General features: G+C 72.3%; 52 protein-coding genes and 2 pseudogenes (2 of these 54 running past the window's edge). 32 read left to right on the forward strand and 22 right to left on the reverse strand.

Annotation, left to right across the window (positions count from 1 at the left end):
• Positions 1-197: the start of a pyridoxamine 5'-phosphate oxidase family protein gene (locus OG393_RS28490; protein WP_327377543.1), read on the reverse strand. 271 nt of this gene lie to the left of the window's left edge; the window shows 197 of its 468 coding nt (coding positions 1-197); its start codon is at positions 195-197; the stop codon falls past the left edge of the window.
• A gap of 109 nt (positions 198-306) precedes the next feature.
• Here OG393_RS28490 and OG393_RS28495 point away from each other — a divergent pair, with 109 nt between their 5' ends.
• Complete coding sequence (locus OG393_RS28495; protein ID WP_327377544.1) at positions 307-966, forward strand: cysteine hydrolase; 660 nt, start codon at positions 307-309, stop codon at positions 964-966.
• Here the strand turns inward: OG393_RS28495 and OG393_RS28500 are convergent.
• Positions 953-1393, reverse strand: coding sequence for a Rieske (2Fe-2S) protein (locus OG393_RS28500; protein ID WP_327377545.1), 441 nt, complete (start codon positions 1391-1393; stop codon positions 953-955). The two genes, OG393_RS28495 and OG393_RS28500, sit on opposite strands and share 14 nt — an antisense overlap.
• Before the next feature lie 344 nt (positions 1394-1737).
• On the opposite strand from OG393_RS28500, the gene OG393_RS28505 reads away from it, so the two are divergent.
• The 8 genes from OG393_RS28505 to OG393_RS28540 all read left to right on the forward strand — a co-directional run bounded on the left by OG393_RS28505 (position 1738) and on the right by OG393_RS28540 (position 13231).
• Complete coding sequence (locus OG393_RS28505; RefSeq protein ID WP_327377546.1) at positions 1738-2844, forward strand: proline racemase family protein; 1107 nt, start codon at positions 1738-1740, stop codon at positions 2842-2844.
• Positions 2841-3782 (forward strand): ornithine cyclodeaminase family protein, encoded by a 942-nt coding sequence (locus OG393_RS28510; protein WP_327377547.1) that lies wholly within the window; start codon positions 2841-2843, stop codon positions 3780-3782. Before OG393_RS28505 ends, OG393_RS28510 begins: the two co-directional genes overlap by 4 nt.
• Positions 3783-4500: 718 nt before the next feature.
• Entirely contained in the window at positions 4501-6249 is a 1749-nt protein-coding gene (locus OG393_RS28515) for an ABC transporter substrate-binding protein (RefSeq protein WP_327377548.1), read from the forward strand.
• 20 nt (positions 6250-6269) lie between these two features.
• Positions 6270-7238: an ABC transporter permease gene (locus tag OG393_RS28520; protein ID WP_327377549.1), complete on the forward strand. Its 969-nt coding sequence runs from the start codon at positions 6270-6272 to the stop codon at positions 7236-7238.
• On the forward strand, positions 7235-8221 hold the full coding sequence (locus OG393_RS28525) for an ABC transporter permease (RefSeq protein WP_327377550.1): 987 nt from the start codon (positions 7235-7237) through the stop codon (positions 8219-8221). Before OG393_RS28520 ends, OG393_RS28525 begins: the two co-directional genes overlap by 4 nt.
• A 2-nt stretch (positions 8222-8223) precedes the next feature.
• A complete protein-coding gene (locus tag OG393_RS28530; RefSeq protein WP_327377551.1) occupies positions 8224-9300 on the forward strand; it encodes an ABC transporter ATP-binding protein in 1077 nt (358 codons plus the stop codon).
• Complete coding sequence (locus OG393_RS28535) at positions 9297-10379, forward strand: ABC transporter ATP-binding protein (RefSeq protein ID WP_327377552.1); 1083 nt, start codon at positions 9297-9299, stop codon at positions 10377-10379. The genes OG393_RS28530 and OG393_RS28535 overlap by 4 nt, the downstream gene beginning before the upstream one ends.
• 284 nt (positions 10380-10663) lie before the next feature.
• Positions 10664-13231 carry a collagenase gene (locus OG393_RS28540; protein ID WP_442817373.1) on the forward strand — a complete coding sequence of 856 codons (2568 nt, stop codon included), beginning with the start codon at positions 10664-10666 and terminating at the stop codon, positions 13229-13231.
• Positions 13232-13354: 123 nt separating this feature from the next.
• On the opposite strand, the gene OG393_RS28545 is transcribed toward OG393_RS28540, so the two are convergent.
• Positions 13355-14728, reverse strand: a complete 1374-nt coding sequence (locus tag OG393_RS28545; protein WP_327377553.1) for a DUF2254 domain-containing protein — start codon at positions 14726-14728, stop codon at positions 13355-13357.
• Between the two features lie 232 nt (positions 14729-14960).
• Here OG393_RS28545 and OG393_RS28550 point away from each other — a divergent pair, with 232 nt between their 5' ends.
• From OG393_RS28550 to OG393_RS28580, 7 genes are all read left to right on the forward strand, one after another.
• Positions 14961-15827, forward strand: a complete 867-nt coding sequence (locus tag OG393_RS28550; protein ID WP_327377554.1) for a HipA family kinase — start codon at positions 14961-14963, stop codon at positions 15825-15827.
• Positions 15824-16207 (forward strand): DUF3037 domain-containing protein, encoded by a 384-nt coding sequence (locus OG393_RS28555; RefSeq protein WP_327377555.1) that lies wholly within the window; start codon positions 15824-15826, stop codon positions 16205-16207. Before OG393_RS28550 ends, OG393_RS28555 begins: the two co-directional genes overlap by 4 nt.
• 328 nt (positions 16208-16535) lie before the next feature.
• The gene (gene fabG, locus OG393_RS28560) at positions 16536-17297 is read left to right on the forward strand and encodes a 3-oxoacyl-ACP reductase FabG (protein WP_327377556.1); all 762 of its coding nucleotides are present in this window, start codon (positions 16536-16538) and stop codon (positions 17295-17297) included.
• A 25-nt stretch (positions 17298-17322) separates the two neighbouring features.
• Positions 17323-18090, forward strand: coding sequence for an SDR family oxidoreductase (locus OG393_RS28565; protein WP_327377557.1), 768 nt, complete (start codon positions 17323-17325; stop codon positions 18088-18090).
• A gap of 148 nt (positions 18091-18238) precedes the next feature.
• Positions 18239-19816, forward strand: coding sequence for an ABC transporter substrate-binding protein (locus OG393_RS28570; protein ID WP_327377558.1), 1578 nt, complete (start codon positions 18239-18241; stop codon positions 19814-19816).
• A 94-nt stretch (positions 19817-19910) separates the two neighbouring features.
• Positions 19911-20594, forward strand: a complete 684-nt coding sequence (ung, locus tag OG393_RS28575; RefSeq protein WP_327377559.1) for a uracil-DNA glycosylase — start codon at positions 19911-19913, stop codon at positions 20592-20594.
• A 185-nt stretch (positions 20595-20779) separates the two neighbouring features.
• Entirely contained in the window at positions 20780-21250 is a 471-nt protein-coding gene (locus OG393_RS28580; RefSeq protein WP_327377560.1) for a hypothetical protein, read from the forward strand.
• Between the two features lie 24 nt (positions 21251-21274).
• Here the strand turns inward: OG393_RS28580 and OG393_RS28585 are convergent, their stop codons facing one another.
• Entirely contained in the window at positions 21275-21748 is a 474-nt protein-coding gene (locus OG393_RS28585) for a hypothetical protein (protein WP_327377561.1), read from the reverse strand.
• 274 nt (positions 21749-22022) lie between these two features.
• Here OG393_RS28585 and OG393_RS28590 point away from each other — a divergent pair, with 274 nt between their 5' ends.
• Positions 22023-22928 (forward strand): Gfo/Idh/MocA family protein, encoded by a 906-nt coding sequence (locus OG393_RS28590; protein ID WP_327377562.1) that lies wholly within the window; start codon positions 22023-22025, stop codon positions 22926-22928.
• On the opposite strand, the gene lnt is transcribed toward OG393_RS28590, so the two are convergent.
• Positions 22873-24519: an apolipoprotein N-acyltransferase gene (gene lnt, locus OG393_RS28595; RefSeq protein WP_327377563.1), complete on the reverse strand. Its 1647-nt coding sequence runs from the start codon at positions 24517-24519 to the stop codon at positions 22873-22875. The genes OG393_RS28590 and lnt overlap by 56 nt on opposite strands.
• A 50-nt stretch (positions 24520-24569) precedes the next feature.
• Positions 24570-25007 (reverse strand): nuclear transport factor 2 family protein, encoded by a 438-nt coding sequence (locus tag OG393_RS28600; protein ID WP_327377564.1) that lies wholly within the window; start codon positions 25005-25007, stop codon positions 24570-24572.
• A gap of 81 nt (positions 25008-25088) precedes the next feature.
• On the opposite strand from OG393_RS28600, the gene OG393_RS28605 reads away from it, so the two are divergent.
• A complete protein-coding gene (locus tag OG393_RS28605) occupies positions 25089-25682 on the forward strand; it encodes a flavin reductase family protein (RefSeq protein ID WP_327377565.1) in 594 nt (197 codons plus the stop codon).
• 75 nt (positions 25683-25757) lie between these two features.
• On the opposite strand, the gene OG393_RS28610 is transcribed toward OG393_RS28605, so the two are convergent.
• The 3 genes from OG393_RS28610 to OG393_RS28620 form a co-directional block, all read right to left on the reverse strand.
• The gene (locus OG393_RS28610) at positions 25758-25973 is read right to left on the reverse strand and encodes a hypothetical protein (protein WP_327377566.1); all 216 of its coding nucleotides are present in this window, start codon (positions 25971-25973) and stop codon (positions 25758-25760) included.
• A 298-nt stretch (positions 25974-26271) separates the two neighbouring features.
• Entirely contained in the window at positions 26272-27144 is an 873-nt protein-coding gene (locus OG393_RS28615; RefSeq protein WP_327377567.1) for an undecaprenyl-diphosphate phosphatase, read from the reverse strand.
• Positions 27145-27452: 308 nt separating this feature from the next.
• The gene (locus OG393_RS28620) at positions 27453-27914 is read right to left on the reverse strand and encodes a winged helix-turn-helix transcriptional regulator (protein WP_327377568.1); all 462 of its coding nucleotides are present in this window, start codon (positions 27912-27914) and stop codon (positions 27453-27455) included.
• A gap of 110 nt (positions 27915-28024) precedes the next feature.
• Between OG393_RS28620 and OG393_RS28625 the strand changes: the two genes are divergently transcribed.
• Positions 28025-29194: a thiolase family protein gene (locus OG393_RS28625; protein ID WP_327377569.1), complete on the forward strand. Its 1170-nt coding sequence runs from the start codon at positions 28025-28027 to the stop codon at positions 29192-29194.
• 110 nt (positions 29195-29304) lie between these two features.
• On the opposite strand, the gene OG393_RS28630 is transcribed toward OG393_RS28625, so the two are convergent.
• A complete protein-coding gene (locus tag OG393_RS28630) occupies positions 29305-30087 on the reverse strand; it encodes a TVP38/TMEM64 family protein (RefSeq protein ID WP_327377570.1) in 783 nt (260 codons plus the stop codon).
• A 136-nt stretch (positions 30088-30223) separates the two neighbouring features.
• Between OG393_RS28630 and OG393_RS28635 the strand changes: the two genes are divergently transcribed.
• From OG393_RS28635 to OG393_RS28650, 4 genes are all read left to right on the forward strand, one after another.
• Positions 30224-30928 carry a DNA alkylation repair protein gene (locus OG393_RS28635; protein WP_327377571.1) on the forward strand — a complete coding sequence of 235 codons (705 nt, stop codon included), beginning with the start codon at positions 30224-30226 and terminating at the stop codon, positions 30926-30928.
• A gap of 228 nt (positions 30929-31156) precedes the next feature.
• On the forward strand, positions 31157-31351 hold the full coding sequence (locus tag OG393_RS28640) for a hypothetical protein (RefSeq protein ID WP_327377572.1): 195 nt from the start codon (positions 31157-31159) through the stop codon (positions 31349-31351).
• Between the two features lie 95 nt (positions 31352-31446).
• Positions 31447-32616 carry an elongation factor Tu gene (gene tuf, locus OG393_RS28645; protein ID WP_327377573.1) on the forward strand — a complete coding sequence of 390 codons (1170 nt, stop codon included), beginning with the start codon at positions 31447-31449 and terminating at the stop codon, positions 32614-32616.
• A gap of 87 nt (positions 32617-32703) precedes the next feature.
• On the forward strand, positions 32704-33549 hold the full coding sequence (locus OG393_RS28650) for a spermidine synthase (protein ID WP_327377574.1): 846 nt from the start codon (positions 32704-32706) through the stop codon (positions 33547-33549).
• Between the two features lie 33 nt (positions 33550-33582).
• Here OG393_RS28650 and OG393_RS28655 read toward each other — a convergent pair whose 3' ends face one another.
• Entirely contained in the window at positions 33583-34962 is a 1380-nt protein-coding gene (locus OG393_RS28655; protein ID WP_327377575.1) for an MFS transporter, read from the reverse strand.
• Positions 34963-35044: 82 nt separating this feature from the next.
• Positions 35045-36103 (reverse strand): hypothetical protein, encoded by a 1059-nt coding sequence (locus OG393_RS28660; RefSeq protein ID WP_327377576.1) that lies wholly within the window; start codon positions 36101-36103, stop codon positions 35045-35047.
• A 106-nt stretch (positions 36104-36209) separates the two neighbouring features.
• Here OG393_RS28660 and OG393_RS28665 point away from each other — a divergent pair, with 106 nt between their 5' ends.
• Both OG393_RS28665 and OG393_RS28670 read left to right on the forward strand, forming a co-directional pair.
• On the forward strand, positions 36210-36662 hold the full coding sequence (locus OG393_RS28665) for a DUF4442 domain-containing protein (protein WP_327377577.1): 453 nt from the start codon (positions 36210-36212) through the stop codon (positions 36660-36662).
• A 216-nt stretch (positions 36663-36878) separates the two neighbouring features.
• Positions 36879-37538 (forward strand): DedA family protein, encoded by a 660-nt coding sequence (locus OG393_RS28670; RefSeq protein ID WP_327377578.1) that lies wholly within the window; start codon positions 36879-36881, stop codon positions 37536-37538.
• A 177-nt stretch (positions 37539-37715) separates the two neighbouring features.
• Here OG393_RS28670 and OG393_RS28675 read toward each other — a convergent pair whose 3' ends face one another.
• Positions 37716-38243 carry a gamma carbonic anhydrase family protein gene (locus OG393_RS28675; protein ID WP_327377579.1) on the reverse strand — a complete coding sequence of 176 codons (528 nt, stop codon included), beginning with the start codon at positions 38241-38243 and terminating at the stop codon, positions 37716-37718.
• A gap of 138 nt (positions 38244-38381) precedes the next feature.
• Between OG393_RS28675 and OG393_RS28680 the strand changes: the two genes are divergently transcribed.
• Positions 38382-39137 carry an acyltransferase gene (locus OG393_RS28680; protein WP_327377580.1) on the forward strand — a complete coding sequence of 252 codons (756 nt, stop codon included), beginning with the start codon at positions 38382-38384 and terminating at the stop codon, positions 39135-39137.
• Between the two features lie 67 nt (positions 39138-39204).
• On the opposite strand, the gene OG393_RS28685 is transcribed toward OG393_RS28680, so the two are convergent.
• Positions 39205-40071 (reverse strand): DMT family transporter, encoded by an 867-nt coding sequence (locus tag OG393_RS28685; RefSeq protein WP_327377581.1) that lies wholly within the window; start codon positions 40069-40071, stop codon positions 39205-39207.
• Between the two features lie 100 nt (positions 40072-40171).
• Between OG393_RS28685 and OG393_RS28690 the strand changes: the two genes are divergently transcribed.
• On the forward strand, positions 40172-40747 hold the full coding sequence (locus tag OG393_RS28690; protein ID WP_327377582.1) for a helix-turn-helix domain-containing protein: 576 nt from the start codon (positions 40172-40174) through the stop codon (positions 40745-40747).
• A gap of 25 nt (positions 40748-40772) precedes the next feature.
• On the opposite strand, the gene OG393_RS28695 is transcribed toward OG393_RS28690, so the two are convergent.
• A complete protein-coding gene (locus tag OG393_RS28695) occupies positions 40773-41195 on the reverse strand; it encodes a CoA-binding protein (protein ID WP_327377583.1) in 423 nt (140 codons plus the stop codon).
• A gap of 115 nt (positions 41196-41310) precedes the next feature.
• Here OG393_RS28695 and OG393_RS28700 point away from each other — a divergent pair, with 115 nt between their 5' ends.
• The 4 genes and pseudogenes from OG393_RS28700 to OG393_RS28715 all read left to right on the forward strand — a co-directional run bounded on the left by OG393_RS28700 (position 41311) and on the right by OG393_RS28715 (position 47165).
• Positions 41311-41943 (forward strand): YigZ family protein, encoded by a 633-nt coding sequence (locus OG393_RS28700; RefSeq protein ID WP_327377584.1) that lies wholly within the window; start codon positions 41311-41313, stop codon positions 41941-41943.
• Positions 41944-42227: 284 nt separating this feature from the next.
• The gene (locus OG393_RS28705) at positions 42228-43397 is read left to right on the forward strand and encodes an exonuclease SbcCD subunit D (protein ID WP_327377585.1); all 1170 of its coding nucleotides are present in this window, start codon (positions 42228-42230) and stop codon (positions 43395-43397) included.
• A complete protein-coding gene (locus OG393_RS28710) occupies positions 43394-46471 on the forward strand; it encodes an SMC family ATPase (RefSeq protein ID WP_327377586.1) in 3078 nt (1025 codons plus the stop codon). Before OG393_RS28705 ends, OG393_RS28710 begins: the two co-directional genes overlap by 4 nt.
• A 191-nt stretch (positions 46472-46662) precedes the next feature.
• Positions 46663-47165: pseudogene (locus OG393_RS28715) on the forward strand (GNAT family N-acetyltransferase).
• A 213-nt stretch (positions 47166-47378) separates the two neighbouring features.
• On the opposite strand, the pseudogene OG393_RS28720 reads toward OG393_RS28715, so the two are convergent.
• The 5 genes and pseudogenes from OG393_RS28720 to OG393_RS28740 form a co-directional block, all read right to left on the reverse strand.
• A pseudogene (locus OG393_RS28720) lies at positions 47379-47612 on the reverse strand (IS701 family transposase); the annotation flags it as partial.
• A 1289-nt stretch (positions 47613-48901) separates the two neighbouring features.
• Positions 48902-49819, reverse strand: coding sequence for a GNAT family N-acetyltransferase (locus OG393_RS28725; protein ID WP_327377587.1), 918 nt, complete (start codon positions 49817-49819; stop codon positions 48902-48904).
• A 500-nt stretch (positions 49820-50319) separates the two neighbouring features.
• Positions 50320-50766 carry an Lrp/AsnC family transcriptional regulator gene (locus OG393_RS28730; protein WP_327377588.1) on the reverse strand — a complete coding sequence of 149 codons (447 nt, stop codon included), beginning with the start codon at positions 50764-50766 and terminating at the stop codon, positions 50320-50322.
• A gap of 57 nt (positions 50767-50823) precedes the next feature.
• Entirely contained in the window at positions 50824-52527 is a 1704-nt protein-coding gene (locus OG393_RS28735; RefSeq protein WP_327377589.1) for a DUF885 domain-containing protein, read from the reverse strand.
• 49 nt (positions 52528-52576) lie between these two features.
• Positions 52577-53074, reverse strand: coding sequence for an Lrp/AsnC family transcriptional regulator (locus OG393_RS28740; protein ID WP_327377590.1), 498 nt, complete (start codon positions 53072-53074; stop codon positions 52577-52579).
• A gap of 59 nt (positions 53075-53133) precedes the next feature.
• On the opposite strand from OG393_RS28740, the gene OG393_RS28745 reads away from it, so the two are divergent.
• On the forward strand, positions 53134-54336 hold the full coding sequence (locus OG393_RS28745) for a trans-sulfuration enzyme family protein (RefSeq protein WP_327377591.1): 1203 nt from the start codon (positions 53134-53136) through the stop codon (positions 54334-54336).
• Here OG393_RS28745 and OG393_RS28750 read toward each other — a convergent pair.
• Both OG393_RS28750 and OG393_RS28755 read right to left on the reverse strand, forming a co-directional pair.
• Complete coding sequence (locus tag OG393_RS28750) at positions 54263-55669, reverse strand: GNAT family N-acetyltransferase (protein ID WP_327377592.1); 1407 nt, start codon at positions 55667-55669, stop codon at positions 54263-54265. The genes OG393_RS28745 and OG393_RS28750 overlap by 74 nt on opposite strands.
• Positions 55670-56009: 340 nt before the next feature.
• Positions 56010-57316 carry the 3' portion of an SWIM zinc finger family protein gene (locus tag OG393_RS28755; protein ID WP_327377593.1) on the reverse strand. Its footprint extends 55 nt past the window's final position, so only the last 1307 of its 1362 coding nucleotides appear in the window; its start codon lies beyond the right edge, outside the window; it ends in the stop codon at positions 56010-56012.

The following is a 57316-nucleotide window of genomic DNA, read 5'->3' on the forward strand; positions in this document are numbered from 1 at the left end:
TCGGTCCAGCGCCGACTGCGCGTGATCGAGTACAGCCACAGCGAAGTGCCGTCCCAGGCGTACCAGAGCGCGCCCACGTGTGGTCGGCCGTCCGCGGAGACGGTCGCGACCCGGCAGGTGCGCCGCTCGGCGAGGAAGGTGTCGAGCTCGGCCGGAGTCATCATGATCCGGCGCCCCCGGCGCTGTGCGACCGTCATCGTGGCCTCCCCTGACGCTTTCTGATGTTTCGTCAGCAAGCATGGGGCCTCTTCCCTCCACGGGCAAGGGTGGTTACCCTCGCCCGCCCGGAGTACTGAGGGGGAGACGATGACCACCCACGCCCAGCGGGAACGCCTGCGCGAGCAACTCGACCCCGCCACCACGGTGCTGCTCACCGTCGAATGTCAGGAGGGCGTCGTCGGCCGGACCGGTGCGTTGCCCGAACTCGCCGCCGCGGCGCGTTCCTCGGGCGCCCTGTCCAACATCGCCCGGCTGGTCCGGGCCGCCCACGAGGTCGACGTGCAGGTGATGCACGCCGTCGCGGAGCGCAGACCGGACGGGCGGGGGTCCAACGACAACGCGCGGCTGTTCCGGGCGGCGGCCCGGCTGCCGGTGCGGCAGCACAGCGGAAGCACGGCCGTCCGGATCGCCGAACCGGTCGAGGTCGCCCCCGAGGATCTCGTCGTACGACGGCTGCACGGACTGTCGCCGCTCGCCGGGACGGACGTCGGCCCGCTGCTGCGCAACCTCGGCTGCCGCACCCTGGTGGTCACCGGCGTCTCCGCCAACGTCGCCGTTCCCAACGCCGTGTTCGACGCGGTCAACCTCGGCTACACCGTCGTCGTACCCGGTGACGCGATCGCGGGGGTGCCGGCCGACTACACCCCCGCGATGATCCGTCACACGCTCGCGCTCGTCGCCACCGTCTCCACCACCGGCGAGGTACTGGACTGCTGGAGGGGGCGGCGGCGTGTCACGCGCGCGTGATCGAGTCCCCTTCGACCTTGATCGGGGCCGCGGGGAGCGGGCTGGGGGCGGGACCGCCCTTGACGCTGCCGTCCGACGCGTCGAAGAGGCTCTGGTGGCAGGGGCAGCTGATGACCCCGTCGCTCACACCGCTGACGGCGCAGCCCTGGTGGGTGCACTTCGAGGAGAACGCCTTGAAGGTACCGGCCGTCGGCTGGGTGATCACCACGCCCTGGTCGGCGAACACCTTGCCGCCACCCACCGGGATGTCCGAGGTCTTGGCGATCGGCCCGCCCGTGTCCTGGCCCCCCGCGCCGCCGTCGGCCCCGCCCGTCGTCCCGCCCGAGCCGCCGGGCTTGTCGTCTGTGCCACCGCAGGCGCCGAGCACGGCCACCACACCCATGCCGCCCGCCGCCGAGACGACCGTCCGACGTGCCACTCCGCTCATACCGCTCCCCTTGCGTTCCGTTCGCATCGACCTGATCACTCTGTCAGCAGAAGGTACGCGGGGGCGGGCCGTAGCGTTCACGGCCCCCGGAGAATTTCGGCGACGGGCCCTGTCCGTCCGGGCGGAGGCCGTTCCGTGCCGCACGACGCGGCCCCCGCCGCTCGCCGGGCGACTCCCTCCGGTGCCAGGCGGCGTTGTCCACCGGGAGCCCGAACGATAGGGTGCCATGACATGTGACATTTCACTGAAGGTCGAGGTCGTGGTCGTTGCGAGACCGGACACGGACCGGAAGCCCCGGCCTCGGGCGCACCACAGGGGCGACCCCAGAGGAACCGGAGACGGCGATGACAGCGGACGGGAACAGGCGCGCGGAGTCACGGGACGCGTCCGGAGCGCGCGCGTCGGGCGGACGGCCGGGTCCGGCGTCCGTCGAGACGATCGACTGGCACACCGGGGGCGAACCCTTCCGGATCGTGCCCGCGGCTCCGTCGGCCCTGACCCGGGACGGTCTCAGCGTCGCCGAGCGGCGCACGGTCGCCGTCGCCGACGCCGAGGCCCAGTGGACGCGGGCCCTGCTGTGCCGTGAACCCCGGGGCCACGCCGACATGTACGGGGCGTTCCTGGTACCGCCCGACGACGAAGCCGCCCACCTCGGGGCCCTTTTCTGGCACAAGGACGGATTCTCCACGGCCTGTGGCCACGGCACGATGGCCCTCGGCGCGTGGGCGGTGGCCTCGGGCCTGGTACCGGCCTCCGCCGACGGGGAGACCGACGTCGTGATCGACGTCCCCTCCGGCCGCGTCACGGCGAGCGTCCGTACGGTCGGCGGCCGGATCGCGGACGTGACGTTCACCGGCGTTCCCTGCCATGTTCACGCGCGTGACGTCGAAGTGGCGACCGCGCGGGGCGTCGTCGTCGACATCGCCTTCGGCGGCGCCATGTACGCGGTGCTCCCGGCGGCACGGATCGGTCTGCGGGTCCGGCCGGCGGACGTCACCTCGCTCATCGCGGCGGGCCGCGAGATCCGCGACGCGCTGAACGCCTCCCGCGCCGCCGAACACCCGGCGGACTCCCGTCTGTCCGGGGTCTACGGGACGGTGTTCACCGAGGAGGCGCGCCCTCCGGAGCGCCTGCCCGACGGCACCCGGCGGCTGTACCACCGCAACGTCACGGTCTTCGCGGACGGCGAGGTCGACCGTTCCCCGTGCGGATCGGGCACCGCGGCCCGGGTCGCCCTCCTCGCCGACGCCGCGGAGCTGCGCCTCGGCGACGAGTTGCTGCACGAGTCGGTGGTGGGTTCCGTCTTCCGGGCCCGGATCGCGCGCAGCGCCACGGCCCACGGACTCTCCGCGGTCGTCCCGGCGGTGACGGGGACCACGTACGCCACCGCGACCTGTCGCTTCACCGTCGACCCCGACGACGCACTCGTCCCCGGATTCACGCTCCGATGACGACGGTGCTCGACGCACGGGACGTGCGCGCCCTCGGTTCCGCCGGTGCCGTCGTGGCGGTCCGTCAGGCACTGGCGGGGGGCCTCGATCCTGAGGGGGAGGTGCCGCGCGTGGTACTCCCGCTGGTCCACGGGCAGGGACTGCTCATGCCCTCGGAGTCCGGCGGCTGGTTCGGCGTGAAGGTCGCCACCGTCGCCCCCGGCAACACGCGGCGCGGACTGCGGCGGATCAACGCGACGTACCTCCTGCACGACAGCGCGACCCTGACCCCGGTCGCCCTCCTGGACGGCGTGGCACTGACCACCCTGCGCACCCCGGCCGTCTCGGTCGCGGCCTGCCTGGAACGGCTGCGCTCGCTCGCGGCCGCCCGCGAGGGCCTGCGCCTCGTCGTTTTCGGAGGAGGTCCGCAGGGGCGGGGGCACGTCGCCGCCGTCCGCGCGCACGCACCGGTCGCCGACGTCACGCTCGTCACCCGACGGGGCGGCCCCGTCCCCGGATGGGCCGACCGGCACGCGGCGGCGGACGACCCGCGGACGACGGCTCTGGTGCCGCGCGCTGACGTCCTCGTCACGGCGACGTCCGCCCGCGAGCCGGTGCTGGACGGGGCTTTGGTGGCGGACCACGCCGTGGTCCTGGCGGTCGGATCCCACGAGCCGGCCGCGCGGGAGCTCGACAGCGGGCTGATGGGCCGTGCGACCGTCGTCGTCGAGAGCCGCGACACCGCCCTCCGCGAGGCGGGCGACGTCATGATGGCCCTCGACGAGGGAGCCCTCACCCCGGCCTCGCTGAGGACCCTGGCGGAGCTGAGTGACTCCCGGGCGGTCGTTCCCGCCGATCGCCCGATGGTGGTCAAGACGTGCGGGATGGCCTGGCAGGACCTGGTCGTCGCGACGGCCGCGTACCGGCTGAAGGCGGCGTCCGCGGGGGACGGGAACTGACCGGCGGCGCCCGGCCGAGGGCGGGACGGGACCAGCCGGTGCCGAGCCCGTGGCCCGGGGACGCGCGTCCGGCCGCCTGGTCCCGCTTTCACGCCACCCACAGGGTACGGACCTGCGCGAGAGGGTGGCGCATGTGCTCCTCGGCGCCCCGGCGATCATGAGGTCCAGGAGCGCGGTGTGCTCGCGCGCCGAGGCGACCGGCGCGCCCTCGCGGGAGAGGTTCGGTGAGTCCGTGGAACCGCGAGCGCTTTGTCCGCTCGCTCACGGGCTCCCTTTCCCGGATCTGTACCAAGATGAAATGTCACGTTGCCCCCGAGATCGGTCGAGCCGTGAGCCCCGGCATCCTCCCGCCCTTGTGGCAGTGCGTCCGGTCCCGGCCGGGACCGGGCCTCGACCCGGCCGCGGGGCTGTGCATCGCGACCGTCGGCGACGAGGGCCACCCCGGAGGGGCGAAGCGGGAATCGCTCTCGATGGACACGGTTCGGTAACAGGGTGGCCGACTCCTTGGCTGTGCAATTTCACATTACTATGTTACGGGTCACGCAGTGCGGCCCTTCCCGCGGCCTCCGCCCGAATCCGGCCTACTCCGGCCCGCTCCGATCCGCCGCAACACCCTCCCGGGCTGTCCGGAGCACGGACAGCCCGACCCCACCGGCACGTGCGGACCGTTCGGCCCGCCCCGTGCCGGCCGTGACCTTCCCGTACCGAGGAGTGCCTCATGCCCCGTCACACCAGAGTGCTGTCCGTCTCCCTGAGCGCCTCGCTCTCCCTGGCCCTGCTGGGCGCCTGCACGACCTCCCAGGGTGGTGACGACGCGGCTCCGGCCACCGGGCAGCCAGGCGTCGGGACCGGCACCGTCATCGGCGGCACGCCGAAGCGGGGCGGCACCCTGACCGTGCTGTCCAACCAGGACTTCGCCCACCTGGATCCGGCCCGCAACTGGGTCATGCCGACGATGGACTTCGGCACCCGGCTGCTCTACCGCACCCTGACGACCTTCCGGGCCGCGCCCGGCGCGCCGGGCAGCGAGATCGTCCCCGACCTCGCCACCGACCTCGGGACCTCCGCCGACGGCGGCCGTACCTGGACCTTCACCCTGAAGGCCGGCCTCAGGTACGAGGACGGCACCCCGATCCGGTCCCGTGACATCAAGTACAACGTGGAGCGCTCCTTCGCCCCGGACCTCGCCGGCGGGCCCGACTACGCCCAGCGATACCTGGCCGACGCGGAGGGGTACGCCGGACCTCTGCGGGGCGAGCACCTCGACTCGATCAGCACTCCGGACGACCGCACCATCGTCTTCTCGCTGCGCAGACCGGTCGCCGAGTTCTCCTCCACGGTCACGCTGCCCACCTTCTCCCCGGTGCCCGAGTCGCGGGAGAAGGGGGTCCAGTACGACCTGCGTCCCTTCTCCTCCGGGCCGTACCGCGTCGACAGCTACGCGCGGGGCAAGAAGATGGTGCTGGTGCGCAACCCCCACTGGGACGCGGCCACCGACCCGGTGCGCAAGGCGTATCCCGACCGGATCGTCGTGGTCCAGGGCCTCAAGGGCGGTCAGATCGACGACCGGATCATCGCGAGCGCGGGAGCGGACGCCTCCGCGGTCGAATGGTCCGACCTGCAACCCGCCAGCATCGCCAAGGTCCTGCCGCGGAAGGACGTCAAGGCGCGGCTGTCCGCCGAGCGGACCGGATGCACCGACATGCTCGCCCTGAACACCTCCCGCCCGCCCTTCGACAACCTCAAGCTCCGTCAGGCCATGCAGTACGCCGTGGACAAGCAGGCCCAGGTGACCGCCAACGGCGGACCGGCCCTCAACGACATCGCCACCGGCTACCTGCCGCCGTCCCTCACCGGCCGCCACGCCACCGAACCGGTCCACACCCCTTCCGCCACCGGCGACCTGGACAAGGCCAGGAAGCTCCTTGCGGAAGGCGGCAAGCCGGACGGCTTCGACGCGACGATCACGGTGTCCACGGGTGACAAGACCCGTGCCGAGGCTCTCCAGCAGAGCCTGTCCAAGGCCGGCGTGCGGCTCCGGATCGAGACCGTGGACCCCTCGGTCTACTACGACACCATCGGCGACACCGCCAACTCCCCCGACATGGCCATCAGCGGATGGTGCCCCGACTACCCGTCCGGCGCCACGTTCCTGCCGTTCGTCTTCGACGGCCGCACCATCAAGGCCAAGGGAAACCAGGGCAACGTCTCCCAGTTCCGCGACAAGGCCGTGGAGCGGCGCATGGACGAGATCGCCGCGATGCCCGACGCGGCCGACGCCGACGCCGCCTGGATCGAGCTGGACACCATGATCCAGCGCCAGTCCCCGGCGGTCCCGCTGTTGTGGGAGCGTAAACCGCTGCTCGTCGGCGACAACATCGCCGGGGCCTTCGGACACGCCTCCTGGACCGGGCAGTTCGACTTCGCGGTGATCGGCCTCAAGGACCCGTCCCGGAGCCAGGGGTGAGGGGACGAGGGCGCGCCGCCATGGCCCCGGCCACCCGGACCGCCGGACCGCCCGGCACCCCCGCACCCGAAGGCACCGGCGGCCCGGTCCCGCCCGACGCCCCCCGGCGCGCAGCCCTGCGCCGCCTGTGGGACGACCGCGGCAGCCGGGTCGCCCTGACGGCCGCCGCCTCGCTGATCCTGATCGCCCTCACCGCGCCCCTGCTCAGCGGCATCGGGGGCTGGTCGCCCACGGACTTCGACCCGGACGCCGTCGACCCCTACCTCGGTGGACTGCCCCGCGGCCGGCTCGGCGGCATGGGTGCAGAGCACTGGCTCGGCGTCGAACCGGTCACCGGACGCGACCTGTTCGCCCGGGTGGTCCACGGAGCCCAGGTGTCCCTGCTGATCGCCTTCACCGCCACCGCGATCGTCGTCGCCACGGGCACGGTCGCCGGTATCGCCGCAGGCTACTTCGGTGGCCGCGTCGACACCGTACTGAGCAGGCTGATGGACCTGACCATGTCCTTCCCCTCCCTCATCTTCATGATCGCGATGATGTCGGTGGCCCAGGACGTCAACCGGGTCCTGCTGATGACCGTCGTCATCGGCGTCTTCGGCTGGCCCGGCATCGCCCGGGTGGTGCGCGCCGAGGCCCTGTCGCTGCGCCACCGCGAGTACGTCGAGGCCGCTCGCGCCTGCGGAAGCGGCCCGTGGCGCATCCTCACTCGGCAGGTGCTGCCCAACATCGCCGGACCGATCATCGCGTACACCACCCTGCTGATCCCCGGAATGATCAGCACGGAGGCGGCGCTCAGCTTCCTGGGGGTGGGCGTGCGCCCACCCACCCCCTCCTGGGGGCAGATGATCGCCGAGGCCGTCGCCTACTACGAGACGGACCCGATGTACTTCGTCGTCCCCAGCGTCTTCCTCTTCGTGGCCGTCCTCGCGTTCACCGTGCTCGGCGACGCCCTGCGCGACATCCTCGATCCCCAGGGAGGACACCGGTGATCGCCTATCTGGTCCGCAGGTGCCTCGGGGTGGCCGGCGTCCTGCTCGCGATCTGCGCCGTCACCTTCGTCATCTTCTACCTGCTGCCCGCGGACCCCGCCGCGGCGGCCTGCGGCAAGACCTGCAGCCCCGAACGCCTCGCGGAGGTGCGCCACTTCATGGGCCTCGACCAGCCCGTCTGGCGGCAGTTCGCCGACTACCTGGTCGGCATCTTCGCCGGCCGGGAACTGGGCAGCGGCCCCCACGCGCTGCAGTGCGGGTTCCCCTGCCTCGGCTACTCCTACGAGAACGCCCTGCCCGTGTGGGACCTGCTGATGGACCGTCTGCCGGTCTCCGCCTCCCTGGCCTTCGGGGCCGCCTGCCTGTGGCTCCTGCTCGGTCTGAGCGCCGGGGTGACCGCCGCCCTGCGCAAGGGGGGACTGCTCGACCGGACTCTCATGGTCGGCGCAGTCGCCACCGCCTCCCTGCCCGTCTACTTCACCGCGGTGATGCTCCTCTACGGTCTGGTCCGGCTCACCGGACTCCTGCCCTACCCGAGCTACGTCGCGCTCGGCGACGACCCGCTGGGGTGGGCCGCCAACCTGCTGCTGCCGTGGACCGCCCTTGCCCTGCTCTACGCCGCGATGTACGCCCGCCAGAGCCGCAGTTCGATGATCGAGGCCATGGCGCAGCCGTACATCCGCACCGCCCGCGCCAAGGGCATGCCGGCACGTGTGGTCGTGGTCAAACACGGACTGCGCTCGGCGGTGATGCCGGTGCTCACCCTCTTCGGGATGGACCTCGGCGCACTGCTGGCCGGGGCCGTCATCACCGAGTCCATCTTCGGCATCCCGGGTGTGGGCCGGCTCTTCTACGACGCCCTGCAACGCTCCGACCAGCCCGTCGTGCTCGGCGTCACCCTGCTGGCGGCCTTCTTCATCGTGGCGGCCAACGTCGTCATCGACCTGCTGTACGCCGTCGTCGACCCGAGGGTGAGGAACTAGCCGTGCCGTCCACCACTGCGTCAGCACCAGCCCTGCTGCGCGTCCGTGATCTCCGGGTCGCCTTCGACACCCCCGCCGGGGCGGTGCGGGCGGTCGACGGGGTCTCCTTCACCGTCGAGGCCGGCCGGACCCTCGGCCTGGTCGGGGAGTCCGGCTCCGGCAAGTCCGTCACCTCCCTGGCGGTGATGGGCCTGCACCATCGGGCCCGGGTGAGCGGATCGATCGAGCTGGCCGGGCGGGAACTCGTCTCCCTCACCGACCGCCGGTTCGCCCGGCTGCGGGGACGCCGGATGGCCATGGTCTTCCAGGACCCGCTGTCCGCGCTGCACCCCGCCTACACCGTCGGCGAACAGATCGCCGAGGCCCACCGGCACCACTTCGGCAGCGGCCGGCGCGTCGCCCGCAGACGGGCCGTGGACATGCTCGGCGAAGTCGGCATCCCCGAACCGGCCCGCCGGGCGGGGGAGTACCCGCACCAGTTCTCCGGCGGCATGCGCCAGCGCGTCGTGATCGCCATGGCCCTGTCCTGCGAGCCCGAACTGCTCATCGCCGACGAACCCACCACCGCGCTCGACGTCACCGTCCAGGCGCAGATCCTGGACCTGATCGCCCGGCTCCAGCAGGAACGCGGACTCGGCGTCCTGATGATCACCCACGACCTGGGCGTGGTGGCACGCGTCGCCGACGAGGTCCTCGTCATGTACGGGGGGCGCGGTGCCGAGCAGGCTCCGACGGACGACCTGTTCCACAGCCCCGCGCACCCGTACACCCGTGGCCTGCTGGACTCCCTGCCCCGCCTCGACGATCCCGACGACACGCCGTTGCGCGCCATTCCCGGCAGTCCCCCGTCGCTCGTCCAGCCGATACCGGGCTGCCCCTTCGCGCCCCGCTGCCCGCGGGCGGCCGGCGCGGCAGAGCGGGACCGGGCCCGCTGCGCCGAGGAACGGCCCCTGCCACAGGGCGATCCGGCCGCGGGGCGGCTGGTCGCCTGCCATCTGCCGCTGCGAGCCGGTTCCGCGGCGCCGCCGCGCGCCGGCTCGCCCGGCGCCGCACCCGTAACGGCCGAGGAGGCCCGATGACCCGCGTACAGCCCGAGCCCGTCCGACCGTACGGACAGTCCGAGGGAAGGGGGGACGCGCCGGCGACGCGTCCCGGCTCCGTCCCGGGGGCCGGAGGCGAGACGACGGCGCCCCTGCTGTCCGTGCGCGAGCTCACGAAGACCTTCCCCGGCCGACGCGTCCTCGGCCGGGCCGCCGCCCCTGTCCGCGCCGTGGACGGTGTCGGCTTCGAACTGGCCGCGGGTGAGACCCTGGGGCTGGTCGGGGAGTCCGGCTGCGGCAAGACCACTACCGGACGGATGCTGGTCCGTCTGCTGGAACCCACCGCGGGTACCGTGGAGTTCGACGGCCGTGACATCACCCATCTGTCCCCGCGCGAGCTTCGGCCCCTGCGCCGCCACCTCCAGATCATCTTCCAGGACCCCTACGCCTCCCTCAACCCCCGGCAGACCGTCGCCCGGATCATCGCCGAACCGCTACTGGTGCAGGGGGTCCCGGCGCGCGACGCCCGGGACGAGGCGGCTGGACTGCTGGAACTGGTGGGCCTGAGCCCGGAGCACCTGGATCGGCATCCGCATCAGTTCTCCGGGGGGCAGGCGCAGCGCGTCGGCATCGCCCGCGCCCTGGCCACCCGTCCGCGGCTGATCGTCGCCGACGAACCCGTCTCCGCGCTCGACGTCTCCGTCCAGGCCCAGGTCGTCAACCTGATGGAGCGTCTGAGGAGTGAGCTGGGACTGGCGTTGCTCTTCATCGCCCACGACCTGTCCGTCGTGAAGCGGGTGTGCGACCGGGTGGCGGTGATGTATCTGGGCAGCATCGTGGAGATCGGCGACAAGCACGAGGTGTACGGCGCGCCGGCGCACCCCTACACCCGGGCGCTGTTGTCGGCGGTCCCACTGCCCGATCCCGCCGCCGAGCGGCGGCGGGATCGGATTCTCCTGCTCGGGGACCCACCGAGCCCGGCCGCGCCGCCGAGCGGCTGCGGTTTCCATCCGCGCTGCCCGAAGGCGCGGGCCGTCTGCCGCACCGAGCGCCCCTCCCTCGCCGTCGTGGGTTCCGGCGCGCGCCAGGCCGCCTGCCACTTCCCCGAGGGCGGCTGATCCACCCGGACTCCCGAGAGGCGCTCACCCGCGGGCCGTTCGTCTCCGTCGCCGGAGCGGCCGGTCCGCCGGGTCGTCGTGCCTCACCCGGGAGACACCTCCGATTCGGTTCGACGTCTTCCCACCGCCATGTGACCTGTGCAATGGTACATGGCACTGGTCGTGTGCATGTCAATTCGACACGCGTGTGCCGTCCCGCCGACGGTGCCGCGCCCATCCCTGAGCCGCGGCCTGTCCCATGGTCACGCGTCGACGTGACCCGACCCCCTCATGGGAGGAACCACGTGAGAACCGCACTCGTCCGCCGAGGTCTGGGGTCCGTACTGCCCCTGGCCCTGGCCGGAGTGATGGGTGTCGCGCTGCTCTCGCAGCCGGCCCAGGCGCGACCGGATTCCCCGCCGGCGGCCACGACGCCGGTGTCCTCGCTGGCGTCCGGCGCCGGCGAGGCAGTCCACCCGGCGCCGCGGGCGCAGCAATCCTCCGCCGCGCGGACCGGCCATGTGGTCGAGGACCGCCGGAAAGCATCCCAGCTTCCCCCGCTGAACGCCGACAAGTCCCCGCTCAAGCGGTCCTACGACCGCCCTGACGCCCCGGACGCGGACACCGGGGCAACGCGGCGCGCCGCACCGGCCGCCGCGTGCGACACCGCCGACTTCACCAGCCGTACCGGCAGCGAACTCGTCAGCCGGATCAAGGCATCCAGCGTCGACTGTGTCAACACCCTGTTCGGTCTGACCGGCACCGACGCCTACCTGGCCTTCCGCGAAGCCCAGATGGCGACCGTCGCCTACGCGCTCAGGGACGGCTCCGCCGGCTACCCCGGCGACGAGAGCACCGGCATGCCGCAGCTCGTCCTCTTCCTCCGGGCCGGCTACTACGTGCAGTGGTACCACCCGGATGCCGTGGGCCAGTACGGCACCGGCCTCAGGACCGCGATCCGCTCCGGGCTCGACGCCTTCTTCGGCAGCCCCCGCTCGCGGGACGTCACCGACGCCAACGGCAGGACGCTGGCCGAGGCGGTCACCCTGATCGACAGTGCCCAGGAGAACGCCCGCTACCTCTACGTCGTCAAGCGGATGCTGGCGGACTACGACGCCACCTGGGACTCCTCCTGGTGGATGCTCAGCGCGGTCAACAACGTGTACACGGTGACCTTCCGTGGTCATCAGGCCCCCGGATTCGTCAACGCCGTCGAATCGGACCCGAGCGTCATCGACAGCCTCCACCGCTTCGCCGCCGATCACCTCGCCCTGCTGGGCACCAGCCGGTCTTACCTGACCTCCAACGCCGGGCGGGAACTGGGCCGATTCCTCCAGTACGCCAGTCTGCGAAGCAGGGTCCGTCCCCTGGCCACCGGCCTGCTGAACCAGAGCGCCGTGACCGGTCCCACCGCCCCGCTGTGGGTCGGTGTCGCGGAGATGGCCGATGAGTACGACAAGGCCAACTGCTCCTCCTACGGCACCTGCGACCTGAAGCAGCGGCTCACGGACGAGGTCCTGACGATCCGTCACACCTGTGGCCCCGGCATCCGTGTCCTCGCCCAGCAGATGACCTCCGCCGAACTGAGCGCCAGTTGCGCCAGCATGCTCCAGCAGGACGCCTACTTCCACCAGGCGGCCCGGGACGACGGACCCGTCGCCGACGACCACAACACCACCATCGAGGTCGTGGTGTTCGACTCCAGCACCGACTACCAGACGTACGCCGGCGCGATATACGACATCGACACGAACAACGGCGGCATGTACCTGGAAGGAGACCCGGCCGCCACGGGCAACACGCCCCGCTTCATCGCCTACGAGGCGGAGTGGCTGCGCCCGGAGTTCCACGTCTGGAACCTCAACCACGAGTACACCCACTACCTCGACGGCCGCTTCACGATGTACGGCGACTTCGCGGCCGGCCTCACCACCCCGACCATATGGTGGGTCGAAGGCTTCGCGGAGTACATCTCCTACTCCTACCGCGACGTCCCCTACACCGCGGCGATGGCCGAGGCGGGCAAGGGCACCTACGCCCTGAGCACCCTCTTCGACACCACCTACAGCCACGACACCACACGCGTCTACCGCTGGGGCTACCTCGCCGTCCGGTACATGCTGGAGCACCACCGCGCCGACATGGACAAGGTCCTCGGCTACTACCGTGCCGGCGACTGGAACGCGGCTCGCGCCCACCTCACCGGCACCATCGGCACACGCTACGACAGCGACTGGAGGACCTGGTTGACGGGCTGCGCGGCCGGAGACTGCGGCGGCACCCCGCCGGACAACCAGGCTCCCACCGCCGACTTCACCGTGGCGGTCAGGGAACTGACGGTCACCCTCACCGACCGCTCCACCGACACCGACGGCACCATCGCCACCCGGTCCTGGGCCTTCGGCGACGGCACCACCTCCACCCAGGCCGCCCCCACCAAGACCTACGCCGCCGCCGGCACCTACACCGTCACGCTGACGGTGACCGACGACAAGGGCGCCACGGCCACGGCCGGCCGCAGCGTCACGGTGGCCGACGGCGTCGCCGAGTGCGCCGGCACGGACAGCCGCGAACTCGGCAAGAACTGCCGCCGCAGCGGACTTTCCGCGACCACCGGGAACTACGCCTACCACTACCTCTACGTCCCGGCCGGCACCACCCGGCTGACGATCACCACCTCCGGCGGTACCGGCGACGCCGACCTCTACTACAGCGGCACGAACTGGGCCACCACCACCCACCACACCGCCAGGGCCACCGGCTCCGGCAACAACCACACCCTGACCGTCACCAACCCGCCCGCGGGATACCACTACGTCAGCCTCCACGCCGTGACCTCGTTCACCGGCGCCGGCGTCACCACCGCGTACTGACCCGCCGTCCGGCCCGGGTCCGGTGCCACACGCACCGGACCCGGGCCGGACCCGTTCCCGAGGAGCCCGCCTCGCCGTGACACCGGTCCCGCGGGAGGGAGTACCCGGCAGTGACCAGGGCCGCTATCTGCCGCTGTCGGTCACGGGCACCCACACCCCGGCCATGGCCTGTTCGACCTGTCCGGCGAGTGCGGTGAGGCGTGCGTGCTCGCCGGGGTGGAAATCCTGTGCCGCGACGGTGGCGCGCAGGCGCGCGAGCTGGTGCGCGATCGGCGGGTGCTGGGAGGGGGAGGCGTGCCAGGCGAGTTCGCGCAGCAGTGTGAGGAGGCGGTCGAGGACAGCGGCGTCCGTGGCGCCGTAGCGGCACGGCTGGGTGAGGGCGAGGTCCAGGAGGTCGCCCAGGTCGGGTCGGTCGAGAACGACCCGGAGACGGTGGTCGTCGTACAGGAGGCGTGGACCCGGCTCGCGTTCCGCCATGTCGCACAGCAGGGCGCTGGAGTGCGACAGCGCGTGGATCGCGGTGGTGGGGTCGTTGAATCCGGCGGAGAGCGCTTTGGCGGCGACGTCGGCCAGCTGGCGCAGCCCGAAGGCGATGTCCTGGGTGCCGGTGCGCTCCGGGCCGGTGGAGATCGCTCGGCGGAACTGTCGCCGGAGCCCTGCCTCCGTGTCGGGCCCGAAGGAGGTGGAGGTGCGTGGCCAGGCCGCTCCCACGGGGGTGCCCGCGATCAGGGAGGTGCCCGGCTGACGGTCGATGAGCAGGACCGCGTCGGCACCGACGGCAGCCGCCAGGAGGACGTTCTCGTCGACGCCCGTGAGGAAACCTGAGCTGTCGACGGTCAGGAGCAGCGCGTGGCCGGGCACGGACGGCAGCGGCGGCGCTTTCGCGCCTTCACGCCGTGCCGTGTCGGGGAGGAGCTGACGCAGGGTCCGTTCGGCGTCGGCGTGGACGCCGGCCAGCATCGTCTCGACTCGAATCTCCCGGGCCAGATGGGAGAGGAACAACACCAGGGTGAGGACGCTGGCGAGAGCGAGTACGAAAGCGAGGGTCACGGAGAGCCGGGGGACGAACTCGGCCTGGCCGGCGTCGGCGGTGCGGACCGTGCGGAGCACGGTGAGGGCGTAGGTGAAGGTCGCGAGGAACACGGCCAGAGTGCCCTGCACGAAGCGGTCGGACGTGAAGGTACGCAGAAGCCGGGGCGAGAACTGGCTGCTGGCGAGCTGCAATGTGACGACGGTGAGGGAGAACGTGAGCGCGGTGACGGTGATGAGCGAACCGGCGATGGCGTCCAGGGAGGTACGGGCCGCTCCCGCTCCGCCGCCGAACAGGTAGTCGGCCAGCCATGCCGGAAAGTCCTCCTGGACGCGGGCGTCCAGGCGCGGCAGGGTCACCCCGGTGGCGACTGCCAGTACGACTCCCAGCGCCGGCAACGGCCAGAGCTGTGTGCGCAGGCTGTCACGGACCGCGTCGCCCGCTGGTCCCCTGCCCGCACGATTCATCGACCGTCCCTTCACCGAGTGGAGCGCCGACACCAGCGGACCACACCCCGGGGCGGTGGTCGAGCCGACACACGGCCCCTCACGCCACCGTCCGTCGGCGCCGCAGGACGGGAACCCCACGGGCTCGCGCGCCCGCTCTCCGGAGCGCGCGGGGGCGGACGCCGCTCCGCACGGAGCGCGCGTTCGGAAAAACCTCTGATCATGGCGCGCGTCCGCCGGTTAGCCTGGCGAAATGCTTACAGAAGTGACAGCGACCCGCTATGTCACGCCCCTGCGTGAGGGTGGCTCGCTCCCCGGGATCGTCGAGGCCGACGATCTCGGCACGTACGTCATGAAGTTCACCGGCGCCGGACAGGGCCGCAAGACCCTGGTCGCCGAGGTGATCTGCGGTCAACTCGCCCGGCGCCTGGGCCTGCGCGTACCCGAGCTGGTCCTCCTCCAGCTCGACCCGGTGATCGGACTCTCCGAGCCCGACCAGGAGGTGCAGGAGCTGCTCAAGGCCAGCGGCGGCCTCAATCTCGGGATGGACTACCTGCCCGGCTCGCTGGGATTCGACCCGCTGGCCTACGAGGTGGACCCCCGGGAGGCGGGGAGGGTCGTCTGGTTCGACGCGTTGATCAACAACGTCGACCGTTCCTGGCGCAACCCCAACCTGCTGGTCTGGCACGGCGACCTGTGGCTGATCGACCACGGTGCCACCATGATCTGGCACCACAACTGGCGGGGCGCCCAGGCGTCCGCGGCCAAGCCGTACGACGCCTCCGACCACGTCCTCGCCCCCTTCGGCCCGGACATCGCCGCCGCGGCGGCGGAACTGGCTCCCCTGGTCACCCCTGAACTGCTCAGCGAGGTCGCCGCCGATGTGCCCGACGAGTGGCTCGTCGACGAGCCGGGCTTCGCCACCACGGACGAACTGCGCCGCGCCTACGTGGAGGCGCTGCTCCCGAGGGCCGCAACGATCCACGAGCGGATCACCCTCGGTCCGCGCGAGGAGCGCCGGACCTCACGGGCCCCCGGCTGGCTGACCGATCACCTGGGCGGCTGGCCGCACACCGCCGGCCAGGGCCGGACCGGCACGGACCAGGGGGGTGCGCGGTGAACCAGCGCGACGTCTTCGAGTACGCGCTGCTGCGCGTCGTCCCGCGCGTGGAGCGGGGGGAGTTCATCAACGCGGGCGTGGTGGTCTACTGCCGGGCCCGTTCCTTCGTGGCGGCCCGCACGCACCTGGACGAGGCCAAGCTGAAGGCGCTCGACGCCGGCGCCGACGTGACCGGCGTCCGGGCCGCGCTGCGCGCCGTCGAGGGGGTCTGCCGGGGTGGTGACGACGCCGGGCAGGCGGCTCGGGACGACGCCGGTCGGCGCTTCCGCTGGCTGATCGCCCCCCGGTCCACGGTCGTCCAGCCGGGCCCGGTGCACACCGGCCTGACCCGTGACCCGGAGGGCGAGGTCGAGCGGCTCCTCGATCTCCTGGTGCGTTGAGTCCGCGCGGACCGGCCCGCCGGGCCCGATCCGCCGTCGCGCCGGGCTCCCCGGGTTCCGGCCGGCGGGCCCCGAGCGTGTGTGGGGCTTCGGAGGGCGCGGCGGGGGTCTCGGCCGGTGCCCGCTCGCGACCCGCTCCGTACCCGGGTGGAAGCCGGAGCGGACCGAGGGCGCGGCGCGGAGTGAGCGGGTGCACCCGATGGGCCGTTGACACCGGGTGCCAGGGCTTCTAGCGTCTCGTCTACTGAAGGTACTAAGCGGTCGCTCATGTGCGGGACGTACCGAGCGGGCCGCGTCCCGGCATGATCCAAGGGCGAGGAGAACCAGCATGTCCACCACCGAGCAGCGCGTAGCCGTCGTCACCGGCGCGGCGCGGGGCATTGGCGCCGCGACCGCGGTACGACTGGCCGCGGAGGGCCGCGCCGTCGCCGTACTCGACCTCGACGAGGCGGCCTGCAAGGACACCGTCGCGAAGATCACGGCCGCGGGCGGCACCGCCCTCGCCGTCGGCTGCGACGTCTCCGACGGCGCCCAGGTGGAGGCGGCCGTCGCGTGCGTCGCCGCCGAGCTCGGCGCGCCGACCATCCTCGTCAACAACGCGGGTGTGCTCCGCGACAACCTGCTCTTCAAGATGAGCGAGGCCGACTGGGACACGGTCATGAACGTCCACCTCAAGGGCGCGTTCCTGATGGCCAAGGCCGTCCAGAAGCACATGGTGGACGCGGGCTTCGGCCGGATCGTCTCGCTGTCCTCCTCCTCGGCGCTGGGCAACCGTGGCCAGGCCAACTACTCGGCCGTCAAGGCGGGCCTCCAGGGCTTCACCAAGACTCTCGCCAAGGAGCTCGGCAAGTTCGGCGTCACGGCCAACGCCGTGGCACCCGGCTTCATCGTCACCGAGATGACCGCGCAGACCGCCGAGCGCGTCGGCATGGGCTTCGAGGAGTTCCAGGCCGCCGCCGCGTCCATGATCCCGGTACAGCGCGTCGGTTACCCCGAGGACATCGCGAACGCGATCGCCTTCTTCACCGGTGACGACGCGGGCTTCGTCTCCGGCCAGGTCATGTACGTGGCCGGCGGCCCGCTCAACTGAGCCCCGGCGGGAAAGGGAGACGGACATGAGCAACAAGCAGCTGCCGGAGCCGTCCGGCAAGGTCGCTCTGGTCACCGGCGCCAGCCGGGGCATCGGCTACGGTGTCGCCGAGGCGCTGGTCGCCCGCGGCGACCGCGTCTGCATCACCGGGCGCGGCGAGGAGGCCCTCAAGGAGGCGGTGGAGAAGCTCGGCGCAGACCGGGTGATCGCCGTGCCCGGAAAGGCCCATGACGAGGCCCACCAGGCCGCCGCGGTGGCGGCGACGATGGAGGCTTTCGGCCGGGTCGACATCCTCGTCAACAACGCCGGTACGAACCCGGTGTTCGGGCCGATGGCCGACCTCGACCTGAACGTGGCCCGCAAGGTCTACGAGACGAACGTGATCTCGGCGCTGGGATTCGCCCAGCAGACCTGGCGCGCCTGGCAGAAGGACCACGGCGGCGCGATCGTGAACATCGCCTCGGTCGCCGGCCTCTCCCCGTCGCCGTTCATCGGCGCGTACGGGATGAGCAAGGCGGCCATGATCAACCTGACGCTGCAGCTGGCACACGAGTTCGCGCCGGTGGTGCGGGTCAACGCGATCGCTCCGGCGGTGGTGAAGACCAGGTTCGCGCAGGCGCTCTACGAGGGCCGTGAGGCGGAGGCCGCCGCCGCCTACCCGCTCGGCCGACTCGGTGTCCCCGAGGACATCGGCGGCGCCGCCGCGTTCCTTACCTCCGCCCAGTCGGAATGGATCACCGGCCAGACCTTGGTGGTCGACGGAGGTATTTTTCTCAACGCCGGTGTCGAGTGACCGATAACCGGACAGTTTGCTGATTTCCTGACCGGATTGGCCCTGGTTTTTCATGTCATGCCTAAAGTGCCCCGTCCGGGTCGAACATTGACCTGGCGGGGCGCTGCGGTATGGTCGCTCGACCCATGGCTGAACGAGGAGCGTGCACGTGTTCAACCGGACCAGTCTGCAGGCCGCTGCAGCCCTTGCGTCCATATCCCTGGTGTCCGGATGCAGCCTGATTTCGGGTAGTGAATCCACCGGGGAGCAGAGAATCGTCATCGGTACGACGAGTTCTCCCACCACCCTCGATCCAGCCGCTGCCTGGGACAATTCCTGGGAGCTTTTCCGGAACGTCTTCCAGACGCTGGTGAGCTTCCCGACGGGCAGCACCGCGCCGCAGTCCGATGCGGCCGACTGCAAATTCAAGGACACATCCAGCCAGGTCTACGAATGCGTGCTCCAGGAGGGCCTGAAGTTCTCCAACGGGCACACTCTGGACGCCAAGGCGGTCGAGTACTCCATCGAGCGCATCCGCACGATCGCCCACGAGGGCGGTCCGAGCGGCCTGCTGGGCGCCCTGGACGAGATCGAGACCGTCGACGACCGCACGGTGGTCTTCAAGCTGAAGGAGCCGGACGCGACGTTCCCCTTCGTCCTCGCCACTCCGGCGATGTCGCTGGTCGACCCGGCCGAGTACCCCGCCGACAAGCTCCGTGAGGACGGGAAGCTGGTCGGCTCGGGCCCCTACCTCCTCGACGAGTACGTCGAGGGGAACAAGGCCGAGCTGACGAAGAACCCCAGCTACAAGGGATTCGCCGACCGCAAGAACGGTGGCGTGACCATTCGGTACTTCAAGGAGTCCGAGCCGATGGTCAACGCGCTGAGGAAGAAGGAGATCGACGCCACCTACCGCGGTCTGACCGCGGAGGAGGTCATCGGCTTCCAGGACGACAAGCCCGAGAACGAGGGGCTCCAGCTTGTCGAGTCGCCGGGCTCGGACATCCGCTACCTCGTCTTCAACACCAAGGACCCGGCTATCGGGAAGGCGCCGGTCCGCAAGGCCATCGCACAGCTCGTCGACCGCAACGAACTGGTGGGCAAGGTCTACCAGGGCACGGCCGAGCCGCTGTACTCCATGATCCCCAAGGGTATCGTGGGGCACACCACCGAGTTCCTCGACCGCTTCGGCGAGCCAAGCGCCGACAAGGCCCGCGCGATTCTGCGGGATGCCGGGATCACCGAGCCCGTCAAGCTGACCTTCTGGTTCACCACCGACCGGTACGGCTCCGGCACGGCTCTCGAGTTCGCCGAGCTCAAGCGACAGCTGGAGGACTCCGGACTCTTCGAGGTGACCCTGCGCGGCAAGCCGTGGAAGGAGCTCTCGGCGGGCTTCAAGACCGGTAAGTACCCGGTCTTCGGCCGCGGCTGGTCCCCCGACTTCCCGGACCCGGACAACTTCATCGCGCCCTTCGTCGGCAAGGACAACGTGCTCCAGACGCCGTACGAGAGCCCGCGGATCACCGAGGAACTGCTCCCGAAGTCCCGGCGGGAGAGCAACCGCGGCGCGGTCATGGACGACTTCGAGGCGGCCGAGGAGATCATGGCGCAGGACGTCAGGCTGCTGCCGCTGTGGCAGGGCAAGCTCTACATCGCGGCCAGCGAGGACATCGGTGGGGCCGAGCGCGCGCTCGACCCGCAGACGGTCATGCAGCTGTGGGAGCTCAGCAAGCGGGCCAGCTGGTAGGGCGTCCGCCGGAACCCTCGACGCGGATCGATGTCAGTGGCCCCCGGTAGGTTCCGTGTTCGTACGAAACGCATTCCTACCGGAGGTTGTTGACGTGACCGACACCGACATGCTGCCCGCGTCCTGGAGCGGCGTCCTCGGCGAGGAGCTGGAGAAGCCGTACTTCGGGCAGCTCACCGAGTTCGTCGAGAAGGAGCGGGCCGAAGGGCCGGTCTACCCGCCTCGCGACGAGGTGTTCGCCGCCCTCGCGGCGACTCCGTACGACAAGGTGAAGGTCCTGGTCCTCGGCCAGGACCCCTACCACGGTGAGGGGCAGGGGCACGGCCTCTGCTTCTCCGTCCGGCCGGGTGTCAAGACCCCGCCGTCCCTCCGGAACATCTACAAGGAGATGCACGCGGAACTCGGCCACCCGGTGCCGGACAACGGCTATCTGATGCCGTGGGCCGAGCAGGGCGTCCTGCTGCTGAACGCGGTCCTCACGGTCCGTGCCGGCGAGGCGAACTCGCACAAGGGCCGGGGCTGGGAGAAGTTCACGGACGCGGTGATCTCCGCCGTGGCCTCCCGGCCGGACCCCGCCGTCTTCGTGCTCTGGGGGAACTACGCCCAGAAGAAGCTCCCGCTGATCGACGAGGCACGCCACGTCGTGGTCAAGGGGGCGCACCCCTCCCCGCTGTCGGCGAAGAAGTTCTTCGGCTCCCGCCCCTTCACTCAGATCGACGAGGCGATCGCGGCGCAGGGGCACGAGCCGATCGACTGGCGCATCCCGGACCTCGGCTGACAGCGCTCCCCGCGCCGGGGCCGCCTCGGCCCCGGCGGCCCGGAACGCCTCGTCCCCGGGGCCGTGGAAGCGCCGGCTGAGCCCGCCCGGCTGACAGGCCCGGGGTCGCGCCCGAGCCTGTGCCGCATCGGCCGCGGCTGCGGCTAGCGTCGGGGCGACCGGACGGACAGCAGGTGGAGGCCCCAGTGACCGAACAGCAGCAGGTGTCGGACGACGGCGTCATGACCAGGATCGGCCAGGCGACGATGCTGCTGCACGGTGGGGACCGGGAGGAGGCCCGCAACCGCCTCGGACGCTTGTGGGAGCAGCTCGGCCCGGACGGTGACCCCCTGCACCGCTGCACGCTCGCCCACTACATGGCGGACGCCCAGGACGACCCGGACTCCGAGCTGGCCTGGGACCTCCGGGCCTTGCTGGCAGCCGAGGGCCCGGGCGGCGAACGGCGGGGAGACGACGCGGCCGTCGCGCTGCGGGCCCTCTCGCCCACCCTCCACCTGAACCTCGCCGTCGACTACCTGAAGGTGCTGCGCCCCGACGCGGCCCGGGTCCATCTGGACCGTGCCCTCGCGGCGTCGGAGTCGCTGGACGACGACGAGTACGGCTCCAGGGTCCGGGCCGCGATCGCGCGTCTGGAAGTACGGTTCCGCTCCCCGTGACGGGGGACCCAGCGCCGTCCCGGCTCAGCGCCCGTAGGTGCCGTGGCAGATCCGCGTCTGGTCGCTGTCGGGCCGCCAGCCCCCGTACCGCTCGCCGAGCTCGCAGACGTCGGCGAGCGAGCGGGGCGGCTTCCGCGGCGGTTGCGCGATGTCCGGCGTGCCCGGTCGGCCGGGCCGCCCGGGGAGCGTGTCCGGTCGGCCGGGCTCCCCTTTCGCGGCCCCGGTCCCGGGTTCCCGCCACTCCGGTGTGGCGGCCCGGGGCCTCCGCGAGGCCCGGGGCGCCGGTGCCGGCGGCGTGGACGGGGGAGGGGGCAGGGCCGCCTCGAGGGCCTCGCGGGCCGGTTCCTCGACGATCTGCCGCGCCGCCTCCCGGACGCCGTGTCCGGTCCTTCCGGACGGCTCGGGGACGGGGGGCCGCGCCTCCACCGAGACACAGCCGGAGAGGGCAGCCACGGCGACCCCGGCCAGGACCCTCACCGCGGTTCTGGTTCGTTGCACGCGCGTCACTCTGCTGCCCGCCGCTGATCTTCGCACCCCCGCCGGCCGGGAATACCCCGTACGGGTGATGGTGGCGATCCGGGTGACGCCCGCGGAAGCGGTGGGGCGAGCTCCGGCCGGGCGGCCGGGCATCCGCCGGCCCAGCCGTCGCCCGCCGCGGCAGCGCGGACCGGCGCACCCCGTGGACCCGGGCCCCGCCCCCGTATGCTGACCAGCGGGGACACCGCACCGTCGACGTCCGGCGGCACAGCACCCACGACGAGGGAGAACGCCCGTGAAGGTCGGCTGCATCGGACTCGGCGACATCGCGCGGAAGGCATACCTCCCGGTCCTCGCCGCGCTGCCCGGAGTCGAGCCGCACCTCCAGACACGGACACGTGCCACCCTGGACCGCGTCGCCGACGCCCACCGCGTTCCGCCCGCCCAACGGCACGTCGACCTCGACTCCCTGCTGGCCGCGGGAATCGACGCGGCCTTCGTCCACGCCCCGACCTCCGCGCACGCCGAGATCACCACACGGCTTCTACGGGCCGGGGTGCCGACCTACGTGGACAAGCCGCTCGCGTACGGCTACGAGGACTCGGTGCGCCTGGTGGAACTCGCCGAGGAGCGCCGCGTGGGCCTGACGGTGGGCTTCAACCGCCGCCTGGCGCCCGCCTACGCCCAGTGCGCCGACCACCCCCGCGAACTGATCCTCATGCAGAAGAACCGGATCGGGCTTCCCGAGGACCCCCGCACCCTCGTCCTGGACGACTTCATCCACGTCGTCGACACCCTGCGCTTCCTGCTCCCGGGGGTGGTCGAGCACACCGACGTGCGAGCCCGGGTCCGCGACGGGCTGATGCACCACGTCGTGCTCCAGCTCTCCGGCGACGGTTTCACCGCCATCGGCATGATGAACCGGATGAACGGTTCCACCGAGGAGATCCTCGAGGTCTCCGGACAGGACACCAAGCGTCAGGTCCTCAACCTCGCGGACGTCGTGGACCACAAGGGGCAGCCCACCGTCCGCCGACGCGGGGACTGGGTGCCCGTCGCGCGCCAGCGCGGCATCGAACAGGCGGTGCTGGCCTTCCTCGACGCCGTACGGGCCGGCGAGCGGCCCAGCGCACGGGACGCGCTGCTCACCCACGAGCTGTGCGAGCGCGTGGTCCGCGAGGCCCTGACGCAGGCTTCCTGAAGGCACCGGCGCCCTCGGCCGCGCCGAGCAGGGCCAGGACGCCCAGCGCGGCGTACAGCGCCCAGTCGCCGTAGCGGACGTACGGCGTGGAGCCCCCCGACAGGGGGAGGTCGTAGACCGCCGTCGCGCTCTCGCCCGTCCCCAGCGGAGCGCCGACGCGGGCTCCGTCCGGGCCGTAGGCGGCGCTGACGCCGGTCAGCGTCGCGTGCACGACCGGGCGGCCGGTCTCCGCCGCGCGCAACGCCGCCAGCGAGGCGTGCTGCCCGGGCGCCCAGCTGTCCTGGAACGTCGAGGTCGCCGACTGCGTCACCAGCAGACCCGCGCCGTCCCGCGCGAGCCGCCTGCTCAGATCGGGGAACGCCGACTCGAAGCACACCAGCGGGCCGACCCGCAGCGCCGGACCGCCCTCGGACGGCAGCTCCATCACGACCGCCTCGGTACCCCGGCGGCGGTCCTCGCCCGCCGCCTCGCCGACCGAGGTCACCCAGCCGAGCACCGCTCGGGCCGGGACGTACTCGCCGAAGGGAACCAGCCGCATCTTGTCGTAGCGGGCTCCGGTCGGGCCCCCTTCATCGATCAGCACGCTGCTCTTGAAGATGCCCGGCCGGTCCGATCGCCGCGCGTCGACATTGACCAGGACCGGCGCCCCCACCGCGCGGGAGAGAGCGGTCAGCCGGGCCGCCAGCTCGGGCCGGGCGGCCAGGTCCGCGCCGACGCTGCTCTCGCCCCAGACAACGAGATCGACGTCCCGCCCGACGAGTGCGAGGGTCAGCTCCTCCCCGCGCGCGAAGCGCCGGTCCGCCCCTCCGGAACCGTCGAACACCCCGGGCTGCACCACGGCCACCCGGACCGTGCCCCGCACGGGTGGGGGTCCGGCTCCCCACCAGAACAGGCCGGTGGTGAGCGCGCACACCATCAGCCCGGCCAGCGCCGTGATCCGTACGGCGGCCTCCGACACGAGGAGGGTCACGGCGGTGTTGACCGCCACCACCAGCAGGCTCACCAGCCAGACACCGCCGATCGAGGCGAGCCGCAGCGCCGGCGCCACCTGCCACTGGCTCGCGCCGAGCAGACCCCACGGTCCGCCGAGACCCTCCCAGGAACGGGCCAGTTCGATCACCAGCCAGCCTGCCGGGACCACGGCCAGTGCTGCGGCGGCCCGCGCGGCGGACGGCCCGTACCCGAGCATCACGCGTACCAGCCAGCCCCACGGCAGCCACAGCAATCCCAGCAGAGCGGCCAGCACGAAGAGGAACACGTGCAGACTCGGGAGCAGCCAGTGGTGCAGGGCCAGCACGAACCCCAGACCTCCCAGCCAGCCCTCCAGCGCCGCCCGCCGTGCGGTGGGGGCGGTCCGGAGCAGCAGCATCCACGGGACGAGCGCGACGTACGCGAACCACCACAGGGAGGGAGCGGGGAAGGCGAGCACGGGCAGCGCGCCGGCGACGACCGCCCCGGCGGAGCGGGCGGCGCCGGCCCGGCGCCGCCCGACCGTCGCCGGGCCGCGTCCGGCACCTTCCCGGCCTTCCGGGCACCCCGTCCCGCCGTCCTCCCCGGCCGACGGAGCGCGCCCGCCGAACGGAATCCGCATGCCGCGCCTCCCGGTGTCGCCTCCAGTGTGCGCGGAGTGCGCGCGGGCGGCTACGGGCGGCGCCACTTCTCGCGGACGACGACCGAGCTCAGCCGCCAGCCGGCGTCCGTGCGCCGCAGGGCGAAGGAGTACCGTCCTCCGCAGACGAAGTCCTCCCCTGACTCGAGCCTCATGGGGTTCACGTAGTCGGCCCGGACCTCCGCGCCGTCGCCCGGGTACCCGCCGAGGTCCTCGATGCGGACGCGCCGGTTGACGATGAGGTGCTGGCGGACCGGGAACAGCCGCATCGTCGCGGCGAGCCAGTCGGCCACCTCGGACGCCGGGCCCTCCACACCTCCCGATCCGCGGTAGTCGGCACGGCCGTCGCCCGTGAACAGCGCCCGGTAGGCCGCCCAGTCGGAGTCGTCCACGGCCGCCGCGTACCCGGTGACCACGTCGTCGATGGCCAGGCGGTCCATCACGGTAGCGAGATCCACGCGCTGCGTCATCGGCTCAGTGTCGGTGAGCGGAGGCGGCGGGCCAAGAGGCGTGCCGCGACGACAGGGGCGGATACCGGTCATACTTCCGGGATGCGTATCGACTTCGATCCCGGCCACAGTGACCGGAACTCCTTCTACCGGTTGCTCACGGCCACGGTGGTTCCCCGGCCGATCGCCTGGATCTCCACCACCTCGGCGGACGGCACCGACAACCTGGCCCCGCACTCCTTCTTCACGATCTCCGCGGTGGCGCCGCCGGTGGTGCAGTTCACGTCGGTGGGCCGCAAGGACTCGCTGCGGAACATCGAGGACACGGGCGCGTTCGTGGTGAACCTGGCGCCCGAGCCGCTCTTCGAGCAGATCAACGCCACCGCGACCGACTTCCCGCGCGGCGTGAGCGAGTTCGACGCCTGTGGTGTGGAGCGCGAGCCGAGCCTGCGGGTCAAACCGCCGCGGGTGGCGCGGGCGCCGGTGGCCCTCGAGTGCGAACTGCACAGCACGCTGCGGATCGGTGACTCCACGGTCGTCTTCGGCCGGGTGGTGCACGCGGCCGTCGATGAGGAGGTCATGGCCGACGGACATCCGGAGATCACCCTCATGAAGCCCCTCACGCGTCTGGGCCGGAACGAATGGGGCACCCTCGGCGGCATCCGCGAGATCGCCCGGGTCCCGTACGAGGCGTAGCGGAGGGTCGGATCCCCTGAGGCCCGGCGATACGCCGCCCGGTCTCCCGGGCGTGGTCCTCGTGGGCGCGGTCGGTCACGCGGCCTCCCACCGGTGGGGCAGGCCGCCGCGCCACTCGACGAGACGCGGGTCGTCCAGGATCGTGTCGGCGTCGTCGAGTCCGGCGCGGCGCAGGAACTCGACGAGGTCGGTGTCGTGGTGCGCGAGTCCCACGATCCGTCCCCGGACGGTGACGCGGCGCCCCCCTCCGGGGGAGGGGCGGTGCACGACGACGGGTGCTTGCCAGGCCATGGTCCCAGGGTGCGCCGGGTGGCCGCACCCCGCCCGACGTGAGGACAGGCGCCCCGCGCGCACGGGGTGTGAACGGGGCACTCCGGCCCGCCCCGCGCACACGGTCGCGGGCTGCGGGCCGCGGCGGGAGGATCGGGAGGTCCGTCCGGGCAGGCCCGGCGGAGCGGCGACTCCGGATCACCCCCCGAGTCCGGCGAGCCGCCCCGGTCCGGGGTGTCGCCCGGCGCCCTTCCGGACGGACGCCGGAGCGAAGCACGCGGCGCCACCACCCGGGCGGGGAACTGCCCCGCGCTCCGGGTCAGCCCGCCGACTCGCCCGCGTGCGGGCTCAGGGCGTCCGTGCCGACGAGGACGAACAGCAGGATGCCGAGCAGGATCCGGTAGATCACGAAGGGCATGAAGGACTTCGTGGTGATGAACTTCATGAACCAGGCGATCACGGCGTAGCCGACGGCGAACGCGACGACCGTGGCGAAGATCGTCGGTCCCCAGGAGACGTGTCCCTCGCCCGCGTCCTTGAGTTCGTAGACGCCGGAGGCGAGGACCGCGGGGATGGCGAGCAGGAACGAGTAACGGGCCGCCGATTCTCGGGTGTAGCCCATCAGCAGACCGCCGGAGATCGTCGCGCCGGAGCGGGAGACGCCGGGGATGAGCGCCATCGCCTGGCAGACGCCGTAGATCAGGCCGTCGCGGACGCCGAGGTCCTTGAGCGTCTTGCGCTCACGGACCACGCGGTGGCGGCCCCCGGCCTCGTCGCGGGCCGCCAGCCGGTCGGCGACGCCGAGGACGACGCCCATCACGATGAGGGTGGTGGCGATCAGCCGCAGATCCCGGAAGGGGCCTTCGATCTGGTCCTTGAGGGTGATGCCCAGGACACCGATCGGTATCGATCCGACGATGACCAGCCAGCCCATCTGGGCGTCGTGGTCGGCGCGCCTCGCCTTGTCGTGCAGGGAGGCGAACCAGGCGGTGAGGATCCGCGCGATGTCCTTGCGGAAGTAGATCAGGACGGCGGTCTCCGTGCCGATCTGCGTGATGGCGGTGAAGGCCGCGCCCGGGTCCTGCCAGCCGGCGAAGGCGGCGGTGAGCCGCAGGTGCGCGCTGGAGGAGATGGGTAGGAACTCCGTCAGCCCCTGGACGAGTCCGAGGATGAATGATTCGAACCAACTCATGGGGCTAGGGCCGTCCCGAATGTGCTCGTGCGGTCAGTGGAGGGTCACGCTCAAGGTCACGCCGAAGGCCGTGCCCCGTGCCGTGCGTGGGGTCACGCGGAGGCTCGGTACACGGCCGCGGTGGTGGCGCAGGAGATCCACCGCCGGTCGGAGCGCAGCGTACCGCCCCAAGATGACGCGCCCGTTCGCAGGTCGGACGCGAGGGCCCGCCGGCCCGGAGCGGGCTCCGTGAAAAGAGTGGGGCCCGGCGGGGGGACCGGGCATTCGGTCCGCCGAGTGGGGAGGGGCGGCGGGGCGGGGGCGGCCGGTCAGCTTCCGGCGGGTCCCGTCGTGGTCCAGCCCGGTGCCTTCACGTGCGGGGTGAGGCTCGCGCCGTCCGCGGTGTCGCCGCAGTGCGCGCACACCACCCGGGGGCTCAGTGTCTCCCCGCAGGCGTGTTCGAAGACCATGGGCCGCGCCTCCTGGTTCAGATGGCGGTCGCCCCAGCTCATCAGGGTGAGCAGCACGGGCTGCAGTTCCTCACCCGCCGTCGTCGCGCGGTACTCGAAGCGTCGCGGGCGCTCGCTGTAGGGGACCTTCTCCAGGATCCCGGCTTCCACGAGCCGCTTCAGGCGTGCGGTGAGGATGTCCCGGGGGGCGCCCGTGTTGCGGGCGATCCGGTCGAAGCGGCGTGCGCCGAGCGAGACCTCCCGCAGGACGAGGAGTGCGTACTTCTCGCCGACCAGAGCGAGGGCGTCGGCGATGGAACAGGGGCGGGAGGCGGCCTTCATGGGCCCAGCCTACGGGAGATCCTTTCATGGGTTTGAAATTCCAACGCTCTGGGTTAGGTTCCCGGTGAGGGTCAGTCCATTTTTCCAACTCGCGAGTCCAGGAGCTTGTCATGCGTGACGCCGTCATCGTCGAAGCCGTCAGGACGCCTATCGGCAAGGGCAAGGCGGGTGGAGCCCTCGCCGAGGTCCACCCGGTCGCCCTCCTCTCCCACACCCTCGCCGCCCTGGTCGAGCGCGCCGGCATCGATCCGGCACTCGTCGACGACGTCATCGGCGGCACCGTCGACCAGGTCGGCGAGCAGGCCATGAACACCACGCGGTACGCATGGCTCGGAGCCGGACTGCCCGATTCCGTGCCCGCCACCACCGTCGACCGGCAGTGCGGCTCGTCCCAGCAGGCCGTGCACTTCGCCGCCCAGGGGGTGCTCTCGGGCACGTACGACATCGCCGTCGCCTGCGGCGTGGAGTCGATGAGCCGCGTCCCGATGTGGTCCAACGTGCCGCCCGGCTCCGACCCCTTCGGCCCCGGTGTCGCCGAGCGGTATCCCGGAGGACTGGTCCCGCAGGGCATCAGCGCGGAACTCATCGCCGCGAAGTGGTCCCTCGGCCGCGAGGCCATGGACACCTTCGCCGCCGCCTCGCACGCCAAGGCGGCCCGCGCCTGGGAGACGGGGCTCTTCGACGCCGAAGTGGTCCCCTACGGCCGGGCCGCCCGCGACGAGTCGGTGCGGCCCATGACGACGCCGGAGGTCCTCGCCGGACTCCGGCCGGCCTTCCGGGACCCCGTCTTCGCCGAGCGGTTCCCGCAGATCGACTGGTCGGTGACGGCGGGCAACAGCAGCCCCACGAACGACGGCGCCTCGGCCGTGCTCGTCATGGCGGCGGAGACCGCGGCCCGCCTCGGGCTGCGCCCCCTGGCCCGGCTGCACGCCTTCGCGGTCACCGGCTCCGACCCCCTGCTCATGCTGACCGGCGTGATCCCCGCGACCGAGAAGGTGCTGCGCCGGGCCGGCCTCGGCATCGGGGACATCGATCTGTTCGAGATCAACGAGGCGTTCGCCAGTGTCGTCCTCGCCTGGCAGCAGGAGACCGGCGCGGACCCCGCCAGGGTCAACGTCAACGGCGGGGCCATCGCCCTGGGCCACCCCCTCGGCGCCAGCGGCACCCGCCTGACGACCACCCTCGTCCACGCCCTGCGGTCCCGGGGCGCGCGGTACGGCCTCCAGGCCATGTGCGAGGCCGGCGGACTGGCCAACGCGATGATCGTCGAGGCTCTCTGAGAGCCTGTCGGCCGAAGGCCACCCGACAGGCTCTGAGCGACCAGGGCCGGCCGGGGGCCTCCGGCGTCCCGCGCGGTCGGCGGCGGGGCGGGTGAGGGGCGGGGGCGCCGTCAGACGACGTCGCGGACGCCGCCCGCCCCGGCCAGGACCCCGGCCGGCTCAGAGCCCGTCGACACGGGCACCGGGTCCGCCGCCCGCCGCAGGCCGTGGCGCTTGCGCCAGGCGACCACCGCGGCGGCGACGCCGGACAGCACGATGAACCCCGTGGAGATCAGGAACGCGGGTGAGGAAGGCGAGCCCGCCTGGCTCCCCGCCACCACGTAGGCCGCGGTGTTCGGCACCGACCCCAGGCCGGTCGCCACGAGGAACGGCACGTACCCCATGCGGGAGACCGCCGCGCAGTAGTTGGCGGCGGCGAAGGGAACCCCCGGGAAGAGCCGGATCGCCAGCATCGAGCGGAACCCGTGCCGGCTGAGGACCCCGTCAGCCGCCTTCAGCCACCGGCCGCGCAGCAGGGGCCGCAGCGCGTCCTGCCCCAGGACCCGCCCCAGGGCGAAGGCGATACCGGCCCCCAGGACCGTGCCGGCCACCGCCGCGACCAGCCCCGCCTGACTGCCGAACAGCGCGCCCGCCGCCAGGTTCAGGATCGGCCGCGGGACGAAGGCGGCCACACACCCCCCGTACGCCAGGCCGAACAGCAACACGGCACCGGCGCCGCCCACCTGGGGCGGCCAGCCCGCGGCCAGCAGTCTCTGCGGCTCGTACAGCACCACGGTCGTCGCCGCGCCCAGCAGCAGCGCGGCGAGCGCGGACAACCGGGACCACGGGGACAGCAGGGCCCGGGACCAACGCGGGATGAGTTCGCCCGGCGGCCGGGTGACGGGGTCGAGCATCCGGGGAGAGTAACCGAAGCCCCCGTGTGATCGCCGTAACGCGCGTCATGCCCGCTCCGGATGCCTCACCGGCACCGGCCCGAGCCGGTGGTCCGCGTGTCCTCCGGGGGCGGGGCGCCGGGCCTACAGTGACGCCATGACGACCGCCGTGCCCGGCAGCGCCCTCGCCGATACCGTCCTGGACCGGCTCACGCGGCTCTATCCGCCCGCGGGCAACCCCTTCCGGGCACAGGAGATGGTCGCGTACATGAAGGGCGTGGCCCCGTTCCTCGGCATCCGCACACCCGAGCGGCGCGCCCTGTCCGGGACCGTCCTGGAGGGCACCCCGCGCCCGGACGAGAAGGACTGTGCCGCCGTCGCGCTGCGCTGCTTCGCGCTGCCCGAGCGGGAGTACCACTACTTCGCCGTCGACTACCTGCACCGCCACGTCGAGCGCTGTAGCTCCGACTTCCTGCCCGTGGCGCGGCGGCTCGTCACCACCGTCTCGTGGTGGGACACGGTCGATCACCTCGCCGCCCACGTGGTCGGCGGGCTCGTCGCCGCCGACCCCGTGCTCGCCGCCGAGATGGACTCCTGGGTCGGTGACGACGACCTGTGGGTCACGCGCACCGCGATCCTGCACCAGCTGCGGTTCAAGGACGCGACCGACGCCGACCGGCTCTTCGCCTTCTGCCTGCGGCGCTCGGCGCACCCCGACTTCTTCGTACGAAAAGCGATCGGCTGGGCGCTGCGCGAGTACGCCAAGACCGACCCCGCCGAGGTCCGCGCCTTCGTCGAGGCCCACCGGGGCCGGCTCGCCCCGCTCTCGGTGCGCGAGGCGCTCAGGAACCTCGGACAGTGATGATGCTCGTGGTGACGCCGCTGGTGGGTCTGACCGCCCCGGGCCGGCGGAGCGGCACCCCCGGGCTCCGGACCGGTACGGCCGTGGCCCCGGCCCGGCCGCCCGGGGCCGCGCCGCCCGTCGCCGCTCCGGTCGGTCCGCCCGAAGTCCCGGGCCGTGGAGGGCCCTGACGGGCGGGCCGCCGAAAACCGTTCGACGCGGACGCCGCACGACGTCATGATCGTGGGCATGTTCCGGTACGCCTTCCTCGCAGCACGGCCCGCAGTCGCGGCCGCGCCGAAGGCTGCCGTCCCGCCGGGTGTGACCACGCCCGCCGATGTCGCACGTGCCGCCGCTTCCGAGACCGCCGTGGCGGTCGCGGCCGTCGTCGCGGCGCCCGCGGCTTCCGCCGCGGCCCTCGCCCTCGACGGCGCCCGAAGCTGACCCTCCCCGGATCGTCCGGCGGACCCCCCAGGGGGAGGGTCGGTCCGGCCACCGGGGTTCCCGCAGACGCTTCGAGCTCAAGGAACGAGCGAACCATGTCCAAGACGGCGTACGTGCGCACCAAGCCGCATCTCAACATCGGCACCATGGGCCACGTCGACCACGGCAAGACCACCCTGACCGCGGCCATCACCAAGGTCCTCAGCGAGCGGGGGACCGGGACCTTCGTGCCGTTCGACCGCATCGACCGGTCGCCCGAGGAGGCTCAGCGCGGTATCACCATCAACCTGACGCACGTCGAGTACGAGACCGAGACCCGCCACTACGCCCACGTCGACATGCCCGGCCACGCCGACTACGTCAAGAACATGGTCACGGGCGCGGCGCAGCTCGACGGGGCGATCCTCGTCGTGTCGGCGCTCGACGGCATCATGCCGCAGACCGCCGAGCACGTCCTGCTGGCCCGTCAGGTCGGCGTCGACCACATCGTCGTGGCCCTCAACAAGGCCGACGCCGGGGACGACGAGCTGACCGACCTGGTCGAGCTGGAGGTACGGGAACTGCTGACCGCGCACGGCTACGGCGGTGACGTCGTGCCGGTGGTCCGGGTCTCCGGCCTGCGGGCGCTGGAGGGCGACCCGCGCTGGACGGCCGCCGTCGGCGCGCTGCTGGACGCCGTCGACACCTACGTCCCCACGCCCGAGCGGTACGTGGCGGCGCCGTTCCTGCTGTCGGTCGAGAACGTGCTCACCATCACCGGACGCGGCACGGTGGTCACCGGCGCGATCGAGCGCGGCACGGTGCGGGTCGGCGACCGCGTGGAGATCCTGGGCGCCGGCACCGAGACGGTCGTCACCGGTGTCGAGACCTTCGGCAAGCCCATGGAGTCGGCCGAGGCCGGTGACAACGTGGCGCTGCTGCTGCGGGGTGTGCCACGCGGCGCGGTCCGGCGTGGCCACGTGGTGGCGGCTCCCGGAAGCGTCGTGCCGAGCCGCCGGTTCACCGCCCGGGTGTACCTCCTGTCCGCCCGCGAGGGCGGCCGGACGACGGCCGTGTCGACCGGCTACCGGCCGCAGTTCTACATCCGGACCGCGGACGTGGTCGGTGACATCGACCTCGGCGGGACCGCGGTCGCCCGACCCGGCGACACGGTCACCATGACGGTCGAACTGGGCCGCGACGTCCCCCTGGAGGCGGGCCTCGGCTTCGCCGTCCGCGAGGGTGGTCGCACGGTCGGGGCCGGCACCGTCACCACGGTCGACTGACCGTCACCGGGGCCCGCGTTCCGCGCCCCGCGGAGCGCGGGCCCCGGCGCGGGTCCGGCTGCCCGGGGCCGCGGGCACAATGAGAGCGTGAACGAGCAGATACCGGTCGTCCGGGACGTCGACGGGGGCACCGCCCGTCTCATGCCCGATGTGGACCGCGAACGGGCCTGGCTCCTGACGGTCGACGACGCGCCCCAGTCGTACGTCGACCTGGACGAGCCGACGCACCTCGAGTTCGAGTACGCGCGCCGGCTCGCCCATGTCCTGGACGCCGTCGCCGGGGAGGGCGCGCCACTGGACGTCCTGCACCTCGGCGGCGGCGCGCTCACCCTGCCCCGGTACGTCGCGGCGACCCGCCCCGGTTCCCGCCAGGACGTCGTCGAGGCGGACCGGGCGCTCCTGGCGCTGGTCTCGGAGAAGCTGCCCCTGCCGGACGCCGCCGGCGTCACGGTGCACGGCGCGGACGCGCGGGCCTGGCTGGAAAGCGCCCCGGCCGCGTCGGTGGACGTGCTGATCGCCGATGTGTTCGGCGGATCGCGCGTGCCGGCACACCTGACCTCGACGGAGTACGCGCGAGCGGCCCGACGGGTGCTGCGACCGGGCGGCACGTACGCCGCCAACCTGGCCGACGGGTCACCCTTCGCCTTCCTGCGCTCGCAACTGGCGACCTTCGCCGGGGTCTTCCCCGAGCTGGCGCTGATCGCCGAACCCGCGGTGCTGCGCGGCCGACGCTTCGGGAACACCGTCCTCGTCGCCTCCGACCGGGAGATCGACACGGCCCGGCTGGCCCGCCGCGCAGCCGCCGACGCCTTCCCCGCACGCGTGGAGTACGGGGCCGGCCTCGCCCGTCTCGTCGGCGGGGCGAGACCGGTCGCGGACGCGGAGGCGGTGGCGTCGCCCGTACCGCCGGCCGGCGCCTTCGGCGTCGGCTGACGTCGCCGCCCGCCCGGCCCCGTCGGTAGCCCGTCAGCCGGCCGGTCGCTCATCCGACGGGTCCGCGGGCCACGCGGGAGGGCCCCCGCCGGCCGGGGCGGGAGCGCCGGGCAGCGCGCGGGCGGGCTCCGTGACCCCGGCCGACCCGGCGGTCTGCGTCACGGCGATCCGGGTCGTCCGCCGCGTCAGCTTGCGGACGTCCGGCACGAGCAGGACCAGCGCCGTCACCACCACGATCAGGACCGCCGAGCCCCAGAGGGCCTCCTGGCGGCCGAAGGCGCTCTCCGCCGGGCCCGCCAGCGCCGTCGAGAGCGGCAGCACGGCCGTCGAGCCGAACCAGTCGTAGGCGGAGACCCGGGAGAGCTTCTCCTCGGGGATCTCCTGGTGGAGCGTCGTCATCCAGGACACGCCGAACACCTCGATGGCCACGCCGCTGACGAACATCGCCGCGGAGAGTCCCACCACGTCGAGCGGCACCGCGAGAGCCGCCGACGGCAGGGCGATCGGGAACACGCACAGGGTTCCGGCCAGCAGCATCCGGCGAGGTTTCCACCGCATCATGAGCAGCGCACCGACGAGGGTGCCCACGCCGAACATGGCGAGCGACAGCCCCCAGGGCCCCGCCCCTCCCAGCTCGTCCCGGGCCACCAGCGGTCCGTAGACCGACTCGGCGGCGCCGACCAGCGCGACCACGATCGCGAACTGGGCCACGATCGACCACAGCCAGGGGCGGTCGACGAACTCCTGCCAGCCTTCGCGCAGGTCGGCGAGGAGACCGCCGCCCGCCTCGCGCTCGCGGATGTGACCGACGTCGAGGAAGGCCCGCAGGGAGCCCGCGACGGCGAAGGCCGCCGCGTCGACCGCCAGGACCCAGCCGGGGCCGAACGCGGCGATCATCGCGCCCCCGAGCGCCGCGCCCCCGATGCCCGCGCCGTGCATGGCCATCCGGAACAGGGCGAAGGCGCGGCTGACCTGGTCGCCGCTGACGCTGGACATCAGCATGCCCTCGGCGGCCGGGCTGAAGAACGCCTGCCCGGTGCCGCAGAGGGCGGTGAGGAGCATCATCTGCCACAGCTGTGGCTCGCCGGTCAGGACGAGTAGCGCGAAGACGCCCTGCGAGACGAAGTTCAGGCCGTTGGCGGCGACCATCACCCGGTGCCGCGGCACGCGGTCCGCGACCGCGCCGCCGACGAGCAGGAAGAGGACGAGCGGCAGGGTGCGCGCCGCCGCCACCAGCCCGACGTCCCCGCCGTCGCCGCCCGCCTGGAGCACGGCGAACGCCGACGCGATCAGGGCACCGTGGGTGCCGAGGTTGGTCACGACCGCGGCGGCGGTCAGCAGGACGTAGTTGCGTCCCGCCCATTCGGGGCGGCGGACCCGTGACGGTGGACGGGGGACGGCGGTATCGCTCACCCGGGGACTATCCCCGCCGTGGGGTCCCGCTGCCAAACCGCGCCGTCCGCCGGTGCGGCGGCGCACCGGCGGACGGCGGGCGTCAGGACTCGGTGTCGAGGCGCACGGTGGAGAGGATCTTCCGGACGGTGGCGTCCGGCAGCTCGTCCTTGACCCCGGCGGCGGCGTAGATCACGAACGACGCGAAGTCGCCCTTGGCGTTCTTGAAGGAGAACGCCAGCGACTTGCCGTCCGACTCGCAGGTGTTCCGCTTCTTGATCCCCGGAGCGGTCGCCGTGGCGACACTGCCCGACAGGCCGGACCCGGTGGTGTAGGGGACCGCCTTGGTGATCTTGATGGTGCCCTTGGGCATGTGCTGGGCGTAGCCGGCCCACACCCAGTTGCCGGCCTCGTTGAACGCCGCCTCGTCGGTGTTCTTGGCGCCTTGGCCGCCCTTCGTCCCCGCGGTGCCGAGGCCCCAGGTCTCGTCGGTGCCGTTCTTGTCCGTGTCGTACGCGCACCACTTGCTCTTGAAGTGGGCCGGTGAGGACATCGTGACGACCGGAGAGCCGTCGCCCTTCTTCTCGTCCTCGAAGTACGTGATCACTCCGGTCCGCGACACCTCCCACTCGGGCGGTACGTCGAACAGCGTGCCGTACTTCGGGTTGTGGACGACCTTCCAGCCCGGGACGGTCGGCTGCTTCTCGGCGTCGTCGCGCGGGTTCTCGAGTGTCGGTGACGCGGCGGCGGACCCGGAACCGGGTGCAGACACGGTCGGCTTCGGGTCGCCGCCCGCGTCGTTCCTTCCGTCGTCCTTACCGAGGACGAGGTAGCCCGCGACGCCCGCCGCGGCCAGGACGGCGACGGCGGCGACGATCGCGACCGGCGCCGTCCGCTTCTTCTTGCCGTCTCCGGGCCCGACCGGCCCCGGAGGGCCCGGCACCGCGTACTGCGCAACGGTCGGCTGCTGGTAGGGGTTTCCCTGCGGGTAGCCCGGCTGGGACGGTTGCGGCGGATAGCCCGGCTGCTGCCCGCTCGGGTGCTGCTGGTACCCCGGCTGCTGGTACGGGTTCGGCTGCTGGTACCCCGGCTGCTGGTACGGGTTCTGATTCTGGTCCTGCGGGTTCTGCTCGCCCCCGGGCGGCTGCTGTCCTGGCCACATGGCGAGTAACCATAGAGGTGCGGTCCCGCACGGGCCACGCCCGCCCCGCGCGAGCGTGCGGGGCCGCGCTATGGCCTTCGGTGCTACTCATGGGTAACATCTGGGTATGAGCGCAGATCAGATGTCCGTCGGCGAGATGCTCGCCGCCACGGTTCCCATGGCCAGGACTCTCGGACTGGAGTTCCTGGAGACGACTTCGGAACGGGCCGTCGTCCGGCTGCCGGACCAGGCCGACTACCACAACCACGTCGGCGGCCCGCACGCCGGCGCCATGTTCACGCTGGCCGAGTCCGCCAGCGGTGCGATCGTCCTGGCCGCCTTCGGTGACCAGCTGGGCCGTGCGGTGCCGCTCGCCGTCAAGGCCGAGATCGGCTACAAGAAGCTCGCCATGGGTGTCGTGACGGCCACCGCCACGCTCGGTCGCCCCGCCGCCGAGGTCGTCGCCGAACTGGACGAAGGGCGTCGCCCCGAGTTCCCGGTCCGGATCTCGATCACGCGCGAGGACGGTGCCGAGACCGGCGAGATGACGGTCGTCTGGACCCTGCGCCCCAACGCCTGACCTCCGGCCGGCACCCTCCGCCCCCGCGCCCCGTCTCACGGGGCGCGGGGGCGGACGCGTCCAGGGCCCGGCGCCCCGCCCCGGCCGCCCCGAGCCCCTGTGGCCCGCATCGCCGAGTCGAGGTCCGTACCCCGTGACCAGGTAGGCTGCCCCGGCGTGCGCGAGGCCGCGCGCCGAGGCCACGGGCCGGCAGGGGTCGATACGGGAGGAACCCGCGTGCACGTGCAGGAATGGCTGGAGACGATCCCCGCGGTCGCCGTCTACGCGCTGGTGGGCGTGGTCATCGGGCTGGAGAGCCTGGGCATCCCGCTGCCGGGCGAGATCGTTCTCGTGAGTTCCGCGCTGCTGGCCTCACAACACGGCGACATCAACCCGTACGTCCTCGGCGCCTGCGCCACCGCCGGCGCGATCATCGGCGACTCGATCGGCTACGCGATCGGACGCAAGGGGGGCCGTCCGTTGCTCGCCTGGCTCGGCGGGAAGTTCCCCGGGCACTTCAGCGAGGCCAACATCGGCATGGCCGAGCGGTCCTTCGAGAAGTGGGGCATGTGGGCCGTCTTCTTCGGCCGCTTCGTGGCTCTGCTGCGGATCTTCGCCGGACCGCTCGCGGGCGTTCTGCGTATGCCGTACTGGAAGTTCCTCCTGGCCAACGTGTTCGGCGGAATCCTCTGGGCGGGGGGCACCACGGCCGTCGTCTACTCGGTCGGGATCGTCGCCGAAGCCTGGCTCAAGCGTTTCTCCTGGCTGGGACTGGTCCTCGCGGTCCTGATCGGCGTCACGTCGATGCTGGTCCTCAGGAACCGGGCGAAGAAGGCGGCGGCCCGTGCCCGGTCCGTCGAGGAGTCCGGCCCGGAGCCCGTCGTGGTCGCGGACTGACACGGCGCACGGCCCGCGGATCGGAGCGTGGTCCGCGGCCCGAGCGCGAGGGCGGACCCCGGCCCGCGGGCCGGGCACCCGACGCCGCTGCGGGAAGCGGCCCGCGGACCCGGCCGAGCCGACCCCCGGCCGGAGGGCGCGGCCCTCGCTGTCGCGGCGCCGCGCCCGTCGGGGCGCTCAGTCCTCGAACGCCTCGGTGTGGCTCTTCGCCAGCAGCAGGTACATCTCGGCGTTCAGCCTGATGCCCGCCCGCTCCTCCTCCGTCAGGGCGCGCCGGACCTTCGCCGGCACGCCGGCGACCAGGGAACCCGGCGGGATCTCCATGCCCTGCGGCACGAGCGCCTGGGCGGCGACCAGGGAGCCGGCCCCGACCCGGGCCCCGTTGAGGATCGTGGCGCCCATGCCGACAAGGACGTCGTCCTCCACCGTGCAGCCGTGCACGGTGGCGTTGTGCCCGACCGTGACCCGGTCGCCGATGCTGACCGGGAACCCCGGGTCGACGTGCACCGTGCAGTTGTCCTGGATGTTGGTGTCCTCGCCGACGACGATGGGTCCGCAGTCCGCGCGCAGCACCGCGTGGTACCACACGCCGGCGCGGGCGCCGAGCGTGACGTCGCCGAGCACGACGGAGGTCGGCGCGGTGAACGCCGTCGGATCGACCCGCGGCTCCTTGCCGCCCACGCCTCTGATCAACGCCTCCGCCACCGTTCACTCCGTTCGTTCGCGCCTGCTTCACGCCCTTGCGCACCCTACGCGGCGCTGTCATGACGGACATCACAGGGCGCCGCACTGATCGGGTGCGACGGCGCCGACTACCGTGTGCGGGTGCCCAGGAACAGAAACATGTTCTCGTCTCTCGCCGCCTGGCGGCGCCGTGTTCTCGCCCGCGCCGTGCGGGGCGGCTGGCGCTGGATGCAGGAGGCGGGCGCCGTGACCGCCGAGCGTCCGGGGAGGCTCCGCTTCCGCCGACTCGGCGCGGGTACCCGGCTGGCGTTCCCCCAGGGCACCGTGTTCGGGGAGCCGTGGATCGAGATCGGCGAGTGCTGCATCATCGCCGAACAGGTCACGCTCACCGCCGGCATGATGCCCGGACTCGACCTCGGCGCGGACACCGTCCTCTGCCTCGGCGACGGCGTCGTCCTCGGCCGGGGCAGCCATGTCATCGCGGACGCCGCGGTGCGCATCGGCTCCGACACGTACTGCGGCCCGTACGTGTACATCACCTCGACCAACCACAGCTACGACGACCCGCACGAGCCCATCGGCCGACAGTGGCCGCGGTCCGCGCCGGTCGAGATCGGCCCCGGCTGCTGGCTCGGTACCGGATCGGTGATCCTTCCCGGGGCCCGGATCGGACGCAACGTGGTCGTCGCCGCGGGGGCCGTCGTCCGCGGCGAGGTGCCGGACCACTCGGTGGTGGCGGGCGCCCCGGCCCGGGTGGTGCGCCGCTGGGACCCGGTGCGCGGCTGGCAGCCGCCGCTGCGGACGCCCGCTCCGGTCCCGATCCCCGACGATGTGACGCCCGAGCAGCTCGCGGCGCTCGCACGGCTCGAGCTCGACGTCGGCGGGGACCTGAGCCAGGTACTCAAGGACGCCTGACCGGGCGGACACCCCCCGGGGGGCCGGCCCCTCGCGGGACGGCCCCGCCATGGCCGCGCGGGCGTGCTCAGCCCGTGGCGAGGAGCACCGTCCCGATCAGCGCGAGACCCGCGCCCGCGGCCTGGACCGGGCGCAGCCGTTCCCCCAGCACCCCGCGCGCCGCCAGCGCCGTGACGACCGGGTAGAGGCTGGCCAGGACGGCGGCGACCGTGACGGGACCGAGCTGCGCCGCGACCGAGTACGTCCCGTTGGCGGCGACGTCCGCCAGCCCCACGAAGGCGAGGGCCGGCAGGGCCGCCAGGACGGTCCGCATCCCGCCGCCGTCCTCCGGCAGGGCCCGCCCGCCCCGCTTCACGGAGAGGTACAGCGCGCCGCCGCCCACCACCACGTTCGTGACGCGCTGGACGAACAGGGCGAGGAAGAGGCCGGTGAGCGTCGTGGACGCCTCCGCGATCAGCGCCATCACCGCGCCGAACCCGCATGCCGCCACCACGGTGAGCAGCACCGCCCGGCGACGCACGGGCGCGCCCCGCAGCTCGGGGCCGCCGGCGAGGACCACGCCGGCGACCGCCACCGCGATGCCCGCGAACTGAGGCAGCCCCGGCCGGTCGCCGAGGAGCAGCCCCACGGACACGGGGACGACGCCCAGCGACCCGAGCGGGGAGACCACGCCCATCGGGCCGAGTGCCAGCGCCTTGTAGAAGCACAGCATCGCCACCGGGCCGACCGCGCCGGCCGCGACCGCGTACCAGAGACGCGGCCCCGCCTCGCTCCAGCCGCCCGCGGCGGCGACGACGCCGCCCAGCACGACCGTCGCGAGGATCTGCGACGCGACGACGACCGTCAGGGCCGGCATCCGCCGGGTGAGTAGCCCGCCGCCGAAGTCGGCCAGGCCCCACAGAAGGCTGGTGGCCAGGGCGAACAGTGCTGTCATGGAATCCTCGCGGGGGCGCAGTACAGTGCGGTGAACATTCAGGTACACCTCACCGTAGTGCAGTGTATTGAACTATGTCATCCAGAATATTGGACGGAATGTGTCTGACCTCGATCAGCTCACGCAGTCGCTCGCACGCAACCTGAAGCGGTGGCGCAAGGAACGCGGACTCACGCTGGACGCTCTGGCGACCCGGGCCGGCGTCAGCCGCGGCATGATCATCCAGATCGAGCAGGCCCGTACGAACCCCAGCGTCGGCACCACCGTGAAGCTCGCCGACGCCCTCGGCGTGTCCATCACCACTCTCCTGGACTACGAGCAGGGCCCCCAGGTCCGTCTCGTCCCGTCCGGACAGGCCGTCCGGATGTGGTCCACCTCGACGGGCAGCCACACCACGCTCCTGGTCGGCACCGAGGCGCGCGGCCCTCTGGAACTCTGGTCGTGGACGCTGATGCCCGGCGACGGCAGCGCGTCCGACCCGCACCCCGACGGCACGACGGAACTCCTGCATGTCACGGCGGGTGTCCTCACCCTCGTCGTCGACGGCGAGGAGCACACCCTGCCGGCCGGTACCTCCGCCGTCTTCGAGGCCGGCGTGCCGCACGCCTACCGCAACGACGGTCCGGAGGAACCGGTCGAGATGACGATGGCGGTGTCCATCCCGCCCGTGCGCTGAGAGGCCCCGCGGTGCATCCTCGCTGTCAGCCCAGCAGCGGGATCTCGATCGCGGGGCAGCGGTCCATGACCATGTCGAGACCGGCGTCCCGCGTGCGGACGTACGCCTCCTCGTCGACGACGCCGAGTTGGAACCACACCGCCTGGGCGCCGACGGCCACCGCCTCGTCCGCGATCCGGCCGGCGTGCTCGCTGTTCACGAAGACGTCGACCACGTCGACCGGGAAGGGGACGTCGGCGAGCGAGGCGTAGCCCTGCTCGCCGTGCACCGTCTCCGCCTTCGGGTGGACGGGGACGATCCGCTTGCCGTGGCGCTGGAGGACGGCGGCGACGCCGTACGCCGCGCGGGAACGGTTCGACGACAGCCCGACCACGGCCCAGGTGTCACCCGTGCCGGTCAGGATCCTCCGCACGGTGTCCGTCTCGGTGCCCGTGGACTCGACGCTCATCTGCTGCCTCCGCTGGTCGCTCCTCTGTCGGGTCAGAACGAGCCGGAGCCACCGGTGATTCCCCTCCGGCCGCCAGGTCGAAGATCAGTTCAAGGACAGCCCTTAGGCTGGCGGAATGCAGGAGCAGTACCGCACCCTCGCCCGCGAGGGCAGCCACGAGACCGAGATCAACCGCTCGCGCTTCATCTGCGCGCTGGCACCCGCCGCGAGCGAGCAGGAGGCGCAGGACTTCGTCGCCCGCGTCCGCAAGGAGCACCCGGCCGCCACGCACAACTGCTTCGCCTACGTGATCGGAGCCGACGCCGCCGTCCAGAAGGCGGGCGACGACGGCGAGCCCGGTGGCACAGCCGGCGCCCCGATGCTCCAGATGCTGATGCGGCGCGAGGTGCGGTACGTGGCCGCCGTCGTCACCCGCTACTACGGCGGCGTGAAGCTCGGCGCGGGCGGCCTGATCAGGGCCTACGGCGGAGTGGTCGGCGAGACGCTGGACAGCCTCGGCACCCTCACCCGGCGGCGCTTCCGGCTCGCCGCCGTCACCGTCGACCACCAGCGCGCGGGCAGGCTCGAGAACGACCTGCGGGCGACGGGCCGGACCGTGCGGGAGGTCCACTACGCCGAGGCCGTCACGATCCAGATCGGCCTGCCGGAGGCCGACGTGGACGGCTTCCGCGCCTGGCTCGCCGATGTGACGGCCGGCACGGCCACCCTCGAACTCGGCGGCGAGGCGTACGGCGACGCCCGGCCGTGACGACGGACGCGGGCGTCTCCGGCAGGGCCGACGCGGCGCCCCGCCGACCGCGCACGACCCGCCGCCGGTGGGAGGTGCCGGCCGTCGGCGGAGCGGACAGGCCCTCCGCGAGGCCGCCGGCGAGGGACAACGGACCGGACGTACCACCGGCGCACCGCCGGAACCGGTCCGGATCATGGGCCCTGGGGCGCTAGCGTGGTGGTCGCCGCCCCGCGATGCCCGTGAGGGAACCGGGACGGCCGGGGTGGAGGGAACGGCACGGACACGCGGGGCGGAGCGGCACCTTGAGAATTCTGCACACGTCGGACTGGCACCTGGGACGGTCGTTCCACCGGGTCGGCCTGCTCGACGCCCAGGCGGCCTTCCTCGATCACCTGGTGGCGACGGCACGCGACCGCGAGGCCGACGCCGTCCTCGTGGCCGGGGACGTCTACGACCGCGCCGTGCCTCCCCTGGCCGCCGTGGAACTGTTCGACACCGCCCTGCACCGGCTCGCCGCGGCCGGGGTGCCGACCGTGATGATCTCCGGCAACCACGACTCGGCCCGCCGCCTCGGCGTCGGCGCCGGACTGATCGAGCGAGCCGGTATCCACCTCCGTACCGACCCGGCCGCCGTCGGCACGCCGGTACTCCTCGCCGACACCCACGGAGAGATCGCCCTCTACGGCCTTCCCTACCTCGAACCCGCCCTCGTACGCGAACAGTTCGGCGCCCGTCGGACAGCGCACGAGGCCGTTCTCGGGGCCGCCATGGACCGGGTCCGCGCCGACCTCGCCGCACGGCCCGCGGGGACCCGCTCGGTGGTCCTCGCGCACGCCTTCGTCGCGGGCGGCGAGCCCAGCGACAGCGAGCGGGACATCACCGTCGGCGGAGTCGCGGCCGTCCCGGCCGGGATCTTCGACGGCGTCGACTACGTCGCCCTCGGACACCTGCACGGCAGCCAGACCGTCACCCCGAGGGTGCGCTACTCCGGCTCCCCACTCGCCTACTCCTTCTCCGAAGCCGACCACCGCAAGACGATGTGGCTGATCGAACTCGGCCCCGACGGCGCGATCGAAGCGGAAGAACGGATCGACTGCCCGGTGCCCCGCCCCCTGGCCCGCGTCAGAGGACGGCTCGACGACCTGCTGGCGGACCCCGAGCTGGTACGGCACGAACAGTCCTGGATCGAGGCCACCCTCACCGACCCCGACCGGCCCTCCGAGCCGATGGCCCGTCTCGCCGACCGCTTCCCGCACATCCTCAGCCTGGTCTTCGAGCCCGAGCGTGCCGAGTACGGTTCCGGCGCCTCCTACGCCCGGCGGCTGCGCGACCGTACCGACCAGCAGATCGCGGAGGACTTCGTGGCCCATGTGCGCGGCGGCGCGGGACCGGACGGCGACGAGCGCACGGTGCTGCTCGGAGCCTTCGACGACGTCCGGGTGGACACGGCCGGGCAGGAGGCGGGCCGATGAGACTGCACCGCCTCTCCGTCACGGCCTTCGGCCCCTTCGGCACCACCCAGGAGATCGACTTCGACGCTCTGTCGTCCGCCGGCCTCTTCCTCCTCCACGGACCGACCGGCGCGGGCAAGACCTCCGTCCTCGACGCCGTCTGCTACGCCCTGTACGGAACCGTTCCCGGCGCCCGACAGACCCCCGGCGCCACCCTGCGCAGCGACCACGCCCCGGCCGGCACCGCCACCGAGGTCACGCTCGATCTGACCGTGGGGGACCGCCGCCTGGAGATCACCCGACTCCCGGCCCAGCCGCGGCCCAAGAGGCGGGGCGGTGGCTTCACCACCGAGAAGGCCCAGAGCCGACTGCGCGCCCATGACGCGGGAACCGGCACCTGGAAGGCGCTCAGCAAGTCCCACCAGGAGATCGGTGAGGAGATCACCCAGCTCCTCGGTATGAGCCGCGAGCAGTTCTGCCAGGTCGTGCTCCTGCCGCAGGGCGACTTCGCCCGCTTCCTGCGAGCCGACGCCGAGGCCCGCGGCAAGCTCCTGGGCAGGCTCTTCGACACCCGGCGGTTCGCCGCGGTCGAGGAGCGGCTCGCCGAACTGCGGCGCACCGCCGAGCAGCGGGTACGGGAAGGCGACGAGCGGCTCCTCGCGCTCGCGCACCGGATGGCGCAGGCCGCGGGCGGCACGGCCGTCGACGGGCGGCCCGGCGAACCCGGCCTCGCCCAGGCCGTACAGACCCTGGCCGCTGTGGCGCGCTCCGAGGCCCGGGAGAGGCTCGACATCGCCGGCGCGGCGGTCACGTCCGCCGAGAGCCGGCAGGCCGCCGCCCGGCGCGCCCACGACGAGGAACGGGATCTGGCGGCCCGGCAGGCCCAGGCCGCCGAGGCCCGTCGCCGACAGACGGAACTGGAGGCGCGCAGGCCCGGACGCGACCGCCGGCAGGCAGCCCTCGACCTTTCCCGCAAGGCCGACCTGGTGGCGCCCGCGCTCGGCCTGCGCGCGGACGCGGAACGCGAGCACGCGGCGGCGGACGCCGCCCGTCGGCGTTCCCGCGGCGGGCTGCCGCCCGAGCTGGCCGAAGCGGGTGCGGAGGAACTGGCCGAGCGGGAGAACCGGCTGCGGGAGGAACGCGGCGGCCTGGAGTCCGCGCGGCGGGCGGAGCGGCGCGAGGCCGAGATCGCCCGGGAGCGTGCCGTACTGGACCGGCTGGCCCGCGAGGACGAGGACATCCTCCAGGACGCCGCCGGCTGGCTCGCCGGCTGGGAGGCGCTCCGGGCGGGACTCAGGGAGCGTGTCGAGTCCGCGCAGGACGCCGCCGCCCGGGCCGAGCACCTCGCGGGACGCCTGGCACCGGCGCGGGACCGCCTCGCCGCCGCCCGGCGCCGGGACGAACTGGCCGGGCAGGTGGCCGCGGCCGAGGTCCGGCTCACCGTGGCCCGCGAGGAACGCAACGACGCCCACGAGACCTGGCTCGACCTCAAGGCGCGCCGTCTGCGGGGCATCGCCGCCGAACTCGCCGCCGCCCTGACACCCGGCGATCCCTGCCGGGTGTGCGGTTCCGCCGACCACCCGGCGCCCGCCCGCACCGGCGCCGACCACGTCGACCGCGCCACCGAGGAGTCGGCCTACGCCGTCTTCACGGCCGCCGAGGAGGCCCGCACCGCCGCCGAACGCACCCTCGCGGCGACCACGGAGGCATGGTCCGCCGCCCGCGCCGAGGTCCTCACCGGACTCCGGGCCGACGGCGCGGCACCCGCCTCCAACGGCGGCGCCGCCGGCCCGGGGCCGGCCGCCCGGACCTCGGGCGGCAGCGGCGAACCCACGGTCGGCACGCTCGCCCGCGAGGTGGAGGAGCTCGGACGGCGGCACGCCGAGGCACACGCGCACGCGGCCGGGACCCACGCCGCCCGCGAGGCACTGGCGCGCGCCGAGCGTGAGCACGAGGAACGCCTCACGCACCGGCGGGAGGCCGAGCGGAGCGTCGCCGCGCGTACGTCCCAGCGGGAGGCGCTGGACCGGGAGCAGGCCGCGCTCGACGCCGAACTGGCCCGCTTCCGGGGCGAGTCGAGTGGCGTCGCGGAGCACGCCGCCCTCCTGGAGCGGCGCATCACGCTGCTCGCGGAGGCCGCCGAGACCGTCCGCGCCGTCGAGCACACCGCCCGGCGCCTCAAGGAAGCCGACGCCCGGCTCGCCGACGCCGCCTACCGCGCCGGGTTCGACACCCCGGAGCTGGCCTCCGAAGCCCTGCTGGAGACCGCGGAGCGCCGCGACCTCCAGCACTGGGTGGACACCTGGCAGGCGGAACACGCCGCCGTGGCCGACCGGCTCGCCGAGCCCGCGACACGGGCCGCCGCGCTGCGACCGCCGGCCGACCCCGCGTCCGCCGAGGCAGCGCACTCCGCGGCCGAGCGGGCGCTGCGCGACGCTACCTCGGCCCTCGCCGCCGCCCGGGACCGGTGCGCGGAACTGTCCCGCCTCTCGCGCCAGGCCGACACCGAGGTACGCCGCCTCGGACCGCTGCGCGCCACGTACGAGCGGGTGGCCCGGCTCGCCGGTCTCACCGCGGGCACCTCGGCCGAGAACGAGCGAAGGATGCGCCTGGAGTCGTACGTCCTGGCGGCCCGGCTGGAGCAGGTCGCCGCCGCCGCCACCGCCCGCCTCCGGCACATGTCGTCCGGCCGCTACACCCTCGTCCACTCCGACGCCCGGTCCGGCGGACGACGGGCCGGCCTCGGACTGCACGTCGTCGACGCCTGGACGGGCAAGGAGCGCGACACGGCGACGCTCTCCGGCGGGGAGACCTTCTTCGTGTCCCTGGCGCTGGCACTCGGCCTGGCCGACGTCGTCACCGAGGAGGCGGGCGGCGTCCGGCTCGACACCCTCTTCATCGACGAGGGCTTCGGCAGCCTGGACGAGCAGACCCTCGACGAGGTCCTCGATGTCCTCGACTCGCTGCGCGAACGGGACCGCAGCGTCGGCATCGTCAGCCACGTCGCTGACCTGCGACGACGTATCCCCGCGCAGCTCGAAGTGGTCAAGGAGCGGACGGGGTCGGTCGTGCGGCAGAAGGGGGTCGGTGCCTGACCTGCCGGTGCGAAGGTCGAGACCGCTTCAGGCGGCAGCGAGCAGTAAGACGAGTCCGCTCGCCCTCAGGCCAAGTCCAGAACGGCCCACACAAAGGGTGCCTGACCCTCGTGGATCGGGCGCTCTCGGCTTTGATGATCGATCTGGTAATCCAGCCGTAGCTCGTGACGATCCGTGGGACAGACTGGGGCATGACTACGTACGAGACGATGCCGTTCCACCTGGAGACCGAGCGGCTGATACTGCGGCCGTGGGCCGAGTCGGACGCCGCTGAGTTCTGCGCCCTCCTCGCCGAACGCGGCAAGGGGACTCCCACGGTTGAGCATATCCGGACGTCCATCGCGGAGTTGCTCACCGCGACGGCGACTACGGGGATCGCCCTGCTGCCCATCCAGCGCCGCGACGAAGGCGACTTCATCGGCTACTGCGGGCTGATCATCGGCCGCTCCACCGTAGAGAGCCTGAAATCGCGTATGAGCTGTTCCAGCGCGCGCAGGGGCGTGGCTATGCCACCGAGGCGGCCGGCGCGGTGCTCGATGCCGCTGTCGCGACCGGGCGGAAACGGCTCTGGTCGACCGTCGGAGCGTGGAACACACCGTCGCTCCGCGTCCTTGAGGAACTCGGGTTCGAGCGGGACCACGTCTCCACGGAAGACAACGGTGAAGTGGTCTGGCTCACACGCTCGTTGCCGTGACGCAAGAGCACGCTCCCGGGGCTTCATGCTCACATGGTCGAGTGCGCTCCGGCGGAGCGCCTGGCGTGTCGAGATCGGTTGGTACTCGTATGGATCGTGATCTTCATCTCTGGGCCGCGGCTTGTCGACGGCAACGGCTGGCCTGTGATCGTGCCGGATGGCGGCGTCGCCAGTCGGACCAGCCGATCCGGTGAGCGAGGCCGTTCAGTGGCCCTCCTCGTCGTAGAGATGCTCCACGACGTACACGCGTACATCGTCTCGCTCCGCATCGGCGCCCCAGGACGCCCTGCACAGCAGACGCCGCATGCCGTGCGGGGACTTCTCCCGCGCCCACTCCGCAATCGTCCAACAGTTCTTTCGTGGCAGGCGCGACAGTGGCCCCAGCACCGAACGCCCGGCCCGCAGCCGGGGTTCGACCGGGGCGAAGCGGCCCGCAATACGGCCCATGGCCACCTCGAACGCATCCCGCCAACGACCCGGATCTCTTCTGTGGCCCGCGGCCACCATCTCGTCGTCAGTCCACACAACTCACGATGATCAACGCTGGCCGCACCCGTATCCGCACCGGCCCCGACCAGCAAGATCACGACCTGCAGCTGGAGTAAGAAGTGACCGCGGCATGTCGATGTCTCAATGCGCCACGTCCTGGCGTCGTGTGACCGAATCTGATCGATACGTCGGTCAGCGCACCGCTCTTACCTTTATCGGAGTAGGCTCCCTCCGTAGTCGATAGTTTGTCGGAGTATTCCGATAACACTCCGCTGAGTGTGACGCTACGGATGAATGGTTACCGAGAACAGGGTGGGAGCTGGCGCCACCTGTCAAAGTGTCGAGTTTGCTAGTTGACCATGTATGCCGAGTATACCGATCGTTTGTTATGCGTCGGGCAAGAGGGCACGCTCTCCGCCTGTATATGCCTTCACGGCCGTCTCTGGAAAACCAAAGATCGTGCCGATCTCGGTGGGGATCCTGCAAGGCTCCACCCGTGCGGTGAAGTTGTGACTCTCGAATAGGCGAGGCATAGATGCGAAGCGATGTAACAACCCTACGTTCTTCTCTCGGCGTCACGGAGATCGCGAAGCTGTTCCAGGGAACCTTGACGGGGCGAGGAGTGCATTTCGGAGAGATCGAAGAGGACGCCTTTTCGTCGATCGATAGGAAACCGGCCTTCAGCGTCGTGGCATCATGCGACAAGAGTATGGGTAGCTGGGCGGTGTAGCTCTACGTCTACGACGATGGTGAAACGCGTTTGGCAGAGCTGTGCGCTATGTACCACTCGGCCTTCTCTCGGGCTATGGGCGGGGCTAAGAACACCTACTCAAAGGCGGCCGGCGCAAAGAATGTCCAGAACGTTCTCGCTGCGCTCCAGAGCACGGACTCTTCGGCAACGATCGAGTCCTAGCCGACAAGCCAGTACGACACGCACCAAGATGCACTCGACCCTGGAAGGGGCCGGACGCTCTTTCACGTCGTGATCTTCGCCCGAAGTCGACCGTATCGCCCTCGACTGGAGGGCGCGTCGTCCTTCCCTGGTTTCCGCGCGGGTCCGTTCGGTACCCCAGCTGCGGATCGTGGTCTTGCCGGTGGGGCTGGTCCGAGATACAGGTGCGTCCACCGTTGATCACCGTGAGGTACGTGGACTGACGACGAGATGGCGCCGCCGGCCACAGCGTAGATCCCGCATGTCGCTGACAAGGGGTCCGGACCTGCCCTCGGGCCGGACCCCTCAGCGCGTGCTACTGCTCGCTGGGCTGCTGGGCCGTTTGGCTCGCCGGGTGGAAGTCGATGCGTTCACTGACGACGGGGAAGCCGGCCTTGGCGAAGTTCGCGGCCATAGGGAAGTTGCCCTGGTCCGTCGCTCCGCTGACGAAGTCCGCGCCCCTCTCGACGAGGAGGTGGGTGCACTCCGCGAGGAGGTCGTAGGCGTAGCCGCGACCGCGCTGTTCCGGGACGACTCCGATGAAGCCGATGGTCGGGCCGGAGGGGTTGTGGGCTGGGATGTGGATGCCAGCCAGGTCCCCCTCCGGCGTGTGCGCGACCTGCCACCATTCCCGTGGCGAGGGGCACCAGTGGAAGAAGTCGAGTTCCTCCTGGGCTGCCTGGTCGAGGCCGCCCTCCTCGATGGCCCTGAGCGCGTGGGCGTCCAGGGTGACGGAGTGGATGCGGCGCAACGCGTCGAAGAACACGGTGTCGTCGGGTTCGGCGCTGAAGCGGAGGCGTCCGGGCCGCTCGGGCAGACCTCGCTCCGGGGTCCAGCGGTACAGGAAGCGTTCCACCAGGAGTTCGTACCCTGCGGCTTGTGCGGCGGCGAAGCGCGCCTCGGCGGCGGCGCGCAGGTCGGTCTCCTCCCGCCGGCCGCCGGGCAGGTTGATCTCGAGTTCGACCTGCCAGGGAGCGGAGCGCAGGAGTTCGGCCCCGGCCTCCTCCTCACCCTCGGCCATGTCGAACCAGTTGATGTTCACGGGCTCCGAGTCGTTGGGTCCGCCCCACCACGCGCCGCGTGCGACGACCTCGCCGTCGCGCAGGGCGACGCGCTTCCAGTCGGGCCGGAACTGGGTACGTCGATGGACCTCACGGGCGCCCAGCGGGTCGGGGAGTGCGTCGAAGAGATGAGCGTCGCTCGCGGAGAGCGCGCGGATGACCACATCGGTCATGGATTCCTCCGGGATACAGGCTGCTTGGAGCGCTCCCGGTCAGAACTCAAGAACCACGCCGGGACAGCGGAAAGAGGGAGCGCTGGAAAGGTGTGAACCGCACGGCGCTCGCCTCCTTCCACTCATCTCAGGGCGTGGAGCCACACAGTAAGTCACCTACCATGGGCCGATCCACGGATTTCCTTGCGCCCTGACCCGCGACTGATGTGGTCAAGCGTTTCCGTGGCGGTCGAGTCCGAGCGCCATGTCATGCACCGGATTCCCCGGACCACGACCCAGCGGGACTTCGCCGGCGTTCACCAGCCCAGCAGATCCATGGACCTCCGGCCGAGCCAGTCCGCGAACGACACAGCTCGGCGCTCGTCGTCCGGCCCGTCCACGACGCGACCGACCGCCTCGACTGGTCCCACTGGTGACGCCGCCACCAGGCCCGACCTCAGGCCGGCCACTATCAGCGACAAGCCGCCCGGACATGAGGATCACGATCCGCGGCTGGAGTGTCAGCGGCTGATCGGACGCCGGGGCAGCGGCGACGAGTAGACGACGTTCGTGGTCACCGGACCGAGGGTGAGGAACCTCCCGGAGACCTCCTCCAGATGCTTCATGGACCGTGTGGCGACCTTCAGTACGAAACAGTCGTCGCCGGTCACATGGTGTGCCTCCAGCACTTCCGGGGTCGCGTCCAGCAGGTCGTGGAACGGTTTGTAGTTGCCGTTCGGATAGCGCAGCCGGATGAAGGCCAGGACCGGCAGGCCGAGCCGCTCCGGTTCGACCACGGCGGTGTACCCGGCGATGACGCCGCTCTCCTCCAGCCTGCGTACCCGGTCGGTCACGGCGGACGCGGACATGGACACGGTCCGGGCCAGTTCGGCGAAGCTGGCCCGGCCCTGGTCCTGAAGAGCCTCGATGATGCGCCAGTCGGTGGCGTCCGGTGAGTATCCGGTCATGAACGAGGAATAGCAGCCGGATCCCCGGACGATCAAGCGCCGCCCGGGGACAGGCTCTCAGAGGCGCGAGATCTCGTCCACCAGGTCGTCCAGCCCCAGCGGGCCCTGCGACAGCGCGGCCATGTGCCAGGCCTTGGCGTCGAACGCGTCGCCGTGGGCCGCCTGGGCGTTGGCCCGGCCCAGCAGCCACGCGCGCTCCCCCAGCTTGTAGCCGATCGCCTGCCCCGGCATCGAGAGGTAGCGGGTCAGCTCGCTCTCGACGAAGGCCGGCGGACGGCTGCTGTGCCGGGAGAAGAACTCCTGAGCCAGTTCCGGAGTCCACCGCTCGCCGGGGTGGAAGGGCGACTCCGCGGGGATCTCCAGCCCCAGGTGCATGCCGATGTCGACGATCACCCGGCAGGCCCGCATCATCTGCGCGTCCAGGTAGCCCAGACGGCGTTCGGCGTCCGGGAGGAAGCCCAGCTCGTCCATCAGCCGCTCCGCGTAGAGGGCCCAGCCCTCCGCGTTGGCGCTGACCCCGCCGATCGTCGCCTGGTAGCGGGAGAGCTGGTCGGCGACGTGCACCCACTGGGCGATCTGGAGGTGGTGTCCAGGAACGCCCTCGTGGTACCAGGTCGACACCAGGTCGTACACGGGGAAACGGGTCTCCCCGTCGACGGGCAGCCAGGTGCGGCCCGGGCGTGAGAAGTCCTCGGACGGGCCGGTGTAGTACGGGGCGGCCGCGCCGCCCGGCGGGGCGATCCGGGACTCCACCCGGCGGACCCGCTCGGCGAGCTCGAAGTGGGTGCCGTCCAGCGCCTCGATCGCCTCGTCCATGAGGCCCTGCAGCCAGAGCCGGACCTCCTCGACCCCCTCGATGTGGGTGCCGTGGGCGTCGAGATGGGCCAGGGCCTCCCAGGGGCCGGCCCCCGGGAGGATGCGCTCCGCCTCGGTCCGCATCTCGGCGAGCAGACGGTGGTACTCCGACCAGCCGTAGGCGTACGCCTGGTCGAGGTCGAGGTCCGTGCCGTTGAAGTAGCGCGACCAGCGCTGGTACCGCTCGCGGCCCACCGTGTCGGGGGCGTCCTCGACGGCGGGGGCGTAGACGTCCCGCATCCAGTCGCGCAGCGCCGTGACCGCCTCGGTCGCGCCCCGTGCCGCCGCGGCCAGTTCTGTTCGCAGTTCGGGGGAGAGGGAGTCGGGTCCGCCGTCGGCGAAGGACTCGAACCAGCCGCGTTCCTCGCCGTCCCCGCCCGCCCATTCGGTCAGCTGGCCGACGAAGGTGGCCGTCGGCCGGGGGCCGCCCAGCAGCTTGCGTTCCAGTCCCAGTGCCAGCGAGGCGCGGTAGCCCGCCAGAGCCGTGGGCACCGCCCGCAGCCGCCGCGCGACGGCCTCCCAGTCCTGCGCCGTCTCGGTCGCCATCACCGTGAACACCATGCGCACGCTGTGTGCGGGGGAGCGCATGTTGCTCACGGCGCAGAGACCCTCGTCGGCGTCGTGGACCGCCAGTTCGGCGGTGAGGCGTTCCCGCAGCAGACGGCCGCAGCGGCGCTCCGCGTCGCTGTCCGCGCCCGGCTGCCGCTCCGCCTCGTCGAGCAGGAGCAGGGTGCGGCGGGCGAGTTCCGCCACCGCCTCCTGTCCGGCCGGCGAGAAGTCGGGAAGGAGGCCGGCGCTCTCCGCGACTCCCAGGTAGGTACCGGTGATCGGGTCGAGGGCGATGAGTGCGTCGACGTAGGTGTCGGCGACCTGGCGAGGCAGCGGGCTGCGGGAAGTCTCTGGCATGGAACTCATCCTCGTGCCTCCCCGTGGTCCGCGTCACCCTCGCTCGATGTCAGTCGGCCGACAAGTGAGCGCCCGGGACGGGCGGCAGCAGCGGCCCGCACTCCCACTGCTGGAAGATCAGCCGGGTCTCGACGCGGGCCACCTCGCGCTGTGACGTGAACTCGTCGAGGACGAGTCGTTGCAGGTCGGCGGGGTCGGCGACGGCGACGTGCACCAGGTAGTCGTCGGGGCCGGTCAGATGGAACAACGCCCGGGACTCCGGCAGCGCGCGAATCCGGTCCACGAACGGACCGATCAGTTCGCGCCGGTGGGGCCTGACCTGGACGAGGAGCAGTGCTTCGAGACCCCGGCCGAGTTTGGCCGGATCCAGTCGTAGCTGGTGCCCGAGGATCACTCCCGTACGGCGCAAACGGGCCACCCGGTCCAGGCAGGTGGAGGGCGCCACGCCGACCTCGGCGGCGAGCTCGCGGTAGGTGCTCCGGGCGTCGTTCTGCAGGAGGCGCAGAATATGCAGATCGATCGGGTCCAGTACGACAGAATCGGCCATTCGGCGAACGTAGCACGGGGTTCTCCCGCTACTTTCCGGTATCCGTTCACAGTGCCGCCATGGACAACGACGCCTCGACCACCCCCAGGGCTCTGGCCACCGAAGCCGTGCACGCCGGCCGCGAAGACCTCGCGTCCCTCGGTCTGCACGCCCCGCCGCTCGACCTGTCCACCACGTACCCGTCGCACGACATCCGGGACGAGGCCGCGCGGATCGACGCGTTCGCCACCACCGGCGCCCGGCTCGACGGCCCGCCCGTCTACGCGCGCCTCGACAACCCCACCACCGCACGCTTCGAGGACGCGCTCGCCCGGCTGGAGGGCACCGAATCGGCGGTGGCCTTCGCCAGCGGCATGGCCGCGCTCACCGCCGTCCTGCTGGTCCGGGCGAGCATGGGACTGCGGCACGTCGTCGCCGTCCGGCCCCTGTACGGCTGCAGCGATCATCTGCTGAACGCGGGCCTGCTCGGCACCGAGGTGACCTGGACCGACCCGGCGGGCATAGCGGACGCGATCCGCCCCGACACCGGCCTGGTCATGGTGGAGACGCCCGCCAACCCGACGCTCGCCGAGGTCGACATCCGCGCGCTGGCCCACGCCTGCGGATCGGTCCCGCTCCTGGTGGACAACACCTTCGCCACACCGGTCCTCCAGCGGCCGGCCGAGCAGGGCGCGCGGATCGTGCTGCACAGCGCGACCAAGTACCTCGGCGGCCATGGCGACGTCATGGGCGGCGTCGTGGCCTGCGACGAGGAGTTCGCCCGCACGCTGCGCCAGGTGCGCTTCGCCACGGGCGGCGTGCTTCACCCCTTCGCCGGCTATCTCCTGCTGCGGGGGCTTTCGACGCTGCCGGTACGGGTCCGGGCCGCGTCGGCGACGGCCGCCGAGCTCGTCCGCCGGCTCACGGGCGACCCGCGCGTCGCCCGGGTGCACTACCCGAAGGTGGGCGGTGCGATGGTCTCCTTCGAGCCCTACGGAGACCCGCACGACGTGATCGCCGCCGTGCGGCTGATCACTCCGGCGGTCAGCCTCGGCAGTGTCGACACCCTGATCCAGCACCCGGCGTCGATCAGCCACCGGATCGTCGCCGAGGGAGACCGGCACTCGGCGGGCGTCGGCGACCGCCTGCTGCGCATGTCGGTCGGCCTGGAGGACGTGGAGGACCTGTGGCGCGACCTGACCCAGGCCCTCAGTGCTCCGCCCGCTGGTACGAGCCGGGACGCCGCGGCTTCGGTGACGGAGCCGTGGACAGCCGCGCGGTGATGACCAGGGTCCCCTCCTCGATCTGGTAGTCGAGGGGCAGGTTCAGCGCCCGCATCGCGGCCACCATCCCGGTGTTGGACGACTGCGTCACGGCGTAGACGCTCTCGCAGCCCGCCTCGACGGCCATCGCGACCAGCCGTCCGAGGAGTTCGGAGCCGATGCCCCGGCGTTGCCAGTCGTCCTCGACCATCAGGGCGACCTCCGTCTCGTCGCCGTCCCAGAGCAGATGACCGAGGGCGACGAGACGGCCGGATGCCGTCTGAACGGCGAGCGTGCGTCCGTAGCGTGGGCTGAGCAGGTGGTCGAGGTAGCGGTCCGCGTCACCGACCGGGCCGTGGTACCGCAGGCCCAGGGTGCGCGCGGAGCAGCGGTCGTGCATGGCGCGCGCGGGCACCAGATCGCGCTGGTCGGCGCGGCGGACGGTGATCTCGTTGCCCTCGGGCAGGGTGAGCACGTCCTGGCTGCGCGGGACGCGGGGTCCCAGCCGGGCGTCGAGTTCGACGAGCGCCCGGGCGCGGGCGAACTCCGTGGGAGTGAACGGCAGGTACGGCCGCTCGATGGTGATCGCCCCGCCGTTCGGGTCGCGCAGGCGCATCACGGTGTCCTCGAGGACGCCCTCGATCGGGGCGGTCTCCCCGGTGGGCCGCCCGGTCAGGGAGACGTCGGGCAGCGAGTGGATCGTGCAGCGGCCCAGCAGCTGCCGCAGCGCGAGGGGGAGTTCGGCCGCGTCCAGGGCGGTGCGGGTGGCGAGGCCGAGCAGCCGGGTCGGCGTGTCGACCAGATCGTGGGCGTCGGCCCGCTCGATCCAGGTGCCGGTGCCCCCGGCCGCAGCGATCTCGCGGGTGAGGTCGCCGGCCTGCAGCGGCGCTGGCGCCCGCAGCAGGAACTCGTCGACCGTGCCCACCGCGAGCGGATGGGTCTGCAGGGTCAGGATGTCCACGCCCTGGCGGGCCATCGTCGTGCACAGGGCGGCGAGGCTCCCCGGGGTGTCGCGGACGGTGGTACGCATCCGCCAGAGCGCCGTCTCGACGGGCACGGAGGGCTCATCCGCCGCTGTCGAGGAGGCGGACGGCGGCGGGGCCGACCCGCCGCCGGGATCACCGGCCGGCGGCGCGTGACTGTGGCGCCGTGCCCACCAGGTGTGGAAGGCCGCGGTCGCGATCAGGGCGATCGCCGAGAACACCAGCATGTAGGGTCCCTCGGCACCCCGAACCACCGTCTTGGCGATCGTGTCGGCCACCACGACGGCGGTGAACAGAGCGGCGAGCTCGATCAGATCGTGCCGCCAGTGGTGGGGGCGGCGGGAGGACTTCGCGGATGTCACCTTAGTCATGACGTCACTGTGACCCAATGGTGTTGCGTGATCACGAACGCTTTGTGACTGACGGGTTAAGCGCCGATCTATGGGCGTAGTGACCGTTTTCGACCGTTTGAACGGTGAGCCGCCGGTCCCGCCGTCGAGTGCGGAGCGCAGCCGCCGGACCACGCTCCCGAGCCGGCCGCGCACCTCCGCCCGCGGTGCCCTGAGCGGGTGACCGCGGCGCTGCGGCGTTCGCGTCCAGTGGCTTGAGCAGCCCGGCCGCGTCGTCGGCCGGCCACCGCGTCCGTCAGCCGCCCGACCGCGGTGGGCCCGGTACCGTGCCCGCGATCGTGTCCCGCGCCGGTCGCCGCCGTCACGCGCCGCCCGTGGACGGCTCTCCGCGCCGGACCATTCGCACCGCGAGGGCGTGCTTGCACGGACCGCGGCGCCCCCGGTGATCGGCCCACCACTGGCAGGTGCAGCTCAGTACTCCGCCGGACTCCCGCACGCGGTAACGCCGTTCGCCCGAGGCGACCGTGGCCAGGGCGCCGTCGAGCAGGACCGCGCCCTCGGCGGCCAGGGCGCGGGCGGCGACCAGCCGAGGGTTGTGGCGTTCGGCCCGGTCCGCGTCGTAGGGCAGCTCGCGGTGGAAGTAGGCGGCGTCGGCCAGGTCGTAGCCCACCCGGCCCGCCGTACCCAGCCGGGTCAGCGCGGCGCGCACCCGGGCGACCGGAAGCCCCGACCTCGCGGCCAGCTCGGCGGGGTCGACGCGCGGTTCCCAGGACAGCAGCACCGACACCAGTTCCGCGTCCCCCGCCGCCTCCTCCGTCGCCAGTGCCTCCAGGACACCGCCCTCGCCGGAGAATCCGCGCGAGGCGTCGGGGGAGAGGGTGAGCGTGAGCCGCATGCCCGGCAGCACCAGCTCCCAGGCGCTCGCGGTGGCGGCCCCGTCCGTCGCCGGCCCGTAGACCCGCAGCGCGGTCGCGTATCGCAGGACCCGCTCCAGCGCCGCCAGCCGGTCCGGTCCGGGGAGGCACACGGCGCCGGCCGCCGACCGTGTCGTCGGACGCAGCGTCCGCCCCGCCGGTACCACCCACAACGGGCCCAGCCCACGCCCCCGCGGCAGCGAGCGCAGGAAGCGGATCGCCTCCGGGCCCGCCAGCTCGGCCCGCAGGTCGAATCCGGCGGAGGCCACCTGCGCCTCGGCGAAGCCCCGCAGCCACCGCTCGGGCAGAGCCGCCTTCCTCTCGACGACCCGGCCCGCGAGCGTCGTCACGGCCACTTCCTCAGGCCCGACCCGCAGGTGCAGCGGATCGTCGCCCGTCATCCGGGACAGCGCTTCGCGCAGCGGGTTGTTCACGTCGACGTTCGTGGTGCCGTGCCCTGTCCCGGCACCGTCGAGCCCCTCGCTCAGCACGTCGAGGCGGGCGTACACCCCGCCGCAGCCCGAGAACGACTCGAACCGCAGCCGGTCGCCGTTGCCCGTCACCACCGGGTCCAGCGATCCCGGCCGAATCCGCTGGTGGTAGCGCGCCGCCGCCACGTCCGCGACCGCGAGCAGACCGCGCGCGGCCACCTGCGGGGACGTCAGGAAGCCGGAGAAGAAACGGGGATGGGCCTCGGCCCCGGTGGGGGTGAGGCCGCCGGAGGTCTCCAGCCCGAGCAGCCGGCCCGCCCCCG

It is taken from the genome of Streptomyces sp. NBC_01216 (assembly GCF_035994945.1).
In the GTDB taxonomy this organism is placed as follows: Bacteria; Actinomycetota; Actinomycetes; order Streptomycetales; family Streptomycetaceae; genus Streptomyces.

Coding starts and splice junctions, on each gene's coding strand:
- OG393_RS28495 (WP_327377544.1), top strand. CDS start 307: ATGACCACCCACGCCCAGCGGGAACGCCTGCGCGAGCAACTCGACCCC.
- OG393_RS28500 (WP_327377545.1), bottom strand. CDS start 1,393: ATGAGCGGAGTGGCACGTCGGACGGTCGTCTCGGCGGCGGGCGGCATG.
- OG393_RS28505 (WP_327377546.1), top strand. CDS start 1,738: ATGACAGCGGACGGGAACAGGCGCGCGGAGTCACGGGACGCGTCCGGA.
- OG393_RS28510 (WP_327377547.1), top strand. CDS start 2,841: ATGACGACGGTGCTCGACGCACGGGACGTGCGCGCCCTCGGTTCCGCC.
- OG393_RS28515 (WP_327377548.1), top strand. CDS start 4,501: ATGCCCCGTCACACCAGAGTGCTGTCCGTCTCCCTGAGCGCCTCGCTC.
- OG393_RS28520 (WP_327377549.1), top strand. CDS start 6,270: ATGGCCCCGGCCACCCGGACCGCCGGACCGCCCGGCACCCCCGCACCC.
- OG393_RS28535 (WP_327377552.1), top strand. CDS start 9,297: ATGACCCGCGTACAGCCCGAGCCCGTCCGACCGTACGGACAGTCCGAG.
- OG393_RS28545 (WP_327377553.1), bottom strand. CDS start 14,728: ATGAATCGTGCGGGCAGGGGACCAGCGGGCGACGCGGTCCGTGACAGC.
- OG393_RS28550 (WP_327377554.1), top strand. CDS start 14,961: ATGCTTACAGAAGTGACAGCGACCCGCTATGTCACGCCCCTGCGTGAG.
- fabG (WP_327377556.1), top strand. CDS start 16,536: ATGTCCACCACCGAGCAGCGCGTAGCCGTCGTCACCGGCGCGGCGCGG.
- OG393_RS28565 (WP_327377557.1), top strand. CDS start 17,323: ATGAGCAACAAGCAGCTGCCGGAGCCGTCCGGCAAGGTCGCTCTGGTC.
- lnt (WP_327377563.1), bottom strand. CDS start 24,519: ATGCGGATTCCGTTCGGCGGGCGCGCTCCGTCGGCCGGGGAGGACGGC.
- OG393_RS28600 (WP_327377564.1), bottom strand. CDS start 25,007: ATGACGCAGCGCGTGGATCTCGCTACCGTGATGGACCGCCTGGCCATC.
- OG393_RS28605 (WP_327377565.1), top strand. CDS start 25,089: ATGCGTATCGACTTCGATCCCGGCCACAGTGACCGGAACTCCTTCTAC.
- OG393_RS28610 (WP_327377566.1), bottom strand. CDS start 25,973: ATGGCCTGGCAAGCACCCGTCGTCGTGCACCGCCCCTCCCCCGGAGGG.
- OG393_RS28615 (WP_327377567.1), bottom strand. CDS start 27,144: ATGAGTTGGTTCGAATCATTCATCCTCGGACTCGTCCAGGGGCTGACG.
- OG393_RS28620 (WP_327377568.1), bottom strand. CDS start 27,914: ATGAAGGCCGCCTCCCGCCCCTGTTCCATCGCCGACGCCCTCGCTCTG.
- OG393_RS28625 (WP_327377569.1), top strand. CDS start 28,025: ATGCGTGACGCCGTCATCGTCGAAGCCGTCAGGACGCCTATCGGCAAG.
- OG393_RS28630 (WP_327377570.1), bottom strand. CDS start 30,087: ATGCTCGACCCCGTCACCCGGCCGCCGGGCGAACTCATCCCGCGTTGG.
- OG393_RS28635 (WP_327377571.1), top strand. CDS start 30,224: ATGACGACCGCCGTGCCCGGCAGCGCCCTCGCCGATACCGTCCTGGAC.
- OG393_RS28640 (WP_327377572.1), top strand. CDS start 31,157: ATGTTCCGGTACGCCTTCCTCGCAGCACGGCCCGCAGTCGCGGCCGCG.
- tuf (WP_327377573.1), top strand. CDS start 31,447: ATGTCCAAGACGGCGTACGTGCGCACCAAGCCGCATCTCAACATCGGC.
- OG393_RS28660 (WP_327377576.1), bottom strand. CDS start 36,103: ATGTGGCCAGGACAGCAGCCGCCCGGGGGCGAGCAGAACCCGCAGGAC.
- OG393_RS28665 (WP_327377577.1), top strand. CDS start 36,210: ATGAGCGCAGATCAGATGTCCGTCGGCGAGATGCTCGCCGCCACGGTT.
- OG393_RS28680 (WP_327377580.1), top strand. CDS start 38,382: ATGTTCTCGTCTCTCGCCGCCTGGCGGCGCCGTGTTCTCGCCCGCGCC.
- OG393_RS28685 (WP_327377581.1), bottom strand. CDS start 40,071: ATGACAGCACTGTTCGCCCTGGCCACCAGCCTTCTGTGGGGCCTGGCC.
- OG393_RS28695 (WP_327377583.1), bottom strand. CDS start 41,195: ATGAGCGTCGAGTCCACGGGCACCGAGACGGACACCGTGCGGAGGATC.
- OG393_RS28700 (WP_327377584.1), top strand. CDS start 41,311: ATGCAGGAGCAGTACCGCACCCTCGCCCGCGAGGGCAGCCACGAGACC.
- OG393_RS28710 (WP_327377586.1), top strand. CDS start 43,394: ATGAGACTGCACCGCCTCTCCGTCACGGCCTTCGGCCCCTTCGGCACC.
- OG393_RS28725 (WP_327377587.1), bottom strand. CDS start 49,819: ATGACCGATGTGGTCATCCGCGCGCTCTCCGCGAGCGACGCTCATCTC.
- OG393_RS28730 (WP_327377588.1), bottom strand. CDS start 50,766: ATGACCGGATACTCACCGGACGCCACCGACTGGCGCATCATCGAGGCT.
- OG393_RS28735 (WP_327377589.1), bottom strand. CDS start 52,527: ATGCCAGAGACTTCCCGCAGCCCGCTGCCTCGCCAGGTCGCCGACACC.
- OG393_RS28740 (WP_327377590.1), bottom strand. CDS start 53,074: ATGGCCGATTCTGTCGTACTGGACCCGATCGATCTGCATATTCTGCGC.
- OG393_RS28745 (WP_327377591.1), top strand. CDS start 53,134: ATGGACAACGACGCCTCGACCACCCCCAGGGCTCTGGCCACCGAAGCC.
- OG393_RS28750 (WP_327377592.1), bottom strand. CDS start 55,669: ATGACTAAGGTGACATCCGCGAAGTCCTCCCGCCGCCCCCACCACTGG.